The following is a 42,728-nucleotide window of genomic DNA, read 5'->3' on the forward strand; positions in this document are numbered from 1 at the left end:
CCAAAAAATATAGAGTATGGACAAACAGGGGTTTCAAGGAGTATTTCTTCTTGAATTATTTTGTTTGTCAAAAAACGGGTTATATTATTAAATAATGAAATTGTTTAAATACAAGCTGTCAATAGCTCAAATTGAAAACTTGCTAATTGGCTGTATTTTCTATAAACTGGCTTTTGGGGCGAAATAAACTTGGCACACCGTAAAGGTCTTGGTTTTTTGAAAATATGCTAAAGCATGGGAACGGGTCTATTTGAGTCTATTGTCTGATTGTTTTTTAATATAATAGAATACAAGGAAAGCGGAGGTTAAATTGTGGCAAAAAAGAAGAAAAAACTAAAGATTATACCCCTTGGTGGGCTGGGTGAAATAGGGAAAAACATTACTGTTTTTGAGTACGGTGATGATATATTTGTTGTTGACTGCGGTATTGCTTTTCCGGAAGACGATATGCTGGGAATTGATCTTGTTATACCGGATATATCATATTTGACTAAGAACAGGGAAAAGGTAAAAGGTATTGTTCTCACTCACGGACATGAGGATCATATTGGTGCTTTGCCTTACGTTCTAAAGGATTTGAATGTTCCGGTATACGGTACAAAGCTTACTTTGGGGCTATTAGAGCAGAAGCTTGAAGAACATGGACTTTTAAACAGTGTGGTTCTTAATGTTGTTCAGCATTCTGATGTAATAGAGCTGGGATGTTTCAAGGTTGAGTTTATCCGTTCTACTCACAGTATAGCAGACTCAATGGCTCTAGCTATTTTTACCCCTGTAGGTACGGTTTTCCATACCGGTGATTTTAAAATTGATTACACGCCTATAGAGGGCGAGCCTATTGATTTGGCAAGGCTTGCTGAGCTTGGAAAGAAGGGCGTATTACTCCTTATGTGCGACAGTACCAACGTTGAAAGACAAGGTTATACGATGTCGGAAAAAACCGTTGGGGAAACCTTTGATGAGATATTTATGAATGCAAAAAACAGGATACTTGTTGCAACCTTTGCATCCAATGTCCATAGAATTCAGCAGATCGTGAATGCTGCAATCAAATTCGGAAGAAAGATTGCCATATGCGGAAGAAGCATGGTGAATGTGGTAAATGTCGCTATGGAACTGGGTTATATGAATGTACCGGAAGGGGTAATTATTGATATAGACTATGTAAACAAATATCCCCCGGAGAAATTGGTTATAATTACCACGGGAAGCCAGGGTGAGCCGATGTCTGCCCTGACGAGAATGGCTTCCGGAGACCATAAGAAGGTTGAAATTATCCCAGGCGATCTTGTCATCATTTCCGCAAATCCTATACCCGGAAATGAGAAACTGGTTTCAAGGGTAGTAAATGAGCTTTTCAAGAAGGGAGCAGAAGTTATATACGAATCCTTGGCGGATATTCATGTTTCAGGTCATGCAAGTCAGGAAGAACTGAAGCTTATCCACAGACTGATAAAGCCGAAGTACTTTATGCCGGTACATGGAGAATACAGGCACTTAAAGCGCCATGCAAATCTTGCTGTTGAGCTGGGAATGTCTTCGGAAAACATTTTTATTATGGACATTGGAAAGGTCTTGGAGCTTACCAATGACTCCGCAAAGATAAACGGCAGCGTAAATTCCGGAAGAGTGCTGGTTGACGGCCTTGGAGTTGGAGACGTAGGAAACATAGTTTTGCGGGATAGAAAGCATTTGTCCCAGGACGGACTTATAGTTGTAGTTATTACCATAGAGGGAGATACCGGCAATGTAATTGCAGGACCCGATGTTATTTCCAGAGGTTTCGTATATGTGCGTGAGTCCGAAGACCTTATGGAGGAAATAAGAGAGGTATGCAAATTGGCTCTTCAAAAGTGCGAGGATAAGAAAAAGAACGATTGGTCCACAAAGAAAAGCATTATTAGGGATGCATTGAGAGATTTCCTCTATGAGAGAACCAAGAGAAGACCGATGATTCTTCCTATTATTATGGAGGTATAATAAGGGTTTAAAAATTAATTTATTGAAATATTAAAAAATATAATACGAGGATTTTAAAAAGAGCCCGGCATGAAAATAATGACAAGCTTCGGGCTCTTTTTGAACTATTACATAATAATGATATTTTGAGTAAACTCCTGACCGGCTTTTCTAAAGGCAGGATTCTTATAGCACATTACATAAAGGTCGGTGGACAGGGACTCCAATTCAAGCTTTCTTTTAAGGACAGGGTCGCAGGATTTTATGAAATCTGCAGTCTTTAGCACCAGAGGTATTGACGATTTCTTCTTTATTTGAGAAAGAAGCTGTTTTCCTTTTGAATTAAAGCCCAAAATCCTTGCATATTGAGGACTGTCAAAGCGGCTAAGCATATTTATATCTTCTGAGGTTACTCCCATAAGTATGCCCATAAGTATCCTCTGTACTCTGGTCCTAGTATATCTCCGGGTGCATATGCCTTCTATAAGCTCTTCATATGTACCTGCGGCATCGGCAGCACTTTTTATCCTGTTTTCAAGCCCTTCCGAAACATAGGCAAAGACTTTTAGTTGCTCCGGTGTCATTTTTCGGATAAGGGAAGTGATAATAGGATAAAAATCCTCTTTAAAAATAGGTCCCCTTCCGGCATGAATCTCTTCAAAAAGGACGTCGATGCTTGATTTGGGCAGTGTTGTGGCAAGAACATTATCTGAAGAGGACAGATTTTTGGTAGAAATATATTTTCTTATTGACGATGCACTGGAAATGCTGCCGGTTATGTTTTCTGTGTTATAATCATTATTAATGCGCTTTATTGTAAGTGGCGTTATATTGCTTTTTATGCGTTTTAAGGCCTTTAGATATTCTATACCCAGGATATTGTTTGATGAAGCGATTATTTCAGAGATATTGATGTCTGATATGGTTTTTAATGCTGCGTATTTCTTTAGGGCCGATTCGCGGGCGGCAGGGTATGATAAACCCTTGTCGAGCTCTTTCTTTAGATAGGATTTGTAGGCCTCGGGTTCATCTACAAGAATTTGGGCAATGTAGTCCAGCTCTGCAACATCTCCATGTTCGCTTCCAAAGCATATATAGTCCACTATTCCTATATCGTTTAAAATTCTTACGGCTCCGGAAGCAAAATATTCCGCGCTGGCCATGGCACAGGCAAGAGGCAGTTCTATTACAAGGTCAATACCTGAGGATAAGGCCATTTTTGCCCTTGCCCACTTGTTTACAATTGCCGGCTCTCCCCGCTGGATGAAATTGCCGCTCATAACACAAACGGCAAAGTCAGCTCCACTTGTTTTTTTCGACTCCTCAAGATGATAAAGATGTCCGTTGTGAAAAGGATTGTATTCCACAATCAAACCCAAAACCTTCATTGGTGCCTGTCCTTTCAATTAATTTATTTAGTATATTATACATCAATGCTTTGGGTAAAAAAGACGGGCCAGACTTTACAAACCGGCTTTTTTAAGACGTCCTTTTGTAAAGGCTGGCCTTGTCTAGCCTCTTTTTAATTTTACTTCATGGATTCTTCAAGAGATTGTATATTGGACATTACAACTCTTCCTTTTATGTCGCACAGCGGCTGGTTTTTTTCCGATAAAACCTTTTCAAATTCCTGAATTGAATAGTCCAATTGGCTGGAAAGTTCCTTCTGTTCTTCCGATACAACATTTTTATAAATATTCCAGATGCTTTTGAGGTTTTTCATATCGCTGTCTGCCTGTTCCCAATTGGCCGTCATTGCGTTAAGCATTGCATTTCGGGTGTAGTACCGAACCCTCTTTATTTCAGGAGAGGTTTCGGTCCTGTAAAGGGAATAGAAATCCGGTATATAGGCGTATAAGTAACTTGCAGCAAGCAGGGTATTGGTCTTGTTTTTGCTGATTATAGTATCGGTAAGGCTGTTTAGAGCAGTACTAAAGCCATCTATAAGATCCCTGCTGGCATTGTTTTTTGCAGCCAAGGGTGTATAGCTGTTCCACTCATAGTGCAGAGTATTTATGATTTTGTCAATTTCTTTCCAAGGGTCTTTTTCCTCTTCTTCCATGCCGGTAGCAGATGGCTGATTTTTCTGGCCTGTACTCTCATTTTTGGTGTCGCCGTTTTGCTTTTCTTCGCCTTCACCGTTTTTATCCTTTGAACTATCATCTTTACTTCCTTCGTTTTTTTGACCTTCATTATTGCCTTTAGAGTTATCGGCTTTTTCCTCGGTCTTTTTTTCGGCCTTTGGGTGCTCCTCATTACCGTCTTGTGTTTTTTGCTGTTTTTGATTCTGCTTTTGCTGTTTGCCACTTTTTAGCTCTATTGCCGGTCCGTCCAAAGTTGAAAATATTCTTTCAATATTGTTTTCCAAGTTTTCCAGTTGTTCCGGAATTTCATCTCCTTGATTTTCGCTTCCAAATTGCTGCTGTTGGATTTCCGGATTTTTATTTGCATTGTCGCTTTGATTTTTACTGCAGCCGCTAAAGATTAAGGATATGATTATAGGAACCATCCAGCAATTTTTGGCGGTATCTAGCACTTTTCTCATAAACATCAAGCATTAAAGCAGAGTTTAACGCTTTTTCCTCCATTCTTTATAGTTTTAAGGTGTTTTAAGAAATTTTAATTTATAAAGAATTTTGTGTTTAATTTATATATTTATTAAGTAAAGCTATTATTTATATTATTTCATAATAATGATTAAAAATACTGATGCGGCCAAGCTGTGAATAATGAAAAAATTACATAAAGGTTTTTCTGTAGTTTTTGTTGAAATCAATATTAAACTACGCAAATTGTTTGGCAATTAAAAAATGTAAAAAGTGAGGGGAATTTTCTAAATGTATGTTACTGTAAATTTATTGTCCAAAAGATCTGGAGAAATCAAGAGTTTTTTAGAAAGTTATTATCAAAAGGAGTTGGATATGGATAAGGATATCGAGCATTGGATTTATGTCTATTATAAACCGCTTCAAGCAATTGATCTGATAAGCACAGTAATTGACAACTGTGACAAACACAAGATGACACTTCTAATTCAGGTGAACAGAGGCGACATTCATACAGTAACATACGAAAACTGCAACGATATTATAAAGGCATTGTTATACTTGTATTATAGGGAAGGGGATACATATCAGTCTGAAGAAATGTAGAAAGTTTCAATAAAATGCATTAACTGCGGTTTTACTGGAAATACTTTGTTAATGAAGCTGTTCTGGAAAACAGTGATGATATTAGCAAAGGAGTGGGTGTTATGGAGGAATTTGAACTTAATATTGAAAACAGAACAAAACTGGGTACGTTGGCATCAAAAAAGGCAAAAAGGGAAGGGAAGATTCCCGGAGTTCTTTATCAGGCAACGAAAGTATCCCGATAAGCTTGATAGAAGACGAGATAAGGCCAATTATCGATAAAAACGGCAGTGATGTGTTGGTAAATTTGAATTTAAACGGAAAGAAAATAAAGGCTAAAATACAGGAAGTACAGAGAAAGCCGATTGGCGATGATATTCTCCATGTGGATTTGATGCCTCTTGATAATGAAAAAGGAGATTCATTCGGATTACATTAGAATAAAACCCATATATGGAAATCAAAAAGCACCTTAAGAAAAATTTAAGGTGTTTTTTAATTTATATGCTTATACATCTGTTTACTTGCTTTGCCGGGAATATTGCAATATAATTTTATTTGCGGTCTTGTAAAGTCCGGCATATAGGAGGAGGCATTATTATGCTTTTTGAAACACTAAAGTCCGTAGGGGATCTGTATACGGTGCCTATGGAGATGGCGCAGAAAAGACTTGACAGCCTCACAAAACCATTGGGGAGTTTGGGGAGGTTGGAAGATATCATTAAACGGCTTGCAGGTATAACCGGCGAGGTTTTCCCATGCGTGGATAAAAAAGCAGTTGTTATAATGTGTTCTGATAACGGCGTTGTAGAAGAAGGTGTGAGTTCTTGTCCAAAAGATGTAACCTCTAAAGTAACGAGAAACTTTTTTCGAGGAATAACAGGCATAAATGCTTTTGCAAAACATACAGGTTCCGATATTGTGGTTGTTGATATTGGAGTGGATGATGACATTGACTGCGAGGGACTTGTAAAACGTAAAATCAGAAAGGGTACTTGGAATATCGCAAAAGGGCCTGCAATGACACGTGAGGAAGCTATAAAGGCTATAGAGGTTGGAATTTCCACTGTGGAGGAATTGAGTAAGAAGGGGATTAACCTTTTGGGGACGGGAGAAATGGGTATCGGTAATACCACGACCAGCAGTGCGGTTTCCACAATCTTGACAAATTCAAAAGCAGAGGATATGGTGGGAAGAGGAGCAGGGCTTTCGGATGAAGCTCTTTGGAAAAAGATTTCAATAGTTAAAAAGGCAATAGAAGTAAACAGGCCTGATGCAAGTGACCCCATCGATGTTCTTTCAAAAGTGGGAGGATTTGATATTGCAGGTCTTGCAGGTTGTTTTATCGGTGCTGCGGCATATAGGATTCCTATCTTGATTGATGGATTTATATCTGCAGCTGCCGCTTTGGCAGCTGTGAGGATAGAGCCTAAGGTTATAAATTTTATTTTTCCTTCCCATGGTTCGGCAGAGCCCGGAAGTAAGAAAGTTTTGGAGGTATTGGGACTTGAGCCTATGTTGAATCTGAAGATGAGAGTTGGGGAGGGGACCGGTGCGGCACTGGCATTCCATGTTTTTGACTGTGCATTGTCGGTATATAAAAACATGGGCACATTTGAAGATGCATATATCGAGCAGTACCGGCCCCAGGGATGAATAAGATAAATTTAATACGGTTGTGAAGGATTTTCGTTGGTATTGAAGAATATTAGAATTAGGTAAGTTTATATGTCATTATACTTACAAGGAGGATTCGAGATGGACAGCATTGGTGGTAGAAAGGTATGCAGTTTCTGTGGTGAAAATATTGCTTCAGATTTTAAGCGTTGTCCTTACTGCGGCAGTTTACTTGATTTTGAGGCCAGTTATTTGGATGATGATTCTTTAGAAGCATTTGATACGATAAGTGAAGATGTCGATACTGATAATAGTGCATACAAGTTTGACAAAACTATCAACGACAGTACCTATGTTGCCGATTTTACGAGAAGTGCAGTTTCCAGTGAAGAGTATGTGAATTACAATGATGATGATTTCGCATTTAAAGAGGCATTGGCGGACAGAGAAGCTTTGAATAACAGTCCGTATGCTCCTTTGCAAAGTGATAATTTTAGCAAAAACGCCGGAGAGCAAAAAAACGAGCCCGAGATTCAGTACGCCAATCCGGCAGAGCCTAAACCTATTAATGTCATAGTGGATAAAATGCAGGCCGATAATAAGAAAAGGCCTCTGGGCAATGGTATGAAAGTTTTTATGGTAACACTGTCCAATCTTGTACCTGGAATAGGGCAGCTTTTCGGAGTGATTTCGTCTATTGTGTTTATGAATACAGAAGGAGATACAGACAGAAAATCCTTTGGAACAGCCCTTTTGGTTTCATCTGTTATTTCCTTTGTTGTATCAATGGCCGCTTTTGCTTTTTTGACATTATGTTTGGCATAAAGCTACTGAGGTTTTTAGAATGCATGGGGTTTTGAATGCAAATAAGTGACGAACGGTTATGGGATGATGTTTATGGGAGACAAGAGGGAGCTTAGAAAAGAAGCTCTGAATATTAGAAAAGAACTTTCGGCTATGGAAGTTGTCCAAAAGAGCAAATTGATTACAGAGAAGCTAATATCCTTTGACGGATTTCATAAAAGTAAATGCATAATGGCTTATATGGATTTTAAAAATGAGGTTATGACCGGTTTTTTGATAGATCACTGCTTAAATCTTGGCAAGACTGTAGTCTTGCCTCTTATTGATTCGATGGATGGTGTAAAGAAAATATTTCCGTACGCATTAATAGACAGAGAAAGAGGGCTAAAGCCCGGTACTTACGGTATTTTGGAACCGGTAAAGGAGTTTTCGGAAAGAATTGACCCTAAAGATATCGACCTGGTTGTAGTGCCGGGAGTTGCCTTTGACGTAAAAGGAGGAAGAATTGGCTATGGCGCGGCTACTACGATGTTTTTCTAAGGGAGGTACGGGAGGATTGCCTGAAAGTGGGAATTGCTTTTGAGATACAGGTTTTTCCGAGTATTCCTAAAGAAGAACATGACATACTGATGGATGCGGTTATTACCGAAAACAGAATATATCTTTGACAGTAAATTGTCCGGATTAAAAATGATCCGGACAATTTTTATAATATTTTCCTTTGGCATATATATTAGTTAGCATCAACTAATCGGGGTATCCGGCAATGGAAAACAGGGACTCAAAATCAAGGGTAATTGTAAAAAAATATAAGGGGCAGAAAAAGGTTGAAGAGGTTTTGGCTAAAATTATTCAACTCTTTTGGCATAAAACGGGCAGGTGATTTGGGCTATAGGACAGCCAAATACGTTTTTGCAGCAAATACCGTAAGAAGATTGCTTGAGGCTTTTGAAAGTTCAGAAACTCAGCCGGAAAACGGGATTTTAATTTACGTGAATTAAGTCAAAGGAAGGGGTGAGATGCTTATTAGAAAAGATGAAGTCTTGGAATCCTATAAGGCAGGTATTTATGTCCGCGAGAGCAGGGATGACAATGAAGAAAACTATGAGACCATAGAAACTCAAAGAGACTTGCTCATTGATTATGTAGAGAAGAATGGATTGGGTGAGGTTACGGGGATTTATATTGACGATAATGTGTCGGGATCCGGTTTTGAGAGGAAGGGAATTTACGAGCTTAGACGTGATGTGTTGGAAGGCAGGATAAATCTTCTGGTGCTAAAGGATTTGTCCAGGCTTGGGAGAAATAATGCCAAAACCCTATTATTCCTTGATTTCTTGGAGGAAAACGGGGTGAGGGTTGTTACTTATGACGGCAGGTATGACAGCCTCAAGGATAATGATATTGTGGGAATTGAGACGTGGTTTAACGAGCGCTACATCTTGGATATCTCAAGAAAAATACGGGCGAATTTAAGATTCAAGATACAAAAAGGAGAGTACATAGGGCATGCCCCTTTGGGTATGAAAAATCGCCTTACGAGAGAAACCGGCTGATTGTAAACAAGGAAGAGGCGGGGGTTGTAAGAAGAATATACAGTCTTTATAGAGAGGGGTATGGCTATAGTTATATCGCAGGCATATTGAACAGTGAGGGGATAAAATCACCTTCGAAGGGCCTGTGGAATCCCATTGCTGTTAGAAGGATTCTTTTAAGCAGGGTTTATACCGGGGATACAGTACAGGGAGTTAGTGAAAAAATCAGTTTTAAAAGCAAGAAGACGAGGCGCTTGCCAAAAGAGCATTGGGTGATAACTGAGAATACCCATGAACCTATTGTTTCAAGGAGGAATATGAAGAGATACAGAGGATGAGGAATAATAAAAATGTAAGGACAGGTCCCCACAAGGGCATTATGCATGTGTTTCGCAGCATCATATTTTGTGGAGCCTGCGGAAGCGTTATGTTTGCAAGAAAGCGGCATAACAGGCCTATGAACTATATTTGCAGCAGTTACGGTAAAGCAGGACGAACTGCGTGTACAAGCCACAGTATAAGAGAAAAGGATCTTTATGAGATTGTTTTGGAGGATATTGAAAAACTTTTAGATGATGAGAAGATGTCAAATAAAATATTGCAGAAGCTTGAAAAGGGTAAGGCAACGGAGGATTATGAAGTTATACGCAAAAAACTTTTGAAGCAGATGGAGACAAAGCAAAAGCAGCAGGAGATTCTGTATCAGGATAAGCTTGAGAACAAGATATCCGAAAGCCTTTTCTTGAGGATGAACCAGCAGCTTGAAAGCAGGATTTCGGCTATAAAACAGGAAATTGATCAATTAGAAGCAAGAAAAACAGAGTGCCATGACTTGGGCGACAGGATTGCGAAATTAAAGAATCAAATTGCAAATAACGGTATTACCAATGAGGTTGCTAAAACAATGATAAACAGGATAGTAGTTTTTGATAAGGGCGATAGTTATGAGGAAGAAAAATGGAAACTGAATCTTACAAAGAAGGAAAAAGAATACATTGTGCTGTATGGCGCGATTTTAATTGAATACAGTTTTTGATATATTATTATATTTTTGTAAAAGATGTTAAGAAGTTTTTTGCTTTTTGTGTGACAGGAAAAAACTTTTTTTTTGTCGAATATACTATTTATAAAACCAAATTTTATCATGTAAATTCCCTTCATATCAGAATGCAATTTTATGAAAAATACCTTTGAAAAGGCACGGATAGGAGGTCCGGGCCTTAAAAAACATTGTTACATGGAGGTAATCAATGAGACTTGTCGGCGTAAATTCATTAAAACCGGGAGATGAGTTGGCAAGGCCTGTATTTACTGCAAGCGGGAAAATCATCTTAAATTCCGGTATGGTTCTCAAGGAAGCTTATATAGAGAAATTTAAACAACTGGGAATAAACAGGGTCTATATAGATGATGTGAGATTTGAAGATGTAAGGGCAGTTCAGCCGATTGACATAACGACAAGAAACGAAGTTGCTAAGGTGTTGAAAAATGCATACACAAAGATACACAACTCAGAGGAAATAGACGAGTATACCATAAAAGATGCCGCAAAAAAATCGTTGATTATGTCAGGGAGTATAGAGACAAAGGGATAAGCATGCTTTCCATGGATGTTGTTGATGAGTATGTTATCGAACACAGTGTTAATGTGGCGATAATAACAGCCTATATTGGAAACCGGTTGTCATATACGTTCAACCAGCTCTGTGACCTTGTTGCGGGAGCACTGATCCATGATTTGGGGCGGGAAAACTGTGCCGAAGAGAAGCCGGAACATGTTGAGACAGGCTTTGAAATGATGCGGAAGCTAAGAGGCATGAGTTTGAACTCTTCAAAAGTTTGCTATGAGCATCATGAAAATTTTGACGGAACAGGCTATCCGAGAAAATTGAAGGGAACCGGTATTTCTGATTATGCAAGGATTGTGCGGGTGGCAGACTACTACGACAATGTTCTGCACGGTAGTGAAAACAACGGTGTTTCGGTTATGCCCCATCAAGCTTTTGAGGTCATTCTGGCCGTTTCGGGTAGTATCCTTGACCCTGACGTTGTGCAGGTGTTTCGGGATACCATAGTTTTTTATCCTGACGGATGCACTGTTAAGCTCAGCAACGGAATGTGCGGTGTTGTGATACGGCAGAATATTGGAAGCCCGCAGAGGCCTGTGGTGAGGGCATTTACCGATAATGACATAATAGGAGATTTTAATCTTTTGGAGGACCTCACTTTGTTTGTTCAAGATATTATTCTGTCATAGAATAATATCTTGGGACATCTTCAAAAGGTAAAAAATCGCCCGTAAGCTTTATACCCGGGCGATTTTTGCTTTAGCTTCTTGGAATGAAATGAAAGAGGCTAAAGCCAAGGGACTCGATGTCCCGAGCTTTTATTGTCAACCCAATATGAATCGGTCCATAAGTTTGTAGCCTTCATTAAAGACAGCGCCTGTCTTTGCTGCCTGCAATTCGTCATATCCGGTCACACCGGATTTTTTCGGTTTTGCCTTCTGATACAAAAGGAAAGGAACCGGCTCGGCAGTATGTGTCCTTAAGGACAAAGGCGTAGGATGATCCGGCAAAATTAAAATTCTGTAGTCATCATACTTTTCAAGTCCTTTTATAATTGTGCCCACAACATGCTCGTCTATCAATTCAATTGACTTGACCTTGTTTTCAATCTCATGTCTGTGACCGCATTCGTCCGGTGCTTCTATGTGAAGATACACAAAGTCCTGCCCGGATTCAAGTTCTTTTAGTGCTGCCTCGGCTTTTCCGTAAAAATTGGTGTCGATGTTTCCGGTTGCACCTTCAACTTCAACATTTCTAAGCCCGGCCAGAATACCTATTCCTTTGATTAGGTCAACGGCAGAAATAACGGAGCCGTTTAGCTTGTACTTGTCATAAAACTTAGGAATACTCGGCTTTTTACCCTCTCCCCAGAGCCATATGGAATTGGCAGGACGAAGTCCTCTGCTGACTCTGGCCTTGTTGACAGGATGGTCCTTTAAAATATCATAACTTTTAACCATCATGTCCAATAGCATTTTTGTGTTTTCTCCGGAGGGAAGATAACCGGTGATTTTCTTTTCCAGTATGTCATGGGGTGGAGTAAGATTCAATCCTGTAGCACCGTTCTTCCACACCATGCAGTGGCGGTAGCTTATGCCGGGGTAGAAGCAGATGCGTCATTTTTAAAATGCCTGTTTACTTCATTAATAAGTTCTCTTGCTTCCTCAGAAGATATTTCATCGGAACTGTAGTCAATCATGGTTTTTTGGTCATATTCTTCATTTTCTGACAGTGTGACCAAGTTGCACCTTATGGCTACGTCCGTTTCCGACAAATCAATACCCATACTTATCGCTTCAAGGGGCGAACGTCCGGTATAATAAACCTTTGGATTGTAACCCATGACAGAAAGGTTTGCAGCATCACTTCCCGGCGGAATGCCATCCGGGATGGTCTTTACCATGCCCACCTCAGCGTTTTGAGCAAGATAATCGATATTGGGTTTTTTGGCATATTGCAGAGGTGTTTTATTGTCCAGTTGGGAAAGGGGATAATCGGCCATTCCGTCTCCCAAAATCAATACATACTTCATAAAATCAATTCCTTTAACTTAATTTTATATGGATTATGATATTTTAACCATTTAATTATAGCAGACTTTAAAAAGTATGCAAAGAATAGAAGACATAAATTTAAAATTTGATTTGGCGGTAATAATAATCTATAATTACTTTATGGCAATAAAGACGTGGATAAGAGGATTCAATTACATAGAAAGCAAATTAAAATAGAAGTAAGTTTATTTATATTAGAAGAAAAGGGAGTAATAAGAAATGATAGGCAATTTTATAATTGTAGACGGTCATGTACATACTTTTTCGTCGGAAGAGATTTCTTTGAAAATATTGCAATCTTTCAACAAAATGTACGATATAGAATTTGAAAATCCTGGAACGGGGACTATTGACGACGTTTTAATCAACATGGAAAATGAGGGGATAGACTATACCGTCATGGCTAATTTTGCGCCGGCTAAAATCCTTCATTCCAACAACAAGTGGACTCTTGAAGAATCTCGGAAACATCCGAATCTTATACCTTTGGTAAGCTTTCATCCGGATATGGATGAATCCTTTACGAGCCTTCTTGACGAATATATTTTAGATGGAGCGAAGGGAATTAAGCTGCATCCTATGGCACAGGGATTTGACCCAAAGGATAAAAGATTGGAAGGTATATATGAGTTTTGCAGTGACATAGCTTTTCCAATAGTATTTCATTGCGGCCGGGTGGCAAATGCAAGGCTAAATAGGTTTTCTGATGTGGAAACCCTTGAGCCGCTGATAGCAAGGTATGAAAGTATTCCCTTCATACTTACCCATATGGCTGACGGTAATGTAAAGGATGTTTTAAGGCTTTCAAAGAGCTATGAAAATGTTTACTTTGATACGTCCATTGTTATTTCGGGTTATCCTCCAATAAGAGAAACAAATAAGCCAGCTGGCTTGATGATAGTATACCCGAGGGTGTTATAAACGAAATCGGAGCCGAAAGACTGGTTTTTGGCTCTGATTACCCATGGGGAAGCCCTGCGTGGGACTTAAAGAGGTTCATGGGAATGAAGCTAAGTAGCGAACAGAAAAAGATTATTTTAGGCGAAAATGCCATGAAATTATTTTTAAATAGAGTATATAACTAAGCTCGGGATAAGAATATATAACTTTACTTAGAGCTTGTTGGAGATATACTCTTTTCTTCCTACAGTATTCCAAATTGGCGATGTTTCCGGTATACGTCTGAAAGAAGTTACTCTTATTTTTACGTCGGGTCTGTTTCCCATACTTGCAAGTACTGCGGCAGTCAATACCGCTACCAGGGCATCGTCTTCGGGAAGATTGCTGCTTGATTTGCCGGTCTTGCCTGAGGTATCGGCCGGATTACCGGTAAGCCGGTTGGTGTCCGATGTTGAAGATTTCGACTTTCTGTTGATAAAAACAAACAGTCCGATAATGACAACGAATACTGCCAATGCAACTAATACGGTTACGATGTTAGGATTATTCATACTTTACCTCCTCCCAAAAAGATAAATATCTCGATTAATTTACTTGTGATAAACCATACATACCTAAAACTTATCATAATGCCGCCGGCAAGTCAACAGATATTCTATGGCAAAAAAAAGCTACTAATAAATTTTGTATTCACAACAGAATAAATTTGTTATAATATACAGTAACAAAATAATGCATTCTAATATATTAATACCGATAATACAGATAAAATGATATTATTTTATATGCATTATTTATTTATAAATATACATTATTACTATTAGGGGGATGATTATGAGACAGGAGGACAGGCTTGCTATCAATGAGATCAGAGAAATGCTTAAAGTTTTGATTGAAGAGAATGAAAAACTTACAAATACTATAAACGAGTTAAAGGAAGAGCAGAAAAAGCTGCAGGAAGAAATAAAAATACATAATATAGTACTAAATAGTTTGCCTATCCGCCACGAAATATTAAACTGAAATTATGTTTATAATTATGAAGAATAGGGTATAGACCTGCTTATAAAAATATTGGGGTGATGGGTGTGAATAATAAAACCAGAGTGCTTGTAATTGACGATGACGTAAATATCTGTGAGTTGATAAGACTGTATATGGAAAAGGAAGGTTTTGAGGTTGTAACGGTATACAACGGCAGCAAAGCTCTGGAAGTGTTTAGGAGTATGGCTCCGAACATAGTTATTCTCGATATTATGCTTCCTGGGGCAGATGGGTGGCAGGTTTGCCGGGAGATAAGGAAAATCAGCAATATTCCCGTAATCATGCTTTCTGCCAAAGGTGAGACTTTTGACAAGGTTTTGGGTTTGGAGCTTGGTGCAGATGATTATCTTGTAAAGCCTTTCGAACCGAAGGAACTGGTGGCAAGGGTAAAGGCAGTGCTTAGAAGGTATGAGCACAAGGACAGTGATGTGCAGGAGATAGTATATCCGAATCTTATTATAAACAAGACGAATTACACACTGAAAGTAAACGGCAAAGAGATGGAATTTCCGCCAAAAGAGCTGGAACTTCTATATTTTCTTGCTTCAAATCCCAATAAGGTGTTTACGCGGGAGCAACTTCTAGAGCAGGTCTGGGGATTTGATTTTTATGGAGATTCAAGGACTGTGGATGTCCACATAAAGAGGCTTAGGGAGAAACTTGACAGTGAAGGTCAAAACTGGCAGCTTAAAACTGTTTGGGGTGTCGGATACAAGTTTGAGGTGAAATAATGCTAAAAACACTATTTAGCAAAATTGTTGTAATATTTATTGCCATTTTGATTGTAAGCACATCCATAACCGGAGCCATGCTTTATATTTTTCTTGGAAATTTTGCCTCTGAGGAAAAGAAAATTTGCTCAGTGATACTGCAGACAGCATAAACAGCATGCTGAATGATTATTTGACTGCTTATTACAACAACTATAACGACCCTATGTTTGCATTCTGGGATGAAATATACCGGAGTATGCTGGATAATGCCCTGGCAAGGGACAGCCAGAGTACCGGATCCATCATTTGGATTGTGTCCCCTGAAGGAGAAATCGGTATAATAAAGGGCAATCAGGCGGTGGTCAAGGAAATAATCCGAAAGCTTACCGATGACACCGGCAAGGTAAGATTACAAAATCCGGCACAATATAAAGACGTTATGAGCGGTAATGTGCCTTTGGTCAGGGAAATGGGGGACTTTTACGGTCTGTTTAAGGATACCAATGTGTCGTGGCTGACTATCGAAAAGCCGTTTCTGTACAATGAGAAGGTTTTGGGGGCTATTTACCTTCATACGCCCGTTCCTGAGGTTCAAAGGGCAAGAAGCAGTGTTTTTAAGTTCTTTATGTCTGCTGTTGCCGTTTCTATAATAATATCAATAATACTTGTTTATATTTTTTCGTTAAAGCTTTCAAGGCCACTGAAAAAGATTAACAGTGCCGCAAAGAAAATTGCGAGTGGGAAATTTGACGAAAGGCTTGATATTTCATCGGAGGATGAGATAGGCGAACTTGCCAGAAGCTTTAACAACATGGCGGGAGAGCTTCAGAATTTGGAGAATATGCGAAGGGGCTTTATTGCCAATGTATCCCATGAGTTGCGGACTCCGATGACTTCAATTCATGGGTTTATAGAGGGGATTTTGGACGGAACCATTCCCCCGGAAAAGGAAAAAGAATACCTTTTAATCGTCCGGGATGAAATAAGAAGGTTAAACAGGTTGACCACAGACCTACTTGACCTTGCCAGAATGGAGTCCGGTGAAATCAGTATAAACCCGGTAAATTTCAATATTAATGAACTTATCCGGCGGTGTATCATAAAGCTGGAAAATTTTATAACACAAAAAGATATCGATGTTGAAGCAAATTTTGAAGAAGAGGATATGTATGTTAGAGCGGATGTGGATTCTATAGAAAGAGTGCTGATAAATCTCATGCACAATGCTGTAAAATTTGTGTGCCGGAACGGAAAGATCAAGGTATCTACCTCTAGGTACAAAAACAAGATACTTGTCAGTGTAGAAGATAATGGAATAGGGATAGATAAGAATGAAATTGACCTTGTCTGGGAAAGGTTTTATAAGTCAGACAAATCCAGAAGTAAAGAAAAAGGCGGCGCAGGGCTTGGTCTTGCTATAGTCAGAAACATAATAAACGACCACAGACAGGAAATTTGGGTTGAGAGTGAGGTTGGAGAGGGAACGAAGTTTTATTTTACTCTAGACAAGGGTAGCAGTGAGAATGCATAAAAATCAATCTTAACAATTTATTCATAAGTTTTTAAAAATCATTTTCTATAATAAAAACAACAAAAGAAAATAGAATGAAATGAAAGGAGAGTTAGGTATGGACGAATTAAATTATAATGGTTTTAGCAATGAGGGAAATGAAATAAACACATTCCAACAAGCAAATAATGCAAATAGCGAAAATATTGTTGATAGTGCAGCTCAAAACATGTCTGAAAATGTCAATGAAAGTGCAGTTCAAAATGTACTTAATAATGTTAGTGAAAATGCAGCTCAGGATGTATTTGAAAATGTTATAGAAAATGTAACTGAGGGCGTAAATGAAAGAGTAATTGAAAATGAAAAGGCTTATGAAGGAAGCCCGGTAGACTTGAGGTCGGCTTCATATTATTCCGAGAGTTATACAAAACCGAAGAAGCGTAAGAACGGTATTTTGATGCAAATGATACTTGTCGCAGTTATGAGCTCTATATTGGGCGGCTCGATAGTTGGAGGATTCTTCATATTTGGAGTTCCGGCACTTGGCCCTTCGGTTCAATCCATATTCAAAAACAATACCAACGTGCAAGGGGGCTTGGATAACACCGGGGAGAATTCGGATTTTTACAGGAAGGTGGTTATTGAGAATTCAGATTCTTCTGTAGTGGTTGCAATAGCTGAAAAGGTTGGGCCTTCAGTTGTCGGTATAAGTGTAAAGTCAACAGCAACCATTAGCGATTTCTGGTTCTTTACACCAAGGGATACCGAATCCCAGGGGTCAGGTATTATAATAAGAAGTGACGGATATATTATGACAAACTACCACGTTATTGAATCGGCCCTGAACGGTAGGACCAATACTCTGATTCCGAATGCAAAGATTGAGGTAATTTTGCCAAGCGATCCGGATACACCTTATCCTGCTACTGTGGTGGGAACGGATTCGAAGACAGATTTGGCAGTACTTAAAATCGAGGCAAACAACTTACCTGCGATTGAATTTGGAGACTCGGATAAAATAAGAGTCGGTGAGCTTGCGGTTGCCATAGGTAATCCCGGAGGCCTGGAATATATGGGATCGGTTACCGTGGGTGTAATAAGCGGTCTTAACAGGACAATACCTATAACTGACGGTAAAGAATTGAAGCTGATTCAGACTGATGCATCGATAAACCCAGGAAACAGCGGAGGTGCTCTTGTTAACTCCGAAGGAAAGTTAATCGGTGTAAATACTGCAAAAATCGGCGGAGACGGTTATGAAGGTCTTGGGTTTGCAATACCTGTAAACAAAGCAAAGGAAATAACCGACAGCCTTATTGAGTACAAATATGTAAGAGGAAGACCATCCATCGGCATACAGATAAACAGCGGTTATACCAAGGAAATAGCAGACCGCTACGGACTTCCGGAAGGAGTGCTTGTCTACAACGTTGAAATATTCAGTGCAGCTTATAAAGCCGGAATTCAAAAAGATGACATAATTACGGAGTTTAACGGTGTAAGAGTAAAGAATTATGATGAGTTGGAAGAGCAAAAGAATAAGTTCAAACCGGGAGATAAGGTTAAGTTGAAAATACACAGGGATGGAAAGGATATTACTGTTGAAGTAACACTGGATGAGCAAAAATAGAATAGAATGTTGTATATAACGGGCGGCTTTCAAAGCCGCCTTTTTCATAGACTTATGTTAAATTATATTAATCGGAAGGATTTTTGTGACGATATGTAGAATAATTATATAAAATGTAAGTGTCAAAACATCTTGCCTGCAGAATATTACCCGAAGCGGAGGTAATTTATGCAAAATAGTTCTGTGCTCTTGTTCATAATTAAGGTTCTTTTCACATGCTTTATACTGGTGTTTTCATCAATTGAATTTGCCCAGACCTCGGACTTCAGGTTTATTATTGTCATAGGGTTTGTTTTACTGTTAATGTTTATTGATTACCTCTCGAAGTCTATATTCCATAAAGAAAATCAAGGAGAATTATTAGCACACGGTGAAAAAATAAAAAAAATGGAAGCGGAATTGGATTCGCTCCATGAAGTATCCAAAATTATTACGTCAACTTTTGATGCAAAAATAATAATGGAACATACATATAATGAACTAAAAAGAATCACCGAATGCGATTGGTATCATGTTTGCTTTGTAGGCAAAAAGTCTTTAGAACCGATATTAGACTATGGGTGCGGGAATGAAATCTTAAAAAAAATAGCGAATATTGATTATGAACAATATGTAAGAAACCTTATAGAGAAAAACTCTTTGTCAGAACCGCAAATTGAAATACTTTCAAACGAAGAGAACCGTGAAATCATGGCAATTTCGTTAAATGTTTCGGATGATTGATAGGTGCAATTTTCATCGGAAGCTCAAAGAAAGGAGCTTTTTCAGAAATTAATTTGAGTTTTTTAAAGAGTTTGGCATGTTATGTTGCTATAGGTATCAGAAATGCTGAAATGTTTAATAATATATATAGTCAAAAGCAAGAAATAGAAGCTTTGTATGAGGAAGCAGCCGCAAGCAATGAGGAACTCAACAGCTATATTAAGGAATTGGATAAAACAAAAGAGGAACTTAATGAAAAAAATATCGAGCTTTTGAGGTTGTTTGACGATATTCAGTATGGTTATCTCCAGACGGTTATGTGCCTTGCCAATTCCATTGAAGCAAAGGATCCTTATACAAGGGGACACTGCCAGAGAGTTATGGAAATATCCTGTGAGCTTGCAAGGGCATTGAAGCTGTCTGAGGAAGAAATAAAGGATTTAAGGTATGCAGCCATATTGCACGACATTGGAAAATAGGAATTTCGGCGAATATATTAAACAAGACGGAGAAGTTGACGGATGAAGAATTCAACGAAATAAAGAAACATCCTATTATTGCATATAATATTCTTAAAGATGTTGAATTTTTGAAAAACGGGTTAAACGGTATACTGCAGCACCATGAAAGATATGACGGAAAGGGATATCCCTATGGGCTTAAAGGAAAAGAAATTTGCATTTTTGCAAGAATAATGTGTGTTGCAGATGCCTTTGATGCTATGACCAGCGACAGGCCATACAGAAAAGGGATGGATATGGAATCGGCCTAAAAGAGATAAAGAGGTGCCGAGGAACGCAATTTGACCCTGAAATTGCCGATTTACTGCTGATGATGGCAGGAGAGGGCAAAACTTATTAATAAATCGGTTTTGACATGACGATGTAAACCTGTGTTTGGTATATGAATAAAATGGATATTATTAATATTGGGTATTAATTTGCCTGATTTAACCATTGAAAATAAATTATTTTATTTTCATTTCACCAAAAAAGACAAAATGGAGGTATATGATGAAAGAGAATAAGAACTTGAAGGTGTTATTTGTATCTGTTGAAGTAGCACCCTTCGCTAAAACGGGAGGATTGGCAGATGTAGCAGGTTCTTTGCCAAAGTCGTTGGTTTCCATGGGTTATGACGTTAGGATTGCAATGCCGAGATATCAGCAGATAGAAGCTGATATGAAGTATGTGACGGATTTTCCGGTTGATATGGGAGGCAGACAGTCGACTTGTATTGTGAGAGAAGGTGAAATTGGCTTTAAGGCAGACGGCAAGGATTTGAGTGTACCTGTTTATTTTGTAGATAATTACCATTACTTTAATAGAGGTGGAATATACTGCTATTTTGATGATGCAGACAGATTTGCTTTCTTCTGCAAGGCAACATTGGATATGCTCCCGAAAATAGACTTCAAACCGGATATAATTCATTGCAATGACTGGCATACAGGCCCGATTTGCATGTTTTTAAACGAGAAGTATAAAGATTATCCTTTTTATAAAAACATAAAGACCATGTTTACAATTCACAATCTCGAGTATCAAGGCAATTTTTCAAGGGACGTAATGGGCATAATGGGAGTGCCGGATGAAGTGTTTGTGCCCGAGAAGGTTGAGTTTTACGGGATGTTCAGCTTTATGAAAGCAGGATTGGTTTATGCGGATATTATTACCACGGTCAGTGAGACCTATGCAAAAGAAATTCAGACAGAAAGATACGGTGAAAAGCTGGAAGCTTGCTGAAAAACAGAGCCAAAGACCTCTACGGAATAGTAAACGGCATAGACTACGATGTATTCAATCCGGAAACCGACCCAAGAATCCACAAAAACTATAATGTTGAGACATTTAAGTTGAAAGTGGAAAATAAATATGCTCTCCAAAAGGAAATGGGACTTCCCAAAAAAGATGTGCCTGTTATCGGACTGATATCGAGGCTTACCGGGCAGAAGGGTCTAAACCTTATAATGGATGAAATTGACGAGATGATGAAGGAAGATATTCAGTTTGTCTTATTGGGAGCCGGAGACGAGTACTATGAGACAGGATTTAAGAAAATTCAAGAAAAATATCCGGAAAAGGTAGGGGTATTTATCGGATTTAATGCTCCTTTGGCCCAGCGGATTTATGCGGGCAGTGACATGTTCCTCATGCCGTCGAGATTTGAACCCTGCGGATTGGGACAGCTGTTTAGTCTAAGGTATGGTACCATACCTATAGTAAGGTCGACAGGAGGCTTGGCAGAGACGGTAATTGACATCGACAAGGATAAGAAAAACGGAAATGGTTTTTCATACGAGGAATTTACATCAAAGGATATGTTAAAGACCATCAAGCGTGCGATAAAGTTTTACAATGAAAAGCCTCTTGAATGGGAGTCCATGGTAAAACGTGCCATGAGTGAGGATTATTCATGGAACAAGTCTGCAAGCAAGTACTCCGATTTGTATGCAAAGCTTATGAAAAAGAAGATATAATACATGTTTATGTTATATTCCCGCCAGAAAAAGTCCGGTTTATCTGGACTTTTTCTGTAGGAAAAAAATAAATCTATTTTGAATATTTTGCTATGCAATAGATGTATTTATTTGTTATAATATAGTGGAGGGCAGTATAATGGACAAAAAAGAAAGAGTAAAAAAAATTATAAAAATCTTTAATCAATTGTATAAAGATGCTCAGTGTACTTTAGATTATGAGAATCCTCTTCAATTGCTCATATCCACACAGCTTGCCGCACAATGTACCGATGCCAGGGTTAACATAGTGGCAAAGACGCTTTTTAAGAAATATAAAAATGCTCAGGATTTTGCCAATGCTGACTTAAAAGAGCTGGAGCAGGATATAAAGCCAACAGGGTTTTACCATAACAAAGCAAAGAATATTAAAGAAACCTGCAGAATTATTATAGAGAAATTTGGTGGACAAGTTCCCGATAATATGGATGATTTGCTGACTTTACCCGGAGTTGGCAGAAAGACTGCAAACCTGATTTTAGGAGATGTGTTCGGCATACCCGGTATTGTTGTAGATACCCATGCCAAAAGATTAAGCAACAGAATAGGATTAGTAAGTAGCGATGATCCGAAAAAAATAGAATTTGAACTGATGGAGATTGTGCCTAAAGAAAGCTGGTCTATCTTTTGCCATCAGTTGGTCTACCACGGAAGAGCAGTTTGCAAAGCAAGAAAACCCGAATGCAATAAATGCGGAATTATTGACTATTGCGATTATGGAAAAGAGTACTCAAAATGATGCAATCTGAAAAGGAAGTGGGTCTGTGGAAAAATTCAGTAAATATGAGCTGATGTTCATTCGCTTTACATGGATTTTTATTGTATTCATTGCTGCTCATATTGTAATTTTGAATATCGGTATGCCGATGGGCAAGACCTCATATCCGGGTACTTTTGCTAAGCTTTGCTTCTTTATAATTATAACTTTGTTCAACATTTTTAAGTATTTTCTTGTCAAAAGGAATTTCTTTTCTCATAAAAAAATATATCCTTTTGTAAGGCTGTCGGAAGTACTGCTTATATTATCAGCAATAGTTTTTATGAGAATCGGGGAATGGGCGTATATTATGCTCATGTTTCTTATCCTGATTACCAGTTTTTATGCCGGAATAAAGTTTTCCTTTGTACTGGTGGGATATACTTTTTTGGCGGACATTGTATTAAAGTTTTTATCCCATATCTATTTAAGTGAAGGCGGTTATTTTATCTTTTTTAAATCATTACAGGATATTATGCATACGTTTTCAATTTACTTTGTCTTTATTCTCTTTTCGGTTTTTTGCTCCGTATTGTACAAAAACAATTATGAAAATGAGCAGCAGAACAAGAAGCTGTTTATGGAGATTGCAAACAAATATGAGCAACTGTCAGCCGCACAAGAAGAGATTAAATCCCAAAATGACAAGTTAAGAGAGTGTAATTCTAGGCTGGAAGAGGCCAATAAAAAATTTATGACAAGCCTCGCAGAGCTTTTCACGTTGCAGCAGATAACCCAGGCTATAAGCTCAATACTCGATATTAAGGAGCTGTTAAAGAGTGTTAATGACATTATTATTGGAGTTATGGGAGTAAGCAGTTCCACAATAATTCTTTACGATGATAATAGAGGAAGGCTCAAGGTTCATACTACCAATATTACAAACCGTAAAGAGCTTATTATTTTAAATGACAATATAAACTGCGAAAAGCTTCTTGGCACATTGCAAAACGGAGAACCTATTCTTGAGAATTTTGTGGATGTGGAGGAGTATCCTTTTGCCGAAGGAAGGGGCGTAAATTCCTGCTGTGCGTGCCCCTGTCTACAAAGGCCAAGAAATTCGGTTTGGTGCTTATCGAGCATAAGTATTTTAGTGCTTTTGATGACAATAATCTAAGGTTATTAAATATAATAGGACAGCAAGTGGGAATAGCCATGGAAAACGTAGAATTGTATCAAAAGATGCATGAAATGGCTACCATAGACAGTCTTACGGGAATATACAACAGGCTTTATTTCCAGGAAAGGCTTAGAGAAGAGATTGCAAATGCCAAGAGGGAAAACTATGACTTGTCGCTGGCAATTATGGATATCGACTATTTTAAGCGTTTTAACGATACTTTTGGGCATTTGTTTGGAGACAAAGTTTTAAAGCATATTGCAAATCTTATAAAAAAATCCTTGAGAAGCGGAGACATCATTGCAAGGTATGGAGGAGAGGAGTTTGTCATATTGCTTCCGAGAACAAGTATAAAAGAGGCATATGACAAGGTGGAAAGGCTTAGGAATATTATTTCAAAGACGTCGATAAAAGATGAACTGGTGGAAGCTTCGGTTACCGTAAGCTTTGGAGTTTCATCCTATCCGGAATTTTCAAACACAGAGTCTGAGCTTCTAAAAACGGCGGATAATGCGCTGTATGAAGCCAAGGAGTCCGGTAGAAACTGCGTGAGAATTCCATGCTAATATTTTAAGAGGATGTTATCTCTAATTTTCTATAGCGTTGGTCTTAAATGAGGAGACAATGCTTTCAAATAATTTTGATTCGTTTTTGCTCCATAACCTTTCGGGGACAAAGTAGCTTATTCTGTACATTTTATCGTCTTTCTTCAAAAATACTTCATTTCCTTTATAGCTCTTATTATCATGGGTTATCACTGTATAATCAAAGTATGCCCGGTATAGAGTTTACTGTAACTGCTTTTTCTTCAAATTGTTTATATTGCTGCTCTGAAGTTGACTTTGATTTTGAAAGAAATTCATTTAAGTCATAGGGAAGATTCCACACCTGCACAAAACCATGGCTGGTATTGGACCTGTCTTTAAATCCGACGTGATAGAGGATTTCCGTGCCTTCAAATTCCTGCTCATCCAGCAAAAAGGCGGAGGGATATTTGAAACTAAAGCCTCCTTCTATTGATTTATATGTAGAGAATTCTTCGGCGCGGGGCTTTTTAAAGTTGCTGCCGGTTTCTATTAGGTTACCTTTAACCGATTCATTTACATACACATTGTCAATATCGTATTTGGCAGGGCATGAAAAGGACAAATAGTTTTCAATTGTAATGTTCGTGGTTAGGCTGTTGCTAAAAAACAATTCTGTAAGGAAAAATAGCAAAATCCAAAGCCCAATAATAATTGAAAGATAGACAAGTCTCTTTTTATAGTTGCGAATATAGATTATATACAATTTTAACCCCCCTGAAAGTACATATAAATTTAATTTTGAAATACATATATATTTTATTCGGGGATTTAGCAAATAAAACACTTTTATGGAAATAATACATAGATAGAATCTAATTTTTTTACTTAGGAGGAGTTATTGATGGGTGGATTCATAATTACGATTATAATTGCTTTAATTGCAGGCTGGTTGGGAAATAGCATAATTGTAAGACAGATGCCGGAAGATATCTGGGGTGCATGTGTTGTTGCACTTCCGGCGGCCTGGATTGGTGCTTATATGCCCTATATTAATACCTTTGGTCCGAAAATTATGGACATTGCATTGGTACCGACTTTTTTATGTGCACTGGCAGCCGCTGCGATTTTCAAAGTTGTGCGAAAAGTACTGAAAGAGGCAAGCTAATCGAAAATCACAAAAAACGGCATTATGAATATACTATGTATTGGGGAGCGTTTTACCGGGGAGGAGTGTTTTTATATGAAAATATTGGTGTTAAAAATGCCAAAGTTTTTTGGGAGCATTATCAGAAAGGTCCTTAGAATGGATTAACTTATTTAATGATGGGCGGAGGAATAAAAAAGTGTATCACATGATTTAAAACAATGTGGTACACTTTTTTCGCTATTTTTAATATTGAATAGATTATTATATTGCTCTGGTAACCTTGTTTGAACGCAAACATCTTGTGCAGATATTTGCTGTCTTTGGGGTACCGTTATGAATAATTTTGATTCTCCTGACGTTTGGCTTCCATGTCCTATTGGTTTTTCTGTTTGAGTGACTGACCTTCAAGCCAAAAAGTACATCTTTACTGCATATATCACACTTTGCCATTTATATTACACCTCCTTTGAATCTGGAGCAATTAATCCTGCTATATTTTTTTTGAACATTGAAAACAATACCTATTTTAACATATAGTTTGCACTGTTCGCAAGTTTTTTTGCATATATGGTAAAAAAGCCTGATATATATTAAAATTATATGTATTAGACGAGTTACAAAGGATGAGCATAATTATGAGCAGCGAAATAAAAGATACGCTGAAAAAATCCATAATGAATATTAAAGGTGTGGGAGAAGCAAGGGCAAGACTGTTTCAGAAACTGGGGATTTTCAGCATTGAAGATTTGATAACCCATTTTCCCTATGACTATGAGGACAGGAGCTGTATTAAAAAAATATGCCGGCTTGTAGAAGGGGAGAGCTGTACCTTTGAAGGGATTATTATGTCAAAGGTCACAGAAAGAATTATAAGGCGCGGATTGACCTTGTATCAGGCATATATAAAAGACGATACGGGAACCATAATAGGGACTTGGTACAATCAGCCTATCTCAAAAAAGTATTGTTAGTTGGCGAAAGCTATATCTTCTACGGGAAGATAGTACGGGGTTATAAAACCTTGGAAGTGCAAAATCCGATTTATGAGAAGGCTGATAAAGAAGAATTCAAAAATACAAAGAAAATCGTACCGGTATACCCGGCGACGGCGAATCTTACGCAAAACATAATAAGAACTGTAATGGAAAATGCTCTGGAGATTGTTGTTGGAAATTTAGAGGATGTATTGCCTTTGTGGGTCAGAAAAAAGTATTGCCTAAGCGATATAAATTATGCTTTATCCAATATACATTTTCCTCAAAATGACGGGGATATTAATAATGCCAGGTACAGACTGGTGTTTGAGGAACTTTTGCTTTTGCAGCTGGGGCTTCTTAGCATCAAGACCGTGCTCTCCGACGGCAAGGAAGGGATTGCCTTTGAGCCGAACCGAAAGGAGATGGAAAGCTTTATAAACAGTATAGGCTTTACGCTTACCAACGCCCAGAAAAGAGTGTGGGAAGAGATAGAAAAGGATATGGAAAGTGGCCGTGTAATGAACAGGCTTGTTCAGGGGGATGTGGGCTCCGGAAAGACAATTGTTGCGGCTATGGCTCTCATTAAAGCGGTAAAGAGCGGATATCAGGGGGCAATGATGGTTCCCACTGAGATTCTTGCAAAGCAGCACTATGAATCGTTGAGGAATATTATGGACAAGCATGGAGTAAGTACTGCCTTGTTGGTGGGAAGCCAGACAAAGAAGCAAAAAAGTGAAATTCTTTCGAAAATCGAATCCGGTGAGGTAAATATAGTCATAGGTACCCATGCACTTATTGAGGAGAAAGTCAGGTTTTCAAAGCTTGGACTGGTCATAACCGACGAACAGCACCGTTTTGGGGTAAGGCAAAGGGCAATGCTTTCAAACAAGGGGATAAATCCCGATATTCTTGTAATGACGGCGACTCCTATTCCCAGAACCCTTGCTCTAATCCTTTACGGTGATTTGGATATATCCATAATTGACGAGCTGCCGCCGGGAAGAAAGGCTGTAAAGACCTATGCGGTTGATAACAGTATGAGAGAGAGGATAAACAGTTTTATCAAAAAAGAGGTGCTTGAAGGGCGGCAGGCTTATATAGTATGTCCTCTGGTGGATGAATCAGATGAAATAGAAGCAAAATCCGCGCTAAAAACTGCGGAAAAGATAGCAAAGGAAGACTTTAAGGATTTTAGAGTCGGTTTGCTCCACGGGAAAATGCCAGCCGGCGAAAAAGAAGAGGTCATGCAGAGTTTTTTAAAAGGGGAAATCGATATTCTTGTATCAACTACAGTTATCGAGGTTGGAGTAAATGTTCCCAATGCAACGCTGATGGTTGTGGAAAACGCCGAAAGATTTGGGCTTGCACAGCTTCATCAGCTAAGAGGACGCGTGGGAAGAGGTTCACACCAATCCTACTGTATTCTTTATAATGAGAGTAAAAGCAAAATTGCAAGAGAGAGAATGAAAGTTATGCAAGAGACCACGGACGGCTTTGTTATATCGGAGAAGGACCTTTTATTGCGGGGACCGGGGGAATTTTTCGGGACAAGGCAGCATGGATTGCCCGACCTTAAAATTGCAAATCTTTATAGGGATATGGAAATACTAAAAAAAGCACAGGAAGCTGCGCAGGAAATTCTGAAAAGAGATAGAAACTTATGTTTGGAAGAAAATCTAAAGTTGAAGGAAAAAATTGACGAGAAATTCAAAGGAAAGTTAAATTACGTAAGTTTGAATTAAAAGTCGAATTATGATTGACAATTGGATATGATAATATAAAATATCATTATAGTGGTAATATTCAATGTCAACTGGAGGAATTTGCTATTTTAAGAGTTATATCCGGAACAGCAAAGGGACATAAGCTTAAAACAATAAAAGGGCTTACCACAAGGCCGACATCGGACAAGGTTAAAGGAGCCGTGTTTAACATTTTGGCTGCTTTGATACCGGGAGCAAACATTCTGGACATATTTGCGGGCACAGGGAGTCTTGGAATAGAGGCGCTGAGCAGAGGAGCCGATTCTGCTGTGTTTGTGGATAAAAGCAGCGAATGTTTCCGCACAATAAAGGAGAACCTTGCCCATACAAAGCTTGAGAGTGAAGCTACGGTTGTTGTGGGTGACGTTTTTGCGGCATTGAATAAATTTTCGAAAAATAACAAAAAATTTGATATAATATTTCTTGATCCGCCATATGGCAAAGGACTTGTTGAAGAAACGTTAAAAAGCATAGCGGAAAATGATATAATTATGCCGGAAGGGATAATTGTCGCAGAACATGATGCATCGGACAAAGTCCCGGAAGAAGTGGGCGGTCTTGCAAGGTACCGCTGGGAAAAATACGGTGATACGGTTATATCCTTTTACAGGTCAAAACACGTATGACGGATAGAGATTTAATCTTTATGACAGGAAGGTATGAATAGTGAGTATATATGTATATCCCGGAAGTTTTGATCCGGTAACAAACGGTCATATGGACATAATTCAGAGGGCAGCAAAGTTGTGTGACAAACTTGTGGTTGCAGTACTTATAAACAGCAGCAAGAATCCGGTTTTTACTTTGGATGAGAGGGTGGAGTTGTTAAAATGTGCCGTTAAGGGCATAGATAATGTGGAGATTGAGAGTTTTTCCGGGCTTTTGATAGATTTTATGAAAAAAAAGAATTCCAAGGTTATTATCAAGGGCTTAAGAGCAGTTTCAGACTTTGAATATGAGCTGCAGATGGCACTTTTAAATAAAAAACTCGACTCCGATATTGAGACGTTGTTTATGATGACCAATATCAACTACTCTTTTCTAAGTTCCAGCTCTGTAAGGGAGCTTGCACGTAATAACGGCAACATTGACGGACTTGTGCCGGATTGTATTAAAGATAGAGTTTTGGATAAGTTTCGCAAATAGGATTGCAAAAAACCCTGGGAGGGATAAATATGGAAATGCTTTCAATTCTGGAAACGCTTGAAGATCTTGTTGAAAGAAGTGTTAGTGTACCGTTTTCAGGAAAGTGTATGGTGGATAAGGAAGAAATACTGGAAATTATCAAGGAAATCAGGTTAAAGCTCCCCGACGACCTAAAACAGGCAAAATGGGTAAAGGAGGAGAGACAGAGAATACTCCTTGAAGCACAGAGGGAAGCCAATAATATAATAAAGGATGCGGAGAACAAGATTGCGTCCTTGATTGATGAACATGAAATTACAAAAAAGGCATATGAACAGTCCAATGAGATTATTTCGAATGCGCAAAAAAACGCAAGAGAAATCAGGCTCGGAACAAAGGAATATGCCGACAGTGTCTTAAGCAAGGTTGAGCAAATTCTGGAAGAGACATTGGAAGTAATAAGGGCAAACCGGGAAGAACTCAAGTAGAAGTTAAAAGTTTCAAGCCGCTCTAACGCATGGAGCGTACTAAAATGGCCTTGCACATGCGTTTTGTGAAGTAGAATACCAGTGATATAGCTGTCAAAATCAACAGGATGACACAAGAGATAATTACATTCTGTGCCGAGTATATTAAGGCATTGTACCATGTAAAGTCAGATAAAGGTGTTATAACGCTAAGAACACTTTTGGCTGTCAAAGGAGCCGTAAACGGTAATCTCATTGCGATTGATATGTAAATTGCTGCAAACACTCCCTGAAGCATTTTACCAAATAAATAAGGCTTTAAGCTTATATCGGTTTTGCTGACAATGCTGTAGACTTGAAAGTGTACCGAAAGGCCTGCCCATCCGAGCAACAGGCTCACCGCTGCGAGTTGCCCTTGGAGCGTTGTGCTTGCTGCTTTACTTGCCATGTTTGTTCCTGTCGTCATTTCAAAAAAACCGCTCAATACGGCCAAAACGATTTCTCTGCTTATTCCTAAAGGTGACAGAATCGGCAAAACAAAAGACGACAGATAGGATATAAACCCGATTTCTATCAAAATATTGATAATAACCGAGAAGAGAGTAATAAATCCTCCGATGGAGAGCATTACATTAATGGAGTTTCTTATAGCTTCTCCAAGCATTGTTCCGGGGTTTAGTTTTTGCCTGCTGTTATACACCAGCTCTTTTTTGAATCTAGACCAGAGATTTTTATCTTCTTTTACCTTGCTTTCCCGGTTAATTCTGCCGTAGAAGCGGAAGAGAATTCCCACAGTGATGCTTGCAAGTATGTGACATACAAGAAGCAGAAGTCCCAATTCGGGCATTCTGAACATACCGACGGCGACAGCTCCGATGATGAAAAGGGGACCGGAGTTGTTGGTGAAAGATAATAGTCTCTCGGATTCTGTTTTGCTAAGGAGTTTTTCCTCCCGCATACTTGCCGTGATTTTGGCACCTACAGGATAGCCGCTGGTTATTCCCATGGCAAAGGCAAAGGAGCCGCAGCGGGGACATTGAATAGAGGACGCATTATGGGTTCTAAAAGTATTCCTATGGCTTTAATAAATCCTGTTTTGTAAAGGATTTCGGATACAACAAAAAAAGGGAAGAGGGAAGGAAATACAACATTAAACCATAGATTAAGCCCGCTGCCGGCGGATTTTACCGCGGTGTCGGAAAAAATAATAAGCATTAGGATAAAAATCATGCACACAGCGGGAAGTACAAGGGACTTAAGGTAAATAATCCTTGCTTTTTTATATTGATGACTAATACCAATGCAATAAGTCCGATTACTGTCAGCGTGTAAAGATTCATAATTCACCCGTTATAAAAAGTCTGCTTTATAGATTTATATTGTGCGGACGATAAAATTATACTTGGCGCAAAAGGATACAAAGAAAATGAAAGTTTGGAAGGCAATATATATTTATATTATTTTAAAGATATTTACTTTACAATTATTTGCATTGTGCCAAGCACTTTAGACGCAACATAGAGTAAATAAAATACCGCCATATGGGCGGTATTTTTCTGCGCTTTCATGCGGGGTATCATTTGTTTTATAAAATACTATTCTGTTTTAATTCCGATATATGTCGCATCATTTTCTCCGAGGACGTTTTCTATTTTTTCTATATATAGGTTAAAGTCCCTATGCCTTATATATCTGGAAGGATAATTGAATGACTGGAAAGAAATCAAGTCTTCATTCGCCAAGCCAGGCACAACTTTAAAAGTTGCATCTTCTTTATACAAATCGGTATCTTCGTATTTTTTAAGAATAATCTTGAAGTTTTCATGTTTTAAGTAATATCCCGGATGGTTCTTTGACTCAAAGGAAATACAACTCGGGTCTGCAAGGCCGGGAACTATCTTGAACATAGAATCTTCCACAGGCTCAACATATGTCGATACAAGCGTCAAACGATTTAACCCGAATATAATATCCGCGGTAGTTGCTGGATTCAAATCTCATAAACTGCCAATATGCGATTTTTGCAGTAGGTGTCGGTGATGGAGTAGGTGTTGGTGTCAATGTTGGAGTAGGTGTTGATGTTGGTGCCGATTTTGGCGTTGGTTTCAATGTTGATGTCGACGTAGATGTTGGTGACGGTGCTGATGTTGGAGTTGATGTGGATGTAATTGTCGGTTCCGGCATAGGTGCCGATGTTGGAGCTAATGTTTCTTGGGGCTTTTCTTTTCCCGGTTCTTCTTCCAATATGCCCTTTATTAGCTCATCGACATCAGCCTTTTTAGCTTCTTCAAAGGATATTTCGTTTTCCAAATCTTTGTACTTATTATATAAAACGTATCGTCCGGTAGACACACCTTCAATTCGTGCAGCTTCTCTTTCGTCCATATCCGCCTGAACAATATATACATTGGCCTTGCCGTTTCTTTCAATACTTTCTTTCAGTGAATCCATCATATTATCAAGTTTTTCTTTTTCAACCATATATTTTTCGCTCTGCTCTTCTTTTTTGCTGTTTAATGTACCGGAAATTAATACGCAATCTTTCTCGGTTTCGTTTATAGCATTGCTCTTTATTGCCTCGCTTATTATAATATCAATGGCGCTGGAGACGTTAATTTTGCCAATTTTTAATCTATTCACATAAGTCTTTGAATCCTCATTTAACGGGTTCAACTTCAAGACATTTCCCGCATCATCAATTTCAAGTTCAAAGCTGGGATTTATATCAACACTAATGTAAGCAAAAACTTTGGGATTCATTAAACTATTATTTAAGTCAATTATTCTTGAAATACTTAAAAAACAAGCTATCACAAATATAAAACAGGCAACGCTTAAAGCCGGTTTTATTAAAACTGACTTATTTACAATTATATCTTTATTTGTGAATTCAACTTCCTTTCCCACATAAATTGTAGGGCTCCTCTTTATATAGTAGCACTGAAAATCATTAGTACTTACTATTGCTCTATTTTTTGTCAGTTTTAATACAATTCCTTGATATTTCATTTCTACCCTCCGAAAAGTGCAGATTTCACGATATATATTCGTGTTTATAAAGATTTTTCTGTCTACACAATACAATTAAACTATTTTATTTAAATATGCTTTGAAGTTTCCGTAATCATTATCAAATAATATACATAAACATATGATAAATGCCCTGTTTCTTTCAACAGTCTTTGGATGAACATCAATTATTTTCGAAAGTTCTTTCATCTGTATGTACTTTTTTGTTTTCAATTTATCGAAAATATTTTTGTTTTCAACTATTTTTTTGGCTATGTTTATACACATTTCTCTTGAGTCCTTGTGCTTAGGCATATAATCAGGTAAGTTATTTATGCTTAATCCAAAACTTTCTAGCTGTCTGGAAAAATCCTTTAATTCGCAAATGAATTCATAACTGCTTAATTCCTGATCAACATCAAAAGAATTTATTTTTTTCTTAAATTCAGTTTCATTATTGCTGTTAAAGTATGAAAAAGGAATTTCTTTTCTACCGATTGATGATGTTTTTCTAAAATAGTCTATCATTCTCTTTTTTATTACCATTTCAGCAAATTTGAGGAAGCTCTTGCTTCTATTAATGTCAAACTTTTCAATAGCTTCATTAAATGCCATCAGTCCCACGCTGTATTCGTCACTGCTTTTTAAATCTACCGCTTTTGAGGTATAGTAGCCTGAAACGATATTTAATATAAACGGAATATAGTCTTTTATGAACTTTTCTTTTAAATGTTTGTCACCGTTTTTGATTTTTTCAACAATGTGGGTTGCTGTCTCACTGGTATAATCAATAAAAGCAGAAATAAATAGCATATCTCTCTTCCCTCATCTATAATATTCCGTAAAATAAAAAATCGATTTATACTCGAGCATAGTTTCTATGCCCGAGTATAAAATATATAATTCAATAATTGTATATCAATACCATTAATAGCCTTCTCCTTGGTTTAGGAATTACAAAATTAATATCGGAATATTTATATCGGAAAAGCATCTATTTCTCCTAATATGTATCGCACAAGCAACGAAAGATCTGTAGAGTTTACATTTCCGTCACCGTTGACATCTGCATTTGCAAGATTTTCTTCCTGAAGCGGAGTTACTCTGAGCAGATGTCTTTTAATGGCTGTGATGTCTGTCGAGTTAACTTTTCCGTCGCCATTTGCATCGCCTACAATAATCGTACCACTATCTTTTCCAAATGTAAACCAGTCAATATTTACAGCACCTGAAAATACGAGATATAAGTCTTGTTTTCCCGTAACTTTGTTAATGCTGCAGCTTTGTTCTTCGTATGCATTAAATCCGCCGGTTGAGGCTACCTTCAATGTGCCTGCGAGAGTACCGGTAGGACTGCCTAAACGCAGTTCGATATTGGTAGTAGTCTGGGTGGTCGCAACTAATGCTTTAAAGTTATTTGCTCCGTTTCCAAAGTCAATATTTTTATATACCAAGTAGTCACCGCTTCCAATATATCCTATACCGCTTCCACCGCCTGCGGTACCTATTTTTTGCATCGTTGAAGATTTAATGTCGTTAAATTCTTCAACTTCTATTTTTGAGAAAGCACTTCTTTCGGTTACGGGTACCGGTGAAGGAAGTGGTGGAGTTGTAGGTGTAGGAGTAGGTGTAGAAGTTGGTGGAGGAGTTGGTTCTGCATCGGTATTGAATTTCCACCAGCTGAAATTGAACAAATATCCGCTTCCACCTGTAAATCTGAAGAACACATCATGAACACCGGTTGCTCCGCTTATTGTACAGGTCTTAGTTGTCCAGGTCTGCCAGCCTCCGGTTCCTTCAACTTTACAAGTTCCAACAAGTTTTCCTGTAGGACTGTCCAATCTTATTTCAATATTTCCGCCATTTGTATTGCTAGCTACTCTGGCCTCAAAACTGGTCGCACCTGAGCTTCCGAAATCAACTCCCTTAACCTGGATCCAATCCCCGTTTTCAATAAATGATACATTACGTCCGCCTTCACTGCATTCTTCAGTCTCAATACCGGATTCTTTATGTATGGTTACGGCTAAATTCTTGGTGTAAGGATTTACATATTTGAGCTGTTTCAAGCCATCTACCGTTGGAACAACCTGCTTTATGGTACCGTCGGCGTTATAAAACATCTGATCAATACAAACATTTCTCTGATATACCGGGTCTAGTCCACGCTGTTTTGCCACAGTCCTGTTGTGGTACACAACATACCAATTGCCTTTAAACTCAACGACAGTATGGTGATTATTGTTACTATAGTTGTCGGGTGGCTGCGGCAATAGTACCCCTTTATATTGAAAACCTGTGGTAGGCTTGTCACTCATCATATATTCAATCTTAGAGGCACCTTGAGAGAAATCACTGGCATAGGTAAAATAATATTTTCCATTATACTTATGCATAAATGCTGCCTCGAAAAACCTCGGAGCCGACATCGACATAGCTGAACCTACGGTGCTTATCATATCATTGCCCAACTTAATAACTCTGATATTGTTTTGTCCGTTTCCACCAAAGTACATATATGCCTGTCCGTCATCATCAACAAAAACACCGGGGTCAAACAGCCACATGTTTTGTGCAGGCTGTACTCCTGGGGTATTCATAGTAACCAATGCCCTAGGAAGGGGATCTTTGAAGGGACCGGTAGGACTGTCACTCACTGCCACACCAATCCCGTTTCCTCCGTTACCGTAATACAAATAAAACTTATTGTTGCGATAAACAATGGACGGTGCCCAGCTAACCGAAGCCCATTGGGAATCTCTTTTTGCATTAAAAACTTCTCCATGGTCGGTCCAGTTTTTTAAGTCATCTGTGGATATACAAGTTATATCCGGAATATTGTAGGTTGACTGATTGGGTGTGGCATCCGAATCGTGGGAACAGTATACATAAAGTCTGCCGTTATAAACTACTGCAGTAGGGTCCGCAGTAAAACGCTGAGAGAAAATAGGGTAGTCGGCAACCCCTTTTTCCGGCAATAGCAATATTAAAATACTGATGGTTATTGCTACCACCAAAACCTTACTTATTTTTTTTAACATATCATCACTCCTTCTAAAATTTTTGTTTTTTAAATTGCTTTTAGCATTATTTTTTCTATTCAATTTAATTGTACGAAATATGTGTCAAGTTTGGATTGGGAATTTTGATTTTTTTTAAATTTGAGTTGAAAATAAAAAAAACAGATATATTGAAGGGTTCATATCTGTTATATATATAATATTAATATTTTTTGCTTTAATACTTCTCACAATCATATAACTTTCCCATAAATAGTATGGTGCCTGTAGTATCCTCAGTTATGAAGAATAAAAACGGTCTGTTTGCAATAAAGGACGGGGGATCAAAGGGTGCGGCCATTTCATTTATTTGAACAACAGTAGCGCCTACAGCTGTGCTTCCTTCTTCATTAACCTCAATTATGGCCTTATGAATTACATTGCTTATAAAAAGTCTTTCATCACTTATTCCGGAAAAATCTGCCCTGTCGGAAAATGCTTCCTCCATTCCCATAGAAATTAGGCAATCGTTTAAATTCTTGATTCCGTATTCTATTTTAAACCTTGGAATATTTATAGTTACATCGTCAACCTTTGAAATACTGCTTTTTATTTCTTCCCATTTGTCTATATCAAGGGTCATTATAAAATCATTTATCGAAACATTTTCCGCAGGTAAAACACAGTACATTGAAGTTTTACCTTTTCCGTAGGGAAGCCTTACAACCTTAAAGTCATCTTTGGCTCCGTATTCTATTTCGTCTACTCTTTTCATCATCATGATTTCTTTTGTTTGTCCATTACCCGAGTAAAACTTAGTGGAGAATGTATTTTCTTTTTTAAACTTCTCTGTCCAATCTCCCTTGAAATAAATGGCATTTATAAGATACATTGCAACGTTTTGAGGTATTGGAGCATCAATCATTTTTGTGATTTTTTTCTTTGTTGAATCGGAAATCCATTTGTTGATTTTGTCTGCTGCATTATTATTTGAGAAGTCAAGTTCGGTAACATATGCATTATACACATCTTTGTTAATATCAATAAAATCCTCTTTGACTTTCTTTCCTTCTTTTATCCAGATGGAATTATTGATGTCAAGTTGAATCTTTTTATCAATCTTATCATAATAGTCGAGCATATACCTGTAAGATTCGTTAATCTTATTTAGATTTGCACCATCATATTTTAAAGTTTTCATCATGCCGTCTTTTGTTGTGGTCCCGGCACCTTGCAAAGTCATGGAAAGAACGGTTGAAATACTTATAGGAGAAATAAAAACGTTTTATCCGGGTCTTCTTCGTTAAGCCTTGAAAATATATCAAAGCAGAACTCGGTATTTCTCTTTACAAGCTCCATGTCGACTTTATCCGCATCAAAAACTGTATCACCTGTACACCCTGTCATAAGGTTTATTAAAGTTAATATGGATATAGCTATGCATACTATTCTTTTCATTTTCTCAACCTCCGGTTAAATTTATCTCACCTGTCTTTTGACGCAAATTTTCAGATTATGTTCCGCTAATAAGGATATATTTCTTAATTTTTCATTTAAATCCTTTTTACTAAACGTCGCAAATCATTTCACAGTTTTTTCACTTATTATTCATTTTTTTTCACTCTTTTTTTTATCTATGCTCTATAATAAAAACTAATCTGTGAAATAACAGTTTTACTTTTATGGAGCTCTATATCAGTAACACAATGGATTACCATTAATTTAATATAAGGAGGAGTGTATATGAGAAAACAAAGAAGAATTTCAATAATGGTTGCAGTATTCTTTATTATTCAGTGTCTAAGTTTGGCAACATTTGCATCTAATTCATTTGCATCAACCGCAAGTGTAAGTGTTGAGATGTATAATTCAAATACTCAGACATACAGCAATACGATATCTCCAAATTTTAAAATTTACAACACAGGTTCTACGTCAATTAATCTTTCGACTATAAAAGTCAGATATTACTATACTTCGGACGGAATTACCGGGCAAACCTATATTTGCGATTATGCAGAAAATCAATCAAATATTGCTTCCAGTACAGTGGGGCAAATAGTAAGCATGACTAATCAAACATCAGATGCAGACACTTATCTTGAAATTTACTTTACAAGTTCTGCGGGGGTTGTTTTGCCTGGTTCATATGTTGAAGTAAAGGGAAGAATAGTAAGTTATAATTATCAAAACTACACACAGAGCAATGACTATTCCTTTAATCCGACAGCAACATATTATCAGTCGTCCAACAAAGTGACAATATATGTTAACGGTGTACTTAAAGGGGGTACAGAGCCATATCCGATGCGGGGCAAGGTGAACTTCCTCTCAGGTATGAGGCGGAAGAAGGCGTTGTTACCGTTAGCTCTATGGTAAAGTCAGACCCGTATTGTTCCAATGGACAATATGTTGGTGATATAGGAGTGAATAATACTTTATCAATAAATGCAATAATTCCCGAAACGGATACTTATACTCTGACGATATATTATCGCACTGCTACAAATAAAGCGCTTAGATTTACACAATCGACCGGTACAAGTTATGCAATGGTATGCCCTGGAAACGGAAATACCAGAAATATCGGTAGCATAAGCAAGGAAGTTTCTTTGCAAAAAGGTGCTTGCCAGTTAATATTCTCAAATCCTTCAGCCACTGCACCGGAAATAGATTTTATAACAATCACAAAAGACCTTGTTCCAAATACTGATTTTGAATCGGGTGCAAACGGCCAGCCCATAGGTTGGACTGCCAAAGCAATGTCCGGAGATACCTGCACATGGGATATGACCGGCGGTGTTGATAATTCAAAGGCATTATCGATAACTTCCAGTGCATACAGGAACAATTATGGTTCTTCTTATTTTGAATCTGCAGAAATTCAATTGGAACCATACAAATATTATAGAGCAGAAGTTTTAGTACGCACTCAAATAACTGGTTTTGAAGAACATAATACCTTCGCGGGCGGAAATATTAGTGTGCGGCTTAAAGCTTCAAACAAAAGAGATTATGAAACCCATTGGGGAATGATAAGTAAAGGCGTAATTAATAATGACGAAGACTGGGCTACTGCCGTTATCAATTTCCAGGCTCCTTATGATGGAAAGGTAAAATTCAGACTAAATAACTGCGATGCTATTGGGACATGTTGGTTTGACGATTTCAAACTGTATACTGATGACAGTATGGTAAAAATGGAAGGCAGTAAAATAATGTTTGGAGTAAGAAGAGCTGATATAATAGATAGCGGTATTTCATCAGATGCTCTTGATGAGTTCATTAGCACTTATGATCGGTTGGTAGATGAGAATGAATCACTTACAGGTCTTGATTATGAAACGCATTTTGAAAATGAAAAAATAAAGGTTGTACAAAGAATTAATTTACCATGGGTCGGAGAGGCATCCACAAGGAGTTATATATGGTGGAATTACGATGCTGTTAAAGATGATTTTATTCACTTCAAAAATGAAAGTGCGCTTTCATGGGCACTCCCTCATGAAATCGGACACCAATTTGACATCGACAGATGGAACTTTGATGGTGAATTCTGGGGAAGCTTTAAAGGCTATGCTGCTTTGTCAAGAGTGGGATGTGTTGTATACATGGGCAATACTTACTATGGAAAAAAAGGCACACCCGGTCTGTGGTATTATTTTGAATTCAAAGATTTGGACAAACTTGAAAATAACGAATATTCAGGAGATTTTATAATAGGATTATTAGCCGTTCGGTCAGCTACATCTTGGAATTCATTTACACAAACATTCCAATATTTTGCGGATGAAAATAATTATATCCCAACCAATAATTATGAGAAGTTTCTTCTGTTCCTCAATAAATTGGACGAGTATGAAAACAGACCAATAGGATATACACTTTCCTTATTTACCGAACAACAGCTAAACGTTATTGAGTATCAATTAAAAAAATACAGCGGCGATGTATCACTCTCTGAAGCTGAAACTGCTAATTACCAGAACTTAGCAGTAGTAAATAACATAAATTGTTCGGGCGGAAAGTATGTTGAAGTAACAGGGACAAATAACCTGGGATATTATTTCACAAGAAATGAATCCGGTAAATATTTGATAAAAATAACTTATTTGTCGGGAACATACAGGAAGCTGGATGTTGTTATAAACGGTACAACTTACCAAGTAGAATGTACCCAGTCAGGTTGGGACACGCCAAGAGGTGTATTTTTGGTAGCTGATTTAGAAAGTGGATTAAACAGTATTATAATAAAAAATTCACCGGGTTATCAACAAGGAGCGGTAGGCATTGATTGTATAGAAGTAGCGAAAAAATATACCGGGATTTAGTGGAGTCAGTAAAGACCTGCTTTATCTGCATAAATTGATCCTTCTAAAATAGAGATACTTAAAAGGTGCTGAGTAAAGAGATTAATTAAAATTTATTAAATCATTTTATATGTATAAATACCATACCAACATAATATTATGCCGGTATGGTATTTTTTTAAGACTTTATTTTTATCGAATATTTTTTGCCTTCTTGGCGTGAAACTCCGGTGCTTCCTTAATTGCAGTTCCAAGAACCCTGAAGGCTTTGCGTATCATTTTTCTTGTTTCTTTATCAAGTCTTAAAGGTTTATCCCCAACGTCATTCCAGCCTGGGACGGACAGGTCATCCGGAGACAGCTCCAGTTGCTCCCAGTTGGCAAACAGCCGTCCCCAGTCCGAATTTAGGATTTCCTCAACTCTGCCGTAGTTTTTGGGGTACCAGTACATATCATGGTAAATAACACTTGCCATATAGGACCATGGAGCCAAAATGGTTTTTAATGACCACTCTACCGGTTTTTTTAACGGGCCCCAATAAATTAGATGCTGGCATTTGCTAGCGAAGGTCATTTTCTTAAAGGGGCCTGCAAAATTCCACTTTTCATCTAAAGCGTCAAGGTCTCCGACGATTTCAATCTGTCTGACGTCGCCGCAGCCCAGTCCTGCATCATGCGCCAAGCGGATATATTTGCAATCCTTCAGTGGATCGAATCCCATCAGTTTTGCAGCTACAGCATCGATGGCTACTTGATCCGCGGAAGCTAAAATAACATTTTTTACATGGGGAACCATGCAGCGGGGACCCGGCCCGTCTCCTGCAAAAGTTCCGTCCATAACGGCAAAAATGCCATTGTGGATCTTTTTTGTATCATAAGCAAATCCACCAAAGTCTCATGAATCACCGGGTGGGTCCAATGCCTTTTTTCATTCAAAAGGCCGCCGAAGGCGTTTTTCATTGCACCGGTAGTGGTGGTGAATACATGGGTCTTTACAGTGGGAAGATGTATAATATTTTCCCCTATAAATCTTTTTGGAATGGAAAAACCTTTTGGATAAACTTCATTGAGGCATAGAAACTTCTTTGTAAGATCTCCTACTGCATCTCTTATATCAATCCATTCCTCGCCCTCGTAGAGGTGAATGTTTCGAAGATTATGGGAGTTTATAACATTAATTTGTTTGTTTTCCTTCTCACCCAAATGAGCGTCAATTACTACCGTTCTGTTGTGGCAGCCGTGGATAAGTTCGGATTTGAATCCGTCGCGTTTTAAAGCACGGATAACACCTTCAAGCTGCCATGGTGTTGTGGAACTTCCCGGATAGAAAAAGTGCCAGCTTATATTTATTTTAAGTGCCGTATCGACATCTTTGGAGATATAGTTCTGATAATCGGCAAGATTCATAAGTCTATGATAATCCTCCAAAACTGTAGCTGGAGTGGTTTTAATAATGGCTACCTTTGACTTCATCTTTTGCTTGTCCTTTCTTCTTTTTTAGAACATTATAACACATTTAATAAAAGATAAGTAGGGGAATAATATGCATTTTACAAGTCGAATTCTATAATAAGTAGACATAAGACGATATATATGTTGAAGAATTTGTTAAAAAAAATCATGCATGGAATAAAATACCAAAGGATTTCATTTGGTTATGTAGAATATAAATATTAGTCGAAAATATGGTGAGGTATCAACGTGGCTAACTATAAAAAAGTAGATACAGCAAATCTAGACAAGATAATTAAGAAAACAGTTGAAGCCATAAACAACAGCAAAACAGAGTTGTTTGACATTGCTGAAAGCGCAAGGAAAGAATGCCTGAGGCTTGAAAGGGAGTTGACTGAGCTAAAGCATAAAACGGCTGAAGTTATTCAAAGTGTGGAAATTCTTGAGATTGCACTTAACGAAAGCAAGAAACAGCTAATGGTTGTGAGCAAAAATTACGATAAATATTCAGAGGATGAAATAAGAAAAACTTATGAGAAAGCGGACAATATTCGGGTTGAGCTTGCAATAAAGCGGGAACGGGAGCAGTATTATATCAAAAGAAGAAATGAATTGGAATTGCGGCTCAAAGAAGCCTACAAGACTGTTGAAAAAGCAGATAACCTAATCTCACAGATTGGAGTATCACTGAGCTATCTTACCGGAGACCTTGAGAATGTGAGTCTGCAGCTTGAAGATATGAAACAGAGACGGCTTTTTGGAATCCAGATAATAAAGGCTCAGGAAGAGGAGCGGCAGCGGGTTGCAAGGGAAATTCATGACGGTCCGGCCCAATCGATGTCCAATATCGTTTTAAAGGCGGAAATATGCGAAAGGTTGGTTGACTCTGAACCTGAAAAGGCAAAAGAGGAACTTAAAACTTTAAAGTCCGTTGTCAGAGAAACACTTCGGGATGTAAGAAAAATAATATATGACTTAAGGCCGATGTCACTTGATGACTTAGGTTTGATACCAACCCTTCAAAGATATTTAGAGACCTATCAGGAAGAATCTAAAATAACAGTATCATTTAATACAAGGGGCAATTGTGAACAATTGAGACCTGTAGTATCGTTAACGGTTTTCAGACTTGTCCAGGAAGCCATCAATAATATTAAAAAGCATGCTCATGCAGATAAAGTTACTATAAATCTTGAATTTATGGAAAAAGAACTAAAGCTCTATATATTAGACAATGGAGTAGGCTTTGACATTGGTTCTTTGAAAACAAGCGGAGAAAACATTAACGGAGGATTTGGTCTTATAAGCATGAGAGAAAGAGTTGAGCTTTTGGACGGTAAATTTGAAATTGATTCTACTATTGGTAATGGAACCAGACTTAATATAACTGG

41 protein-coding genes and 7 pseudogenes are annotated in these 42,728 nt (G+C 38.0%); 32 read left to right on the top strand and 16 right to left on the bottom strand.

Annotation, left to right across the window (positions count from 1 at the left end; translation table 11 throughout):
- Nucleotides 1-312: 312 nt before the first annotated feature.
- Nucleotides 313-1,980 carry a ribonuclease J gene (locus JCM21531_RS09420; RefSeq protein ID WP_038289284.1) on the top strand — a complete coding sequence of 556 codons (1,668 nt, stop codon included), beginning with the start codon at nucleotides 313-315 and terminating at the stop codon, nucleotides 1,978-1,980.
- Between the two features lie 107 nt (nucleotides 1,981-2,087).
- On the opposite strand, the gene JCM21531_RS09425 is transcribed toward JCM21531_RS09420, so the two are convergent.
- Together JCM21531_RS09425 and JCM21531_RS09430 are read right to left on the bottom strand one after the other, a co-directional pair.
- Nucleotides 2,088-3,347, bottom strand: coding sequence for a nucleotidyltransferase (locus JCM21531_RS09425; RefSeq protein ID WP_038289286.1), 1,260 nt, complete (start codon nucleotides 3,345-3,347; stop codon nucleotides 2,088-2,090).
- A 140-nt stretch (nucleotides 3,348-3,487) separates the two neighbouring features.
- Nucleotides 3,488-4,510 carry a hypothetical protein gene (locus tag JCM21531_RS09430; protein WP_038289288.1) on the bottom strand — a complete coding sequence of 341 codons (1,023 nt, stop codon included), beginning with the start codon at nucleotides 4,508-4,510 and terminating at the stop codon, nucleotides 3,488-3,490.
- Nucleotides 4,511-4,796: 286 nt separating this feature from the next.
- On the opposite strand from JCM21531_RS09430, the gene JCM21531_RS09435 reads away from it, so the two are divergent.
- The 11 genes and pseudogenes from JCM21531_RS09435 (at nucleotide 4,797) to JCM21531_RS21615 (ending at nucleotide 11,303) form a co-directional block, all read left to right on the top strand.
- A complete protein-coding gene (locus tag JCM21531_RS09435; RefSeq protein ID WP_038289290.1) occupies nucleotides 4,797-5,111 on the top strand; it encodes a hypothetical protein in 315 nt (104 codons plus the stop codon).
- A gap of 101 nt (nucleotides 5,112-5,212) precedes the next feature.
- A pseudogene (locus JCM21531_RS09440) lies at nucleotides 5,213-5,529 on the top strand (50S ribosomal protein L25).
- 161 nt (nucleotides 5,530-5,690) lie between these two features.
- The gene (gene cobT / locus JCM21531_RS09445; RefSeq protein ID WP_038289291.1) at nucleotides 5,691-6,746 is read left to right on the top strand and encodes a nicotinate-nucleotide--dimethylbenzimidazole phosphoribosyltransferase; all 1,056 of its coding nucleotides are present in this window, start codon (nucleotides 5,691-5,693) and stop codon (nucleotides 6,744-6,746) included.
- Nucleotides 6,747-6,848: 102 nt separating this feature from the next.
- Nucleotides 6,849-7,532 carry a zinc ribbon domain-containing protein gene (locus JCM21531_RS09450; protein ID WP_038289293.1) on the top strand — a complete coding sequence of 228 codons (684 nt, stop codon included), beginning with the start codon at nucleotides 6,849-6,851 and terminating at the stop codon, nucleotides 7,530-7,532.
- Nucleotides 7,533-7,664: 132 nt separating this feature from the next.
- Nucleotides 7,665-8,179: pseudogene (locus JCM21531_RS09455) on the top strand (5-formyltetrahydrofolate cyclo-ligase).
- Between the two features lie 159 nt (nucleotides 8,180-8,338).
- Nucleotides 8,339-8,512 carry a hypothetical protein gene (locus JCM21531_RS19155; RefSeq protein WP_162149309.1) on the top strand — a complete coding sequence of 58 codons (174 nt, stop codon included), beginning with the start codon at nucleotides 8,339-8,341 and terminating at the stop codon, nucleotides 8,510-8,512.
- An 18-nt stretch (nucleotides 8,513-8,530) separates the two neighbouring features.
- Nucleotides 8,531-9,067 carry a recombinase family protein gene (locus tag JCM21531_RS21595; RefSeq protein ID WP_243467490.1) on the top strand — a complete coding sequence of 179 codons (537 nt, stop codon included), beginning with the start codon at nucleotides 8,531-8,533 and terminating at the stop codon, nucleotides 9,065-9,067.
- A 35-nt stretch (nucleotides 9,068-9,102) separates the two neighbouring features.
- Nucleotides 9,103-9,384 carry a recombinase family protein gene (locus tag JCM21531_RS21600; protein WP_243467505.1) on the top strand — a complete coding sequence of 94 codons (282 nt, stop codon included), beginning with the start codon at nucleotides 9,103-9,105 and terminating at the stop codon, nucleotides 9,382-9,384.
- Nucleotides 9,381-10,082: a recombinase zinc ribbon domain-containing protein gene (locus JCM21531_RS21605; protein WP_243467491.1), complete on the top strand. Its 702-nt coding sequence runs from the start codon at nucleotides 9,381-9,383 to the stop codon at nucleotides 10,080-10,082. Before JCM21531_RS21600 ends, JCM21531_RS21605 begins: the two co-directional genes overlap by 4 nt.
- Before the next feature lie 214 nt (nucleotides 10,083-10,296).
- Nucleotides 10,297-10,641 (top strand): hypothetical protein, encoded by a 345-nt coding sequence (locus JCM21531_RS21610; RefSeq protein WP_243467492.1) that lies wholly within the window; start codon nucleotides 10,297-10,299, stop codon nucleotides 10,639-10,641.
- Nucleotides 10,642-10,652: 11 nt separating this feature from the next.
- Nucleotides 10,653-11,303: an HD-GYP domain-containing protein gene (locus tag JCM21531_RS21615; RefSeq protein WP_243467493.1), complete on the top strand. Its 651-nt coding sequence runs from the start codon at nucleotides 10,653-10,655 to the stop codon at nucleotides 11,301-11,303.
- A gap of 135 nt (nucleotides 11,304-11,438) precedes the next feature.
- Here JCM21531_RS21615 and JCM21531_RS09470 read toward each other — a convergent pair.
- Nucleotides 11,439-12,646, bottom strand: a pseudogene (locus tag JCM21531_RS09470) (cofactor-independent phosphoglycerate mutase).
- Nucleotides 12,647-12,887: 241 nt separating this feature from the next.
- Here JCM21531_RS09470 and JCM21531_RS09475 point away from each other — a divergent pair.
- Nucleotides 12,888-13,753 (top strand): annotated as a pseudogene (locus tag JCM21531_RS09475) (amidohydrolase family protein).
- A 27-nt stretch (nucleotides 13,754-13,780) separates the two neighbouring features.
- On the opposite strand, the gene JCM21531_RS09480 reads toward JCM21531_RS09475, so the two are convergent.
- Nucleotides 13,781-14,119, bottom strand: coding sequence for an OadG family transporter subunit (locus JCM21531_RS09480; RefSeq protein WP_038289295.1), 339 nt, complete (start codon nucleotides 14,117-14,119; stop codon nucleotides 13,781-13,783).
- Between the two features lie 283 nt (nucleotides 14,120-14,402).
- On the opposite strand from JCM21531_RS09480, the gene JCM21531_RS09485 reads away from it, so the two are divergent.
- The 11 genes and pseudogenes from JCM21531_RS09485 to JCM21531_RS21630 all read left to right on the top strand — a co-directional run bounded on the left by JCM21531_RS09485 (nucleotide 14,403) and on the right by JCM21531_RS21630 (nucleotide 24,128).
- Complete coding sequence (locus JCM21531_RS09485; protein ID WP_038289297.1) at nucleotides 14,403-14,591, top strand: hypothetical protein; 189 nt, start codon at nucleotides 14,403-14,405, stop codon at nucleotides 14,589-14,591.
- A gap of 59 nt (nucleotides 14,592-14,650) precedes the next feature.
- The gene (locus tag JCM21531_RS09490) at nucleotides 14,651-15,343 is read left to right on the top strand and encodes a response regulator (protein WP_173400180.1); all 693 of its coding nucleotides are present in this window, start codon (nucleotides 14,651-14,653) and stop codon (nucleotides 15,341-15,343) included.
- Nucleotides 15,343-16,856: pseudogene (locus JCM21531_RS09495) on the top strand (sensor histidine kinase). Before JCM21531_RS09490 ends, JCM21531_RS09495 begins: the two are co-directional and overlap by 1 nt.
- 97 nt (nucleotides 16,857-16,953) lie before the next feature.
- A complete protein-coding gene (locus JCM21531_RS09500) occupies nucleotides 16,954-18,465 on the top strand; it encodes a S1C family serine protease (protein WP_038289301.1) in 1,512 nt (503 codons plus the stop codon).
- Between the two features lie 168 nt (nucleotides 18,466-18,633).
- Nucleotides 18,634-19,188: a hypothetical protein gene (locus JCM21531_RS24850; RefSeq protein WP_243467494.1), complete on the top strand. Its 555-nt coding sequence runs from the start codon at nucleotides 18,634-18,636 to the stop codon at nucleotides 19,186-19,188.
- Nucleotides 19,185-19,646, top strand: a complete 462-nt coding sequence (locus JCM21531_RS24855; RefSeq protein WP_279379027.1) for an HD domain-containing protein — start codon at nucleotides 19,185-19,187, stop codon at nucleotides 19,644-19,646. Before JCM21531_RS24850 ends, JCM21531_RS24855 begins: the two co-directional genes overlap by 4 nt.
- Nucleotides 19,647-19,681: 35 nt before the next feature.
- The gene (locus JCM21531_RS24860; protein WP_279379028.1) at nucleotides 19,682-19,939 is read left to right on the top strand and encodes an HD-GYP domain-containing protein; all 258 of its coding nucleotides are present in this window, start codon (nucleotides 19,682-19,684) and stop codon (nucleotides 19,937-19,939) included.
- A gap of 241 nt (nucleotides 19,940-20,180) precedes the next feature.
- Nucleotides 20,181-21,646 (top strand): annotated as a pseudogene (gene glgA, locus JCM21531_RS09510) (glycogen synthase GlgA).
- A gap of 139 nt (nucleotides 21,647-21,785) precedes the next feature.
- The gene (nth, locus tag JCM21531_RS09515; RefSeq protein ID WP_038289303.1) at nucleotides 21,786-22,424 is read left to right on the top strand and encodes an endonuclease III; all 639 of its coding nucleotides are present in this window, start codon (nucleotides 21,786-21,788) and stop codon (nucleotides 22,422-22,424) included.
- Nucleotides 22,425-22,449: 25 nt separating this feature from the next.
- Nucleotides 22,450-23,559 (top strand): hypothetical protein, encoded by a 1,110-nt coding sequence (locus JCM21531_RS09520; RefSeq protein WP_243467495.1) that lies wholly within the window; start codon nucleotides 22,450-22,452, stop codon nucleotides 23,557-23,559.
- A complete protein-coding gene (locus tag JCM21531_RS21630; protein WP_243467496.1) occupies nucleotides 23,511-24,128 on the top strand; it encodes a GGDEF domain-containing protein in 618 nt (205 codons plus the stop codon). The genes JCM21531_RS09520 and JCM21531_RS21630 overlap by 49 nt, the downstream gene beginning before the upstream one ends.
- 199 nt (nucleotides 24,129-24,327) lie before the next feature.
- Here JCM21531_RS21630 and JCM21531_RS09525 read toward each other — a convergent pair whose 3' ends face one another.
- Nucleotides 24,328-24,852, bottom strand: coding sequence for a hypothetical protein (locus JCM21531_RS09525; protein WP_243467497.1), 525 nt, complete (start codon nucleotides 24,850-24,852; stop codon nucleotides 24,328-24,330).
- 138 nt (nucleotides 24,853-24,990) lie between these two features.
- On the opposite strand from JCM21531_RS09525, the gene JCM21531_RS09530 reads away from it, so the two are divergent.
- Nucleotides 24,991-25,254 carry a hypothetical protein gene (locus JCM21531_RS09530; RefSeq protein WP_038289306.1) on the top strand — a complete coding sequence of 88 codons (264 nt, stop codon included), beginning with the start codon at nucleotides 24,991-24,993 and terminating at the stop codon, nucleotides 25,252-25,254.
- A 243-nt stretch (nucleotides 25,255-25,497) separates the two neighbouring features.
- Here JCM21531_RS09530 and rpmB read toward each other — a convergent pair whose 3' ends face one another.
- Nucleotides 25,498-25,686, bottom strand: coding sequence for a 50S ribosomal protein L28 (gene rpmB / locus JCM21531_RS09535; RefSeq protein WP_038289307.1), 189 nt, complete (start codon nucleotides 25,684-25,686; stop codon nucleotides 25,498-25,500).
- Nucleotides 25,687-25,871: 185 nt separating this feature from the next.
- Here rpmB and recG point away from each other — a divergent pair.
- The 4 genes and pseudogenes from recG to JCM21531_RS09555 all read left to right on the top strand — a co-directional run bounded on the left by recG (nucleotide 25,872) and on the right by JCM21531_RS09555 (nucleotide 29,589).
- A pseudogene (gene recG, locus JCM21531_RS09540) lies at nucleotides 25,872-27,955 on the top strand (ATP-dependent DNA helicase RecG).
- A gap of 14 nt (nucleotides 27,956-27,969) precedes the next feature.
- Nucleotides 27,970-28,602 (top strand): 16S rRNA (guanine(966)-N(2))-methyltransferase RsmD, encoded by a 633-nt coding sequence (rsmD, locus tag JCM21531_RS09545; RefSeq protein ID WP_322597239.1) that lies wholly within the window; start codon nucleotides 27,970-27,972, stop codon nucleotides 28,600-28,602.
- Between the two features lie 40 nt (nucleotides 28,603-28,642).
- Nucleotides 28,643-29,122, top strand: a complete 480-nt coding sequence (gene coaD / locus JCM21531_RS09550; RefSeq protein ID WP_038289309.1) for a pantetheine-phosphate adenylyltransferase — start codon at nucleotides 28,643-28,645, stop codon at nucleotides 29,120-29,122.
- A 29-nt stretch (nucleotides 29,123-29,151) separates the two neighbouring features.
- Nucleotides 29,152-29,589, top strand: coding sequence for a hypothetical protein (locus JCM21531_RS09555; RefSeq protein WP_038289311.1), 438 nt, complete (start codon nucleotides 29,152-29,154; stop codon nucleotides 29,587-29,589).
- A 22-nt stretch (nucleotides 29,590-29,611) separates the two neighbouring features.
- On the opposite strand, the gene JCM21531_RS09560 is transcribed toward JCM21531_RS09555, so the two are convergent.
- The 8 genes from JCM21531_RS09560 to JCM21531_RS21640 all read right to left on the bottom strand — a co-directional run bounded on the left by JCM21531_RS09560 (nucleotide 29,612) and on the right by JCM21531_RS21640 (nucleotide 37,034).
- Nucleotides 29,612-30,574: a nucleoside recognition domain-containing protein gene (locus JCM21531_RS09560; protein WP_243467498.1), complete on the bottom strand. Its 963-nt coding sequence runs from the start codon at nucleotides 30,572-30,574 to the stop codon at nucleotides 29,612-29,614.
- Complete coding sequence (locus tag JCM21531_RS24440) at nucleotides 30,565-30,798, bottom strand: nucleoside recognition domain-containing protein (RefSeq protein ID WP_369347614.1); 234 nt, start codon at nucleotides 30,796-30,798, stop codon at nucleotides 30,565-30,567. The genes JCM21531_RS09560 and JCM21531_RS24440 overlap by 10 nt, the downstream gene beginning before the upstream one ends.
- 365 nt (nucleotides 30,799-31,163) lie before the next feature.
- Nucleotides 31,164-31,517 carry an AbfB domain-containing protein gene (locus JCM21531_RS21635; RefSeq protein WP_243467499.1) on the bottom strand — a complete coding sequence of 118 codons (354 nt, stop codon included), beginning with the start codon at nucleotides 31,515-31,517 and terminating at the stop codon, nucleotides 31,164-31,166.
- The gene (locus tag JCM21531_RS09565) at nucleotides 31,492-32,577 is read right to left on the bottom strand and encodes an anti-sigma factor domain-containing protein (RefSeq protein ID WP_243467500.1); all 1,086 of its coding nucleotides are present in this window, start codon (nucleotides 32,575-32,577) and stop codon (nucleotides 31,492-31,494) included. The genes JCM21531_RS21635 and JCM21531_RS09565 overlap by 26 nt, the downstream gene beginning before the upstream one ends.
- A gap of 75 nt (nucleotides 32,578-32,652) precedes the next feature.
- Nucleotides 32,653-33,390, bottom strand: a complete 738-nt coding sequence (locus JCM21531_RS09570) for a sigma-70 family RNA polymerase sigma factor (protein ID WP_038289313.1) — start codon at nucleotides 33,388-33,390, stop codon at nucleotides 32,653-32,655.
- A 164-nt stretch (nucleotides 33,391-33,554) separates the two neighbouring features.
- A complete protein-coding gene (locus tag JCM21531_RS09575; RefSeq protein WP_038289314.1) occupies nucleotides 33,555-35,618 on the bottom strand; it encodes a carbohydrate-binding protein in 2,064 nt (687 codons plus the stop codon).
- A 196-nt stretch (nucleotides 35,619-35,814) separates the two neighbouring features.
- Nucleotides 35,815-36,819, bottom strand: coding sequence for a serpin family protein (locus tag JCM21531_RS09580; protein ID WP_243467501.1), 1,005 nt, complete (start codon nucleotides 36,817-36,819; stop codon nucleotides 35,815-35,817).
- A gap of 20 nt (nucleotides 36,820-36,839) precedes the next feature.
- Nucleotides 36,840-37,034 carry a hypothetical protein gene (locus JCM21531_RS21640; RefSeq protein ID WP_243467502.1) on the bottom strand — a complete coding sequence of 65 codons (195 nt, stop codon included), beginning with the start codon at nucleotides 37,032-37,034 and terminating at the stop codon, nucleotides 36,840-36,842.
- 285 nt (nucleotides 37,035-37,319) lie between these two features.
- Here JCM21531_RS21640 and JCM21531_RS09585 point away from each other — a divergent pair, with 285 nt between their 5' ends.
- Both JCM21531_RS09585 and JCM21531_RS09590 read left to right on the top strand, forming a co-directional pair.
- A complete protein-coding gene (locus JCM21531_RS09585; RefSeq protein ID WP_038289315.1) occupies nucleotides 37,320-37,955 on the top strand; it encodes a cellulose binding domain-containing protein in 636 nt (211 codons plus the stop codon).
- Nucleotides 37,949-39,907 (top strand): carbohydrate-binding protein, encoded by a 1,959-nt coding sequence (locus JCM21531_RS09590; RefSeq protein ID WP_038289317.1) that lies wholly within the window; start codon nucleotides 37,949-37,951, stop codon nucleotides 39,905-39,907. The genes JCM21531_RS09585 and JCM21531_RS09590 overlap by 7 nt, the downstream gene beginning before the upstream one ends.
- A gap of 171 nt (nucleotides 39,908-40,078) precedes the next feature.
- Here the strand turns inward: JCM21531_RS09590 and JCM21531_RS21645 are convergent, their stop codons facing one another.
- Both JCM21531_RS21645 and JCM21531_RS21650 read right to left on the bottom strand, forming a co-directional pair.
- Entirely contained in the window at nucleotides 40,079-40,723 is a 645-nt protein-coding gene (locus JCM21531_RS21645) for a hypothetical protein (protein ID WP_243467503.1), read from the bottom strand.
- On the bottom strand, nucleotides 40,666-41,358 hold the full coding sequence (locus JCM21531_RS21650; RefSeq protein ID WP_243467504.1) for a DUF362 domain-containing protein: 693 nt from the start codon (nucleotides 41,356-41,358) through the stop codon (nucleotides 40,666-40,668). Before JCM21531_RS21650 ends, JCM21531_RS21645 begins: the two co-directional genes overlap by 58 nt.
- 228 nt (nucleotides 41,359-41,586) lie before the next feature.
- On the opposite strand from JCM21531_RS21650, the gene JCM21531_RS09600 reads away from it, so the two are divergent.
- The coding region (locus JCM21531_RS09600; protein WP_038289319.1) for a sensor histidine kinase at nucleotides 41,587-42,728 on the top strand (1,142 nt) is incomplete at its 3' end.

The sequence above is a fragment of the Acetivibrio straminisolvens JCM 21531 genome, assembly GCF_000521465.1.
Taxonomy (GTDB): Bacteria; Bacillota; Clostridia; order Acetivibrionales; family Acetivibrionaceae; genus Hungateiclostridium; species Hungateiclostridium straminisolvens.

Bases quoted from the DNA above. Each gene is read 5' to 3' on its own strand.
- JCM21531_RS09425 (WP_038289286.1), bottom strand. From the start codon at position 3,347: ATGAAGGTTTTGGGTTTGATTGTGGAATACAATCCTTTTCACAACGGA.
- JCM21531_RS09430 (WP_038289288.1), bottom strand. From the start codon at position 4,510: ATGTTTATGAGAAAAGTGCTAGATACCGCCAAAAATTGCTGGATGGTT.
- JCM21531_RS09435 (WP_038289290.1), top strand. From the start codon at position 4,797: ATGTATGTTACTGTAAATTTATTGTCCAAAAGATCTGGAGAAATCAAG.
- cobT (WP_038289291.1), top strand. From the start codon at position 5,691: ATGCTTTTTGAAACACTAAAGTCCGTAGGGGATCTGTATACGGTGCCT.
- JCM21531_RS09450 (WP_038289293.1), top strand. From the start codon at position 6,849: ATGGACAGCATTGGTGGTAGAAAGGTATGCAGTTTCTGTGGTGAAAAT.
- JCM21531_RS21595 (WP_243467490.1), top strand. From the start codon at position 8,531: ATGCTTATTAGAAAAGATGAAGTCTTGGAATCCTATAAGGCAGGTATT.
- JCM21531_RS21605 (WP_243467491.1), top strand. From the start codon at position 9,381: ATGAGGAATAATAAAAATGTAAGGACAGGTCCCCACAAGGGCATTATG.
- JCM21531_RS21610 (WP_243467492.1), top strand. From the start codon at position 10,297: ATGAGACTTGTCGGCGTAAATTCATTAAAACCGGGAGATGAGTTGGCA.
- JCM21531_RS21615 (WP_243467493.1), top strand. From the start codon at position 10,653: ATGGATGTTGTTGATGAGTATGTTATCGAACACAGTGTTAATGTGGCG.
- JCM21531_RS09480 (WP_038289295.1), bottom strand. From the start codon at position 14,119: ATGAATAATCCTAACATCGTAACCGTATTAGTTGCATTGGCAGTATTC.
- JCM21531_RS09485 (WP_038289297.1), top strand. From the start codon at position 14,403: ATGAGACAGGAGGACAGGCTTGCTATCAATGAGATCAGAGAAATGCTT.
- JCM21531_RS09490 (WP_173400180.1), top strand. From the start codon at position 14,651: ATGGGTGTGAATAATAAAACCAGAGTGCTTGTAATTGACGATGACGTA.
- JCM21531_RS09500 (WP_038289301.1), top strand. From the start codon at position 16,954: ATGGACGAATTAAATTATAATGGTTTTAGCAATGAGGGAAATGAAATA.
- JCM21531_RS24850 (WP_243467494.1), top strand. From the start codon at position 18,634: ATGCAAAATAGTTCTGTGCTCTTGTTCATAATTAAGGTTCTTTTCACA.
- nth (WP_038289303.1), top strand. From the start codon at position 21,786: ATGGACAAAAAAGAAAGAGTAAAAAAAATTATAAAAATCTTTAATCAA.
- JCM21531_RS09530 (WP_038289306.1), top strand. From the start codon at position 24,991: ATGGGTGGATTCATAATTACGATTATAATTGCTTTAATTGCAGGCTGG.
- rpmB (WP_038289307.1), bottom strand. From the start codon at position 25,686: ATGGCAAAGTGTGATATATGCAGTAAAGATGTACTTTTTGGCTTGAAG.
- JCM21531_RS09555 (WP_038289311.1), top strand. From the start codon at position 29,152: ATGGAAATGCTTTCAATTCTGGAAACGCTTGAAGATCTTGTTGAAAGA.
- JCM21531_RS09560 (WP_243467498.1), bottom strand. From the start codon at position 30,574: ATGGGAATAACCAGCGGCTATCCTGTAGGTGCCAAAATCACGGCAAGT.
- JCM21531_RS24440 (WP_369347614.1), bottom strand. From the start codon at position 30,798: ATGATTTTTATCCTAATGCTTATTATTTTTTCCGACACCGCGGTAAAA.
- JCM21531_RS09565 (WP_243467500.1), bottom strand. From the start codon at position 32,577: ATGAAATATCAAGGAATTGTATTAAAACTGACAAAAAATAGAGCAATA.
- JCM21531_RS09570 (WP_038289313.1), bottom strand. From the start codon at position 33,390: ATGCTATTTATTTCTGCTTTTATTGATTATACCAGTGAGACAGCAACC.
- JCM21531_RS09575 (WP_038289314.1), bottom strand. From the start codon at position 35,618: ATGTTAAAAAAAATAAGTAAGGTTTTGGTGGTAGCAATAACCATCAGT.
- JCM21531_RS09580 (WP_243467501.1), bottom strand. From the start codon at position 36,819: ATGACTTTGCAAGGTGCCGGGACCACAACAAAAGACGGCATGATGAAA.
- JCM21531_RS21640 (WP_243467502.1), bottom strand. From the start codon at position 37,034: ATGAAAAGAATAGTATGCATAGCTATATCCATATTAACTTTAATAAAC.
- JCM21531_RS09585 (WP_038289315.1), top strand. From the start codon at position 37,320: ATGAGAAAACAAAGAAGAATTTCAATAATGGTTGCAGTATTCTTTATT.
- JCM21531_RS09590 (WP_038289317.1), top strand. From the start codon at position 37,949: ATGGTAAAGTCAGACCCGTATTGTTCCAATGGACAATATGTTGGTGAT.
- JCM21531_RS21645 (WP_243467503.1), bottom strand. From the start codon at position 40,723: ATGGACGGAACTTTTGCAGGAGACGGGCCGGGTCCCCGCTGCATGGTT.
- JCM21531_RS21650 (WP_243467504.1), bottom strand. From the start codon at position 41,358: ATGAAGTCAAAGGTAGCCATTATTAAAACCACTCCAGCTACAGTTTTG.